This window comes from uncultured Caldilinea sp. (assembly GCF_937128415.1).
Taxonomy (GTDB): Bacteria; Chloroflexota; Anaerolineae; order Caldilineales; family Caldilineaceae; genus Caldilinea.
On the sequence record NZ_CAKZMJ010000032.1, the window covers coordinates 1 to 57,671 of the forward strand.

General features: G+C 61.2%; 50 protein-coding genes and 1 tRNA gene (1 of these 51 running past the window's edge). 34 read left to right on the forward strand and 17 right to left on the reverse strand.

Features of this window, described 5'->3' with window-relative positions:
• From Q0367_RS04840 to Q0367_RS04900, 13 genes are all read left to right on the forward strand, one after another.
• Window positions 1-196, forward strand: a 196-nt coding sequence (locus Q0367_RS04840; protein ID WP_298981123.1) for a hypothetical protein, incomplete at its 5' end; no start/stop codon positions are given.
• Window positions 197-218: 22 nt separating this feature from the next.
• Complete coding sequence (locus Q0367_RS04845; RefSeq protein WP_297641167.1) at window positions 219-1,247, forward strand: polysaccharide deacetylase family protein; 1,029 nt, start codon at window positions 219-221, stop codon at window positions 1,245-1,247.
• Window positions 1,248-1,462: 215 nt separating this feature from the next.
• The gene (locus Q0367_RS04850) at window positions 1,463-2,176 is read left to right on the forward strand and encodes a gamma-glutamyl-gamma-aminobutyrate hydrolase family protein (protein ID WP_297641168.1); all 714 of its coding nucleotides are present in this window, start codon (window positions 1,463-1,465) and stop codon (window positions 2,174-2,176) included.
• A 113-nt stretch (window positions 2,177-2,289) separates the two neighbouring features.
• A tRNA-Val gene (locus tag Q0367_RS04855) sits at window positions 2,290-2,363 on the forward strand.
• Window positions 2,364-2,572: 209 nt separating this feature from the next.
• Window positions 2,573-3,973 (forward strand): L-seryl-tRNA(Sec) selenium transferase, encoded by a 1,401-nt coding sequence (gene selA, locus Q0367_RS04860; RefSeq protein ID WP_298981124.1) that lies wholly within the window; start codon window positions 2,573-2,575, stop codon window positions 3,971-3,973.
• Window positions 3,974-4,083: 110 nt separating this feature from the next.
• Window positions 4,084-4,911 (forward strand): isopentenyl phosphate kinase, encoded by an 828-nt coding sequence (locus Q0367_RS04865; protein ID WP_297641171.1) that lies wholly within the window; start codon window positions 4,084-4,086, stop codon window positions 4,909-4,911.
• A 70-nt stretch (window positions 4,912-4,981) separates the two neighbouring features.
• Complete coding sequence (gene rseP / locus Q0367_RS04870) at window positions 4,982-6,334, forward strand: RIP metalloprotease RseP (protein WP_297641173.1); 1,353 nt, start codon at window positions 4,982-4,984, stop codon at window positions 6,332-6,334.
• A gap of 65 nt (window positions 6,335-6,399) precedes the next feature.
• Window positions 6,400-8,163 (forward strand): LysM peptidoglycan-binding domain-containing protein, encoded by a 1,764-nt coding sequence (locus Q0367_RS04875; RefSeq protein ID WP_297641175.1) that lies wholly within the window; start codon window positions 6,400-6,402, stop codon window positions 8,161-8,163.
• A 17-nt stretch (window positions 8,164-8,180) separates the two neighbouring features.
• Window positions 8,181-9,428 (forward strand): HEAT repeat domain-containing protein, encoded by a 1,248-nt coding sequence (locus tag Q0367_RS04880; RefSeq protein ID WP_297641179.1) that lies wholly within the window; start codon window positions 8,181-8,183, stop codon window positions 9,426-9,428.
• A gap of 58 nt (window positions 9,429-9,486) precedes the next feature.
• Window positions 9,487-9,843, forward strand: a complete 357-nt coding sequence (locus Q0367_RS04885; RefSeq protein WP_297641180.1) for a hypothetical protein — start codon at window positions 9,487-9,489, stop codon at window positions 9,841-9,843.
• Between the two features lie 9 nt (window positions 9,844-9,852).
• Complete coding sequence (locus Q0367_RS04890) at window positions 9,853-10,764, forward strand: AEC family transporter (RefSeq protein WP_298981125.1); 912 nt, start codon at window positions 9,853-9,855, stop codon at window positions 10,762-10,764.
• Window positions 10,765-10,783: 19 nt separating this feature from the next.
• Window positions 10,784-11,719 carry a diacylglycerol kinase family protein gene (locus Q0367_RS04895; RefSeq protein ID WP_297641182.1) on the forward strand — a complete coding sequence of 312 codons (936 nt, stop codon included), beginning with the start codon at window positions 10,784-10,786 and terminating at the stop codon, window positions 11,717-11,719.
• 87 nt (window positions 11,720-11,806) lie between these two features.
• Window positions 11,807-12,037 carry a hypothetical protein gene (locus Q0367_RS04900; RefSeq protein WP_297641183.1) on the forward strand — a complete coding sequence of 77 codons (231 nt, stop codon included), beginning with the start codon at window positions 11,807-11,809 and terminating at the stop codon, window positions 12,035-12,037.
• A 14-nt stretch (window positions 12,038-12,051) separates the two neighbouring features.
• Here Q0367_RS04900 and Q0367_RS04905 read toward each other — a convergent pair whose 3' ends face one another.
• The 6 genes from Q0367_RS04905 to bcp form a co-directional block, all read right to left on the reverse strand.
• Window positions 12,052-13,698 carry an ABC transporter permease gene (locus tag Q0367_RS04905; protein ID WP_298981126.1) on the reverse strand — a complete coding sequence of 549 codons (1,647 nt, stop codon included), beginning with the start codon at window positions 13,696-13,698 and terminating at the stop codon, window positions 12,052-12,054.
• A 90-nt stretch (window positions 13,699-13,788) separates the two neighbouring features.
• A complete protein-coding gene (locus tag Q0367_RS04910; protein WP_297640074.1) occupies window positions 13,789-14,595 on the reverse strand; it encodes a phosphonate ABC transporter ATP-binding protein in 807 nt (268 codons plus the stop codon).
• Window positions 14,595-15,521 (reverse strand): putative selenate ABC transporter substrate-binding protein, encoded by a 927-nt coding sequence (locus tag Q0367_RS04915; RefSeq protein ID WP_297640075.1) that lies wholly within the window; start codon window positions 15,519-15,521, stop codon window positions 14,595-14,597. The genes Q0367_RS04910 and Q0367_RS04915 overlap by 1 nt, the downstream gene beginning before the upstream one ends.
• A gap of 470 nt (window positions 15,522-15,991) precedes the next feature.
• The gene (locus Q0367_RS04920; protein ID WP_298981127.1) at window positions 15,992-19,054 is read right to left on the reverse strand and encodes a molybdopterin cofactor-binding domain-containing protein; all 3,063 of its coding nucleotides are present in this window, start codon (window positions 19,052-19,054) and stop codon (window positions 15,992-15,994) included.
• Between the two features lie 86 nt (window positions 19,055-19,140).
• The gene (locus Q0367_RS04925; RefSeq protein ID WP_297640077.1) at window positions 19,141-20,046 is read right to left on the reverse strand and encodes a xanthine dehydrogenase family protein subunit M; all 906 of its coding nucleotides are present in this window, start codon (window positions 20,044-20,046) and stop codon (window positions 19,141-19,143) included.
• Window positions 20,047-20,365: 319 nt separating this feature from the next.
• Entirely contained in the window at window positions 20,366-20,830 is a 465-nt protein-coding gene (bcp, locus tag Q0367_RS04930; RefSeq protein ID WP_297640078.1) for a thioredoxin-dependent thiol peroxidase, read from the reverse strand.
• Window positions 20,831-20,929: 99 nt separating this feature from the next.
• Between bcp and Q0367_RS04935 the strand changes: the two genes are divergently transcribed.
• Window positions 20,930-22,807, forward strand: a complete 1,878-nt coding sequence (locus Q0367_RS04935) for a S8 family serine peptidase (protein WP_298981128.1) — start codon at window positions 20,930-20,932, stop codon at window positions 22,805-22,807.
• Window positions 22,808-22,820: 13 nt separating this feature from the next.
• On the forward strand, window positions 22,821-23,417 hold the full coding sequence (locus tag Q0367_RS04940; protein ID WP_298981129.1) for a triacylglycerol lipase: 597 nt from the start codon (window positions 22,821-22,823) through the stop codon (window positions 23,415-23,417).
• A 21-nt stretch (window positions 23,418-23,438) separates the two neighbouring features.
• Here the strand turns inward: Q0367_RS04940 and Q0367_RS04945 are convergent, their stop codons facing one another.
• On the reverse strand, window positions 23,439-24,584 hold the full coding sequence (locus tag Q0367_RS04945; protein ID WP_298981130.1) for an adenylate/guanylate cyclase domain-containing protein: 1,146 nt from the start codon (window positions 24,582-24,584) through the stop codon (window positions 23,439-23,441).
• A 254-nt stretch (window positions 24,585-24,838) separates the two neighbouring features.
• Here Q0367_RS04945 and Q0367_RS04950 point away from each other — a divergent pair, with 254 nt between their 5' ends.
• Window positions 24,839-25,942 (forward strand): GAF domain-containing protein, encoded by a 1,104-nt coding sequence (locus Q0367_RS04950; RefSeq protein WP_298981131.1) that lies wholly within the window; start codon window positions 24,839-24,841, stop codon window positions 25,940-25,942.
• A gap of 70 nt (window positions 25,943-26,012) precedes the next feature.
• On the opposite strand, the gene Q0367_RS04955 is transcribed toward Q0367_RS04950, so the two are convergent.
• The 9 genes from Q0367_RS04955 to Q0367_RS04995 all read right to left on the reverse strand — a co-directional run bounded on the left by Q0367_RS04955 (window position 26,013) and on the right by Q0367_RS04995 (window position 34,201).
• Window positions 26,013-26,795 carry a L,D-transpeptidase gene (locus Q0367_RS04955; protein ID WP_298981132.1) on the reverse strand — a complete coding sequence of 261 codons (783 nt, stop codon included), beginning with the start codon at window positions 26,793-26,795 and terminating at the stop codon, window positions 26,013-26,015.
• Between the two features lie 175 nt (window positions 26,796-26,970).
• Window positions 26,971-27,612, reverse strand: a complete 642-nt coding sequence (locus tag Q0367_RS04960; RefSeq protein ID WP_298981133.1) for a nitroreductase family protein — start codon at window positions 27,610-27,612, stop codon at window positions 26,971-26,973.
• An 803-nt stretch (window positions 27,613-28,415) separates the two neighbouring features.
• The gene (locus Q0367_RS04965) at window positions 28,416-29,654 is read right to left on the reverse strand and encodes a glutamate mutase L (RefSeq protein WP_298981135.1); all 1,239 of its coding nucleotides are present in this window, start codon (window positions 29,652-29,654) and stop codon (window positions 28,416-28,418) included.
• A 4-nt stretch (window positions 29,655-29,658) separates the two neighbouring features.
• Window positions 29,659-30,438, reverse strand: coding sequence for a hypothetical protein (locus Q0367_RS04970; protein ID WP_298981137.1), 780 nt, complete (start codon window positions 30,436-30,438; stop codon window positions 29,659-29,661).
• Complete coding sequence (locus Q0367_RS04975) at window positions 30,431-31,654, reverse strand: zinc ribbon domain-containing protein (protein WP_298981138.1); 1,224 nt, start codon at window positions 31,652-31,654, stop codon at window positions 30,431-30,433. Before Q0367_RS04975 ends, Q0367_RS04970 begins: the two co-directional genes overlap by 8 nt.
• 4 nt (window positions 31,655-31,658) lie before the next feature.
• The gene (locus tag Q0367_RS04980) at window positions 31,659-32,300 is read right to left on the reverse strand and encodes a hypothetical protein (protein WP_298981139.1); all 642 of its coding nucleotides are present in this window, start codon (window positions 32,298-32,300) and stop codon (window positions 31,659-31,661) included.
• Between the two features lie 18 nt (window positions 32,301-32,318).
• Window positions 32,319-32,861 (reverse strand): hypothetical protein, encoded by a 543-nt coding sequence (locus Q0367_RS04985; protein ID WP_298981140.1) that lies wholly within the window; start codon window positions 32,859-32,861, stop codon window positions 32,319-32,321.
• Window positions 32,858-33,199 (reverse strand): hypothetical protein, encoded by a 342-nt coding sequence (locus Q0367_RS04990; RefSeq protein ID WP_298981141.1) that lies wholly within the window; start codon window positions 33,197-33,199, stop codon window positions 32,858-32,860. Before Q0367_RS04990 ends, Q0367_RS04985 begins: the two co-directional genes overlap by 4 nt.
• Before the next feature lie 111 nt (window positions 33,200-33,310).
• Window positions 33,311-34,201, reverse strand: coding sequence for a YitT family protein (locus Q0367_RS04995; protein ID WP_297640091.1), 891 nt, complete (start codon window positions 34,199-34,201; stop codon window positions 33,311-33,313).
• Window positions 34,202-34,435: 234 nt separating this feature from the next.
• Here Q0367_RS04995 and Q0367_RS05000 point away from each other — a divergent pair, with 234 nt between their 5' ends.
• The 16 genes from Q0367_RS05000 to purQ all read left to right on the forward strand — a co-directional run bounded on the left by Q0367_RS05000 (window position 34,436) and on the right by purQ (window position 53,711).
• A complete protein-coding gene (locus tag Q0367_RS05000) occupies window positions 34,436-36,229 on the forward strand; it encodes a glycosyltransferase family 39 protein (protein ID WP_298981142.1) in 1,794 nt (597 codons plus the stop codon).
• Between the two features lie 29 nt (window positions 36,230-36,258).
• Window positions 36,259-38,838 carry a glycosyl hydrolase 2 galactose-binding domain-containing protein gene (locus tag Q0367_RS05005; RefSeq protein ID WP_298981143.1) on the forward strand — a complete coding sequence of 860 codons (2,580 nt, stop codon included), beginning with the start codon at window positions 36,259-36,261 and terminating at the stop codon, window positions 38,836-38,838.
• A gap of 279 nt (window positions 38,839-39,117) precedes the next feature.
• Window positions 39,118-39,432 (forward strand): hypothetical protein, encoded by a 315-nt coding sequence (locus Q0367_RS05010; RefSeq protein WP_298981144.1) that lies wholly within the window; start codon window positions 39,118-39,120, stop codon window positions 39,430-39,432.
• Between the two features lie 117 nt (window positions 39,433-39,549).
• A complete protein-coding gene (gene atpB / locus Q0367_RS05015) occupies window positions 39,550-40,575 on the forward strand; it encodes a F0F1 ATP synthase subunit A (RefSeq protein WP_298981145.1) in 1,026 nt (341 codons plus the stop codon).
• 50 nt (window positions 40,576-40,625) lie between these two features.
• Entirely contained in the window at window positions 40,626-40,853 is a 228-nt protein-coding gene (gene atpE, locus Q0367_RS05020) for an ATP synthase F0 subunit C (RefSeq protein WP_014431791.1), read from the forward strand.
• 65 nt (window positions 40,854-40,918) lie between these two features.
• Entirely contained in the window at window positions 40,919-41,419 is a 501-nt protein-coding gene (gene atpF, locus Q0367_RS05025) for a F0F1 ATP synthase subunit B (protein ID WP_297640098.1), read from the forward strand.
• A complete protein-coding gene (atpH, locus tag Q0367_RS05030) occupies window positions 41,416-41,946 on the forward strand; it encodes an ATP synthase F1 subunit delta (protein WP_297640099.1) in 531 nt (176 codons plus the stop codon). The genes atpF and atpH overlap by 4 nt, the downstream gene beginning before the upstream one ends.
• Window positions 41,947-41,964: 18 nt before the next feature.
• Window positions 41,965-43,485 (forward strand): F0F1 ATP synthase subunit alpha, encoded by a 1,521-nt coding sequence (gene atpA / locus Q0367_RS05035; RefSeq protein WP_297640100.1) that lies wholly within the window; start codon window positions 41,965-41,967, stop codon window positions 43,483-43,485.
• 27 nt (window positions 43,486-43,512) lie between these two features.
• On the forward strand, window positions 43,513-44,445 hold the full coding sequence (gene atpG, locus Q0367_RS05040) for an ATP synthase F1 subunit gamma (RefSeq protein ID WP_298981146.1): 933 nt from the start codon (window positions 43,513-43,515) through the stop codon (window positions 44,443-44,445).
• An 89-nt stretch (window positions 44,446-44,534) separates the two neighbouring features.
• On the forward strand, window positions 44,535-45,926 hold the full coding sequence (gene atpD / locus Q0367_RS05045; RefSeq protein ID WP_363325834.1) for a F0F1 ATP synthase subunit beta: 1,392 nt from the start codon (window positions 44,535-44,537) through the stop codon (window positions 45,924-45,926).
• Between the two features lie 112 nt (window positions 45,927-46,038).
• Entirely contained in the window at window positions 46,039-46,497 is a 459-nt protein-coding gene (locus Q0367_RS05050; protein WP_297640103.1) for a F0F1 ATP synthase subunit epsilon, read from the forward strand.
• 265 nt (window positions 46,498-46,762) lie between these two features.
• Window positions 46,763-47,788: a rod shape-determining protein gene (locus Q0367_RS05055; protein ID WP_297640104.1), complete on the forward strand. Its 1,026-nt coding sequence runs from the start codon at window positions 46,763-46,765 to the stop codon at window positions 47,786-47,788.
• A gap of 246 nt (window positions 47,789-48,034) precedes the next feature.
• Entirely contained in the window at window positions 48,035-48,418 is a 384-nt protein-coding gene (locus Q0367_RS05060) for a RidA family protein (protein WP_297640105.1), read from the forward strand.
• A gap of 65 nt (window positions 48,419-48,483) precedes the next feature.
• Entirely contained in the window at window positions 48,484-49,755 is a 1,272-nt protein-coding gene (locus Q0367_RS05065; protein WP_297640106.1) for a 30S ribosomal protein S1, read from the forward strand.
• Between the two features lie 250 nt (window positions 49,756-50,005).
• On the forward strand, window positions 50,006-52,906 hold the full coding sequence (gene purL / locus Q0367_RS05070) for a phosphoribosylformylglycinamidine synthase subunit PurL (RefSeq protein WP_298981147.1): 2,901 nt from the start codon (window positions 50,006-50,008) through the stop codon (window positions 52,904-52,906).
• Window positions 52,907-52,910: 4 nt separating this feature from the next.
• Window positions 52,911-53,711, forward strand: a complete 801-nt coding sequence (gene purQ, locus Q0367_RS05075; RefSeq protein WP_297640108.1) for a phosphoribosylformylglycinamidine synthase I — start codon at window positions 52,911-52,913, stop codon at window positions 53,709-53,711.
• A gap of 32 nt (window positions 53,712-53,743) precedes the next feature.
• Here the strand turns inward: purQ and Q0367_RS05080 are convergent, their stop codons facing one another.
• Window positions 53,744-55,075: a cyclic 2,3-diphosphoglycerate synthase gene (locus Q0367_RS05080; protein WP_298981149.1), complete on the reverse strand. Its 1,332-nt coding sequence runs from the start codon at window positions 55,073-55,075 to the stop codon at window positions 53,744-53,746.
• A 498-nt stretch (window positions 55,076-55,573) separates the two neighbouring features.
• Between Q0367_RS05080 and Q0367_RS05085 the strand changes: the two genes are divergently transcribed.
• The gene (locus Q0367_RS05085; protein ID WP_297640110.1) at window positions 55,574-56,623 is read left to right on the forward strand and encodes a LacI family DNA-binding transcriptional regulator; all 1,050 of its coding nucleotides are present in this window, start codon (window positions 55,574-55,576) and stop codon (window positions 56,621-56,623) included.
• A gap of 119 nt (window positions 56,624-56,742) precedes the next feature.
• Window positions 56,743-57,671, forward strand: partial view of an ABC transporter substrate-binding protein gene (locus tag Q0367_RS05090; RefSeq protein ID WP_297640111.1) — the start only. The gene runs 997 nt beyond the window's last position; the window shows 929 of its 1,926 coding nt (coding positions 1-929); its start codon is at window positions 56,743-56,745; its stop codon lies off the right edge, out of view.

A 57,671-nucleotide genomic window follows, 5' to 3' on the forward strand; every position in this document is an offset into this window, starting at 1 on the left:
TCCATCAAAATTTTTTCCAAAAGAAACACGGATTGGCGATAAACGTTGCGTTTTGAAGGCAAAGTTCGCGGCGAATAACAACTCATCTCTCAAGGAATCCTGTCAAAAAAGGCGAATAAAACAAACGCGCGCCGATATTCCCGACAGAACGCGAAGCACTTTTGAGAAAGCCTGTTGGAAGTTGATCGTAGCTTGAAAGCCATGCTATGATGCGCGCTATGGTGCGTTCGACCCTGTGGTTTGTGTGTTATTGGGGCGCAATTGTCTGGCTGGCGCTTAGCCTTACAGGATGCAGCGGCAACGAGGCGCTGGCCAGCCCACAGCAGGGAATGACCGTCCCTGCGGCCAGGACGTCGCCTGTTGCAACGCCTTTTGCGACGTCCACGCCCCTCGTCTCAGCCGGGGCCGCCGAGCCGGCTTCTGTCGGTGAAACGCCGATGGCGTCGGCCACCGCTTCGCCGACGCCGCTCTCCCTGCTTGCATTGCTGCCGACGCCGACCCCGACGCCTGAACCCACGCAGCTTCCTGTCTACGCGCCGACGCCCGACGGCGTGGCGCGCACGATGCGCGTGCCGATCCTGATGTATCACTACCTCAGCGAGCCGCCCCCTGACGCCGACGTCTACCGCCGCGATCTTTCGGTGTCGCCGGCGCAATTCGCCGAACATCTCGACCGCATGTTGGCCGAAGGCTACACCACCGTCAGCCTCTATGCAGTGGTCGACGCCCTGCAGCGAGGGGCGCCCTTACCCGACAAGCCGGTGGTGATCACCTTTGACGATGGCTATCGGGACAATTACGAAAACGCCTTTCCCCTCCTGCGGGAGCGCGGCATGGTGGCCACGATCTTCGTCATCACCGACTTCATGGATGAACAACGCCCGGCCTATCTGACCTGGGACATGGCGCGGGAGATGCTGGCGGCGGGGATTTCGATCGAGTCCCATGGTCGCAACCACGTCAGCCTGGCGGGAAAAGATGATGACTATCTGGTCTGGCAGGCGCTGGGGAGCCTGGAGACAATCGAATACGAACTGGGGGTGCGTCCGCGCTTCATTTCCTATCCGGCCGGCGAATATGACCAACGCACGATCGATATTTTCCAAAGCGCCCACTATTGGGCCGGCGTGACGACCCGACAGGGGGCTACGCTGGACAATCAGCGGCTCTTTGAGCTTCCACGCGTGCGCGTGCGCAACACGACAACGGCGGATGAGCTGATGCGCCTGCTTTCCCTGGATTGGTGATGCAAGCGGTGTGCTGGAGGCTGCGACTATGAGCTGCAGCTACGAGGATTTGCTTTGGATGTGCTCGGCGTCCTGCAGCCGTTTGGGGAGCCTGCGGCTACGAGGATCGCAGATGATTTTGTGAAAAGCCATGAAGCTTCCTGAAAGCGGGCATGAAACGATCGCCTGGCTCCAAGGTGCATAAAAAAGATGAGTTACCGTGAAGAAGGCATCCGATGGTCAAAATTGGCGTGACTCTTCATCCTTCTGATTCGCCCGATCGCGAGGAGCTAGACCGGCTGGCGGCGCAGATCGTGGAAGGCGTGCAGCTGGCCGGCGGCGAGGCGATTTTGATCCCTCCCAATTTAGACGAGGCGACGTTGCGCCTTCGTTTTTCAGAGCTCGACGGGTTGCTTTTGTCCGGCGGCGGCGACGTCGATCCAAGGCTGTATGGGGAGGCGCCGACGGCGGTGGTCAGCGGCGTGGACGCGAATCGCGACCGCACCGAGATGACGTTGGCGCGTTGGGCGCTGGCCGAGGGGAAGCCGCTCTTCGGCATCTGCCGCGGCTTGCAACTCCTCAACGTGGCGTGCGGTGGTTCGCTCTATCAAGACGTGAGTCAGCACGAACGGGCGTTGAAGCACGCCTACTATCCCGACTTTCCCCATGACCACCTCGCCCATCCGGTGACGGTTGCGGACGACAGCCGCCTTGCCTCCATCCTCGGCGCGGCGCGCGTTCAGGTCAACAGCTTGCATCATCAGGCGTGCCGCGTCGTAGCTCCTGGCGTCAGGGCGGTCGCCTGGGCGCCGGATGGCATCGTGGAGGCGCTTGAAGTTGAAGGACATCCCTTCGCCGTGGCGGTGCAATGGCATCCAGAGGCGCTCTTGCAGCGAGCGGAATCGCGCGCGCTCTTTGCGGCACTGGTTGAAGCCGGCGCCCGTCGCTAAGAATGGGTGCGTTAGAGTCGCTTCGCCCTTTTTGCACCGAGGCGCGCATCGAAATGTTGCGTGCGTTCTGGACAAGCGGCGCCAGGATGCAGTATCATTGAAGACAAAAAGGAGGGCGAATAGCTCAGTTGGTCAGAGCGCCTCGCTTACACCGAGGAGGTCAGGGGTTCGAGTCCCTTTTCGCCCACTGGATTGAGATGCAACGCCGTTGCTGATAAAAAGCGTCGCAGGAGAATAAACTTGCGACGCTTTTTATTGGGACCCAATTCCCGCAGTTAGCCTTCTATGAATGGGCTTTGTCGATGCAAACCGCAGCCCCGACAGCCGCCGAATGTGACTTTTTCACCGATCCTGCGCCCATTTTCCGTTGCAGAAAGGGAGTATAATCGGTATGCTATGACGACGATGCATGTTTCAAACTTGAACCGTCAGGCGGAATATCGCAAACTGCCCGCTGTGGACGCGCTCCTACGGTCGCCCGAGCTGACCTTGCTCGCCGCGGAGGTGGGCGTCGAGGCGGTGACTGAGGCTGCACGCGCAGCCCTGGCGGAAGCGCGGCGCAGGATCGCCGCAGGAGGAAGCGCCCCCTCTCCTGAAGCCTGGGTGCATTTGGTGCAAATGCACATGGAGCGGCTCGACGCCCCCTCGCTCCGTCCGGTCATCAATGCGACGGGCGTCATCATCCACACGAACCTGGGACGCGCGCCGTTGTCTGCGGCGGCGCTGGAAGCCGTGCGCAACGTCAGCCTCGGTTACAGCACGCTGGAATATGATCTGGAGGCCGGCGCGCGCGGCAGTCGCCATGATCACGCCCGCCGGCTTTTGTGCGAACTGACCGGCGCCGAAGACGCCATGGTGGTCAACAACAACGCGGCGGCGGTCTATCTGCTGTTGAGCGCGCTGTGCGCCGGCCGCGAGGTGTTGATCAGCCGCAGCCAACTGGTGGAGATCGGCGGTGGGTTTCGCATCCCGGATGTGCTGCGCCAGAGCGGCGCGCGCCTGGTCGAGGTCGGCGCCACCAACCGCACGCATCTGCGCGACTTCGTCCTCGCCGTCACGGCGGAGAGCGCCGCCGTTTTGCGCGTGCACAGCAGCAACTTCAAACAGATCGGTTTCGTCGCCATGCCGACGCTGGCGGAGCTGGCCGACTTCGCCCACAGCCGCGGGCTGTTGCTGATCGATGATCTGGGCAGCGGCGCGCTGCTCGACACGACGCAGTATGGGTTGGCGCCGGAGCCGATGGTGCAGCGCAGCGTGGCGGAGGGTGCAGACCTGGTTGCATTCAGCGGCGACAAATTGCTCGGCGGGCCGCAGGCGGGCCTCATTGTAGGGCGGGCGAAATGGATCGACCAACTGCGGCGCCATCCGCTGGCGCGTGCACTGCGCGTGGACAAGATGACGCTGGCCGCGCTCGAAGCGACGTTGAGCGCCTATCGTCGCGGGCGGGCGGTGGAGGAGCTTCCCGTCTGGCGGATGATCGCCGCCTCGCCGGAGGAGCTTCGAGCGCGCGCCGAGGGCTGGCGGGCGCATCTGCTGAAACAAGGCGTAGCCGCCCAGCTCCAGCCCGGCGCCAGCGCCGTCGGCGGCGGCAGCTTGCCCGGCGAAACGTTGCCGACCGTGCTGTTGGCCGTCGAGCATCCTGATCCGGATGCGGCGGCGGCCCGCCTGCGCGGACAACCTACGCCGGTGATCGGCCGCATCCAGCGCGATCGTCTGCTCTTTGACCCGCGCACCGTGCTGCCTGAACAGGAAGAGACCCTGCTGACAGCGTTGACGGAAGTGCTCAAAGTAACATAGTAAGGAGCGCTGTTCAGTGGTGTTGCGTGTTGCGTTGTGCGCTGCGCAACACGCACCACGCAACACGCACCACGCAACCACGTGTATAGATCATCGAGGATCGACCGCAAATGTTGACTTTCTTGAAGCTCGGCGGCTCACTCATCACCGACAAACGCATCGCAGAGACGCCGCGGCTCGACGTCATCGAGCGGCTGGCGGCGGAAATTGCGGAGGCGCGTCGCGCCGATCCCTTGCTGCGATTGGTGATCGGGCATGGCTCGGGCAGCTTCGGCCATGTGTACGGCCGCAAATATGGCACGCGCGAGGGCGTGCATGACGCCGCCGGCTGGTATGGCTTTGCTGCCACAGGCGACGCAGCGGCGCGCCTCAATCGCATCGTCACGGCGGCGCTGCTTGCTGCGAAGATCCCCGCCTGGAGCATCCAGCCGGGCGCAGCGCTGCGGTGCGCCGATGGCCGCATCGTGCGAGGAATGGAGGAGACGGTGGCGCTGGCTCTGGCGCGCGGGTTGACGCCGGTCGTGTACGGTGATGTGGCGTTGGATGATGTGCGCGGCGGCACGATCGTCAGCACGGAGGAGATCTTCGACCATCTGATCGACGCCCTGCAGCCGCAGCGCGTGGTGCTGGCCGGCGAGGTGGACGGCATCTTCACCTGCGACCCGTTGCTCGATCCACAGGCGCAGCGCATTGCGGAGATCACGCCGGAAACGTTCGACGCCGTGGCCGATGGGTTGGGACGCAGCCATGGCGTGGACGTCACCGGCGGCATGCGCGCCAAGGTGCTGCACGCGCTGGCGATGGTCCAGCGTCACCCGACGTTAGAGATCATTGTCTGCAGCGGGATGGCGCCGGGCCGCGTAGGCGGCGCGCTGAGCGGACAGGAAGCCGGCACGCGCATCGCGATGCAGGTCAGAGGGCGCAGGGTTTCAACATAGGAGCCCGGTGGCGCTATAATGAAGTGCATTTTGCAGAGCGGGCGATTCTCGCCCCTCAAAGGATGAGCATATGTTCGATCTAATACTGACAATTTTCTCTTTCATCGTAGTGCTGGGTGTGCTCGTCTTCTTTCATGAACTCGGGCATTACCTGGTGGCGCGTCGCAACGGCATCGTCGTCGAAGAGTTTGGCCTTGGCTTTCCCCCGCGTGCAGTCAAACTGTTTCGCTATGACGGCACCGACTTCACGCTGAACTGGTTGCCCTTCGGCGGCTTTGCGCGCATGAAGGGCGAGGACGCCGGCGACATGACGCCCGGCTCGTTCAATGCAGCCAGCCGCGGCGCGCGGGCGGCGACGCTCCTGGCCGGGCCTGCCATGAATTTTCTGCTCGCCGTGGTGCTCTTCGCCGCCAGCGTGATGAGCGGGGCGCCCGTCCCAACTGGCGCGCCCAGGCTGGATGCCGTCAGCCCGGCTGCGGCGGCGCTCGGCCTGCAGCCAGGCGACATTGTGCTGGACTACGACGGCGTCGCCATCCGCGTTCCCCTGTTTGACGAGGGCGCGCTCCATGTCATGAGCCAGGGACCTACGGAGAACACCAAACAGTTGCAAGTGTGGCGCAACGGCGCACCGGTGCGTTTGAGTGCAAATTCGTTGAATGAAGTCTGGAACGCGGTGCGCAGCAGTCAATATACGCCGGTCTTGATGACGCAGATCACCGGCGTGGCCGCAGACAGCCCGGCGCAGCGCGTTGGCCTGCAACCCGGCGATCTGGTGTACGCCGTCGATGGCGTCGAGGTGACCTTCGAGAAGCCGCTCAACCAGCTGGTCAGCGAGCGGCTTGGACAGGAAATTGTGCTCACGATCGTGCGCAACGGCGAATGGATGAACATTGCAGTCACCCCGCGCGTGGAGCCGCCCCCGGGGCAGGGAGCACTGGGTGTGCAGATCAGCACGGTGAATCGCATGGCTAATATGGAGCTCCTTCCTGCGCTGTGGGATGGCGTGGTCAATACGGCCTCCTATGCCATGCTGGTGTTGCAGTTGCCGGTGTTGCTGATCGAAGGGCGCATCTCTCCGGAAGATGCTCAGGTGAGCGGGCCGGTCGGCATCGCCCAGATGGTGGGCGGCGCCATGTCCGCCACGATCGACACCGGCTTCTGGTTCCCGATCTTGCGACTTTCCGCCGTGCTGAGCGCAGCTTTAGCGATCACCAATTTGTTGCCGTTGCCTGCGCTGGATGGCGGACGACTGCTGTTTATCCTGGTCGAGGCGATTCGAGGAAAAAGAATCAGCCCGGAGCGGGAAGGCTTGATCCATATGATCGGCTTCGCCTTGCTGCTCGGATTGATGTTGCTCATTACGGTGCGTGACCTCAGTTCGACGCCGCAGACGATCGACTGGGCCAGATTGATGGGGCAATAGATTTTCAGAAGCGAGACGCTCCCTTTCCAAATATCATAAAATCAAGATAAATTGAATGAGCGCCTATGCAAGCACAAACACCGAACCCGGACAAACCCCGTGTTCCGGTGAGTAGCCACCCTGCAGGCGATTTGCGGTCGGCGGCCACGAGGCTCTGCCCCACCTGCAACTCGTCCGTAAGCATTCATGCGTCGGTTTGTCCGGTCTGCGGCGATGCATTGCCCTCTCGCACCAAACAGGTGCGCTGTCGACGTTGCGGCAAAAAAGCGTCGTCGGCGCTGGTGATCTGCCCTCACTGCGGTCGCGAGCTGCACCCGGCGCCGCCGCGTCTACTCACCTGGGGAGCGCCGCTGGCCTTGGTCGCCCTCTTCGGTGCAGCGTTTTTGGTTCAACTTGGAAGCGCCAGCCCGGCGCATTGGGCGCTGCGTCAAGTGGATCGCGCCGTCGCCTTCGTCGCCGCCATCGGCGATCAGCTGCAGCCTGATCTGACGATTACGCTGGGAGCGTCGGCGGAGGGCGAGGAAGACGGGCTGCTCAGTCAACCCCAGGTTGCCACACTTTCCGATGCCTCCGCGCAGCCTGAGGAAGACGTCGCAGCGCAAGGGGACGCCGAAAACACCCAATCCATGACAACGAGCGCCGAGGACGCTGCGCCCGAAGGCGAGGCGGCGGCCGCAGCGGAGGCAGAGTCGCCCCCTGTCGAGGAGCAAGCGCCGCCGGAGACGCCCACCGAGGCGCCCACGGCCACGCCTACGAATGAACCGACAGCGACGCCCACGTCTACATCGGAGCCCACGTCCACACCTACGCCGCAGTCAACGCCTGGGGCGGCGTCCGCCAATCCGACATCGATTGGGCAGACGACGCCGAGCGCCACCCTGACGGTGACGCCCACCCTAGGCGCCGGAGGCGAGCCTACATCGCAACCGCTCGTCGCCAGCAGCGCCGCGGCAACGACACCCACGGCCACCGGCGCACCGGCTTTGACGCTGTTGTTGCCGACGCCGACACCGCCTGCGCCGACGCCGACGCCCAGAATTCACATCATCCGCGCCGGCGACACGCTCTTTGAAATTGCGATGGCCAACGGCGTTTCGCTGTCGGCGCTCCTGGCGGCGAATGGATTGACCGAGAACGACGTGTACACGATCCAACCCGGCGACGAGATTATCATTCCCGACCCCAATGCGCCGGTCGAAATCGCGGCCACCCCGACGCCGATCCAGGGGAACTTCACGTACACGGTTCAGCCAGGCGACACCCTGATGGCGATCGGCATGCGCTTTGGCGTCAACCTGCAGCGCATCTTAGACGCCAACAATCTGACGCTGGCGCAGGCCAGAACGCTGCGACCTGGTCAGCAGCTGATCATTCCCGGGGACGCTCCCTCTGCCTCGCCGACGCCAACATCAACGCCGACCCTCGTCGTCGCGCCTTCGCCCACGCCTGCTCCGGCGGTGAGCGCTTTCCGTCTGGATGCCCCCACGCTGCGCGCGCCGGAAAATCAAGTCTCCGTCAAGTGCGGCGCAAGCGAGCAGCTGGTGTGGAATCCTGTCCCCTCCATCCAGTCCGCCGATCTATATGTGGTTCATCTTGGTTATGTGAACGGACGCGACGCCGGCGGAGCGGAGCAGATCATTTGGGTGATTCAACAACAGCGCCCTTCCAACGTGACATTATGGCGACTTGATGATACGCTATGTGGTCTGGCGCCTCTTGAATTTGGCCGCCAGTGGCGCTGGTACGTGCAGGTGGTGGCGAGAGGGGCCGACGGCGCCCTGACGCCGGTGAGTCCGCCGAGCGAGATGTGGGGCTTCACCTGGCAGTAGTTCAACATGAAGGATCTATGAAAAACAACAACCAACGTCCGCTGAATTTTGACGACGACTTTAACAACGGTTTTGACGGCGCTTCGTTCGATTCCGATGCAGAAGACCGCTTTGAGATGGAAGGGGACGACGAATCGGCGTTGAACGAGCTCTTCCAGGCGGACAGCGAAGGATACCATGTGCGCTCGCTCAACGAGCTCATGGATGATTACCTGATGATGGAGGTGCCGGAGCGCGCCCCCGTTCCATCGTGGTCGCTGGAAAAATTGTTGCAACAGCTCATTGTCGCCCCTGAAGAAGTCTCCTTCAACGAGTACTTCGCCCTGTCCGACTTGACGCGCGCGCAGGCGGAGACAGTTCGACAGCTCTGGCCTTCCATCGACGCAGCCAGTCGGCGTCGCATCGTCGACCTGCTCACGCGCAGCGCAGAGGAGTTCCTGGACGTCGACTTGAGCGTTTTTCTTCTCAGCATCCTCGACGATCCCGACGCCAGCATTCGACAGATGGCGCTCGAAACGCTGGACGCCAATGAGCCAACGCCGGAAATGCTAGGGCCGATCATCTATCGACTTCAGCATGACAGCGTCGATGAGGTGCGCGCAGCGGCGGCCGCCGCGCTGGGCCACTATGTGCTGGCCGGCGAACTGGATGAACTGGACGCCGCCCTGGCGATGCGCGCCGAGGACGCCCTCGTCGCCGTGCTGACGGACCCAACCGAGCCGCTTATCGTGCAGTGTAGAGCGCTGGAAAGCATCGCTTATTCCGGCGAGGTGGCGGTGCGTCAGTTCATTGAAGACGCCTATTATTCGCCTTTTGAAGAGCTGCGCGTGAGCGCGCTCACGGCGATGGGGCGCAGCGCCGACATTCGTTGGCGGCGCATGGTGCGGGCCGAATTGCGCAACCCCTCGCCGGCGATGCGCGCGGAAGCCGCCCTCGCCTGCGGAGAGCTTGAGGCGAAAGCCGCCCTCTCTGACCTGCTTGAATTGCTTTCGGATAGCGAGCGCTCGGTGCGTCTCGCTGCGATTTTTGCTTTGGGACGACTGGGCGGGAAACAGGCGCGGCGCGCGTTGGAGGAGTTCGCAGCCGGCGAGGGCGAGGAAGCGCAGGCCGCCGAAATGGCGCTGGAGGAAATGCTCTTTTACGCCGGCGCAGAGGCGATGGCGATCCCTCTTTTCGATGAAGAAGAAGAGGAAGACTTTGACGAGATCGACCCATGGGAGGCCTGGGAGGACGACGAGGATGAAGACCTCGGCGAATATGAATAAGCGAATCCGAATCCTTGAACCAGGTTGACCTCAACGATTGTACTGGCGGCGAGTCCCGGTGAATCTCAAACTCAAACGTCTGGTGCGCACCCAGTCTTCCGAAGAATACGCGCTCTTTGACCTTGACCAAGCCACCGCCGACGGCGCGCCGATGACGATCGGCAAACTCGACCTGCACTACACCGGTGAGGGCGTCTACGGCACGATTTTGCTTTGGGACGACGCCTCGCGTCAACTGAAACCTTCACAACGTTCGGCTTTCATTCACGCATTGCTGGAAGAGATCACGCAACCGATGGGCATTCCCAACGAATATGTCGTCGAATTTTTCACCCCCACGCTGGAAAACTATCAGGTCTTCCACAATGTCGGCGCCGAAGAAGAAGCCGAAGCCTCCGCTCAACGCCGCCTTTAACTTCGACCGATGACGCTGCTCGCAAATCTGGCGTCCGTCTTCGCCAGCACGGTTTTGCCCGTCTTTTTGGTCGCCGGCGCCGGCTATGCGCTGGCGCGCTTCATGTCGTTGGAAGGGCGCACGCTGGGGCGCGTCGTGTTCTATCTGGCGTCGCCGGCGCTCGTCTTTCGCAGTTTGTACAATATGGATATCAGCACGACGGCACTGATGCAGGTGCTGATGCTGGTGTTAGGCGTCTACCTGGTTACAGGCTTCGCCGGCTGGGTTGCCGGCCTGGACCAGGAGCGCCAACGGCGGTCGGCGTTGACCATTGCCAGCGCCATCAGCAACAACGGCAACATGGGGCTGCCGATCACTCTCTTCGCCCTTGGCCAGGCCGGGCTGACGATTGCGACCATTTATTACGCCATCAGCGCGCTATTGACCAACACGCTCGGGGTCTTCATCGCTTCTTCCGGCTCGGCGCCGCTGGGCAAGGCGCTTCGCCAGAGCCTGCACGCCCCTGTGGTGTACGCCTCTCTTCTGGGCGTCATTTTGAATCGTCTGGCCGCCCCGATCCCGGAGCCGCTTTATCGAGCGCTTGATTTGACGGCGGGCGCCGCTATTCCCATAATGTTGGTGTTGCTCGGCGTGCAACTGCGCGCGACGCCGATCAACCGCGAGCAACGCGTGATCTGGCGGAGCATGGCGATTCGGCTGGGCCTTTCGCCGCTGGCAGCCTTGGCGCTTTGCGCCCTCCTTGGCATCGACGGTCTGGAGCGTCAGGTGATGATTTTACAGGCGTCGATGCCGACGGCTGTGGTCGCCACGGTGCTGGCTACAGAGTTTGTCGCCGCCCCGCATCTGGTCGCCGCCGCCGTGCTTTTCAGCACGCTGGCAAGCATGGCGACCATTTCACTGGTATTGGTGTGGATCGCCTGAACACAAAACGGAGACGCCTATGCAGAAACGCTTAATTCAAATCATCGCCAATCCTGGCGCAGGGCAAGAGGGGCTGAACCTGAAAACCGTGCACGCCGTCTTCTCGGAGTATTCGGCGGAATGGGACATCCGCATCACCAAACAGGCGGGCGATGCAGAGCGTCTGACCAGAGAGGCAATCAAGGCAGGCGTCGATGTGGTGGCGATCTACGGCGGCGATGGCAGCGTCGCTGAAGCGGCTGCGGCGCTCGCAGGCGCTTCGACCCAAACCTGTCTCGCCATTCTGCCCGGCGGCACCGCCAACGTGATGTCGATTGAGCTGGGCATCCCCTCTGCGCTGGAGGACGCTTTACGCGTGGCGGCGGATCCTTCCAGTGCGATACGCGTCATCGACGTGGGTGCAGCGAACGAGCGCATCTTCGTTTTGCGCGTGAGCATGGGGCTGGAAGCAGAAATGGTGGCGGGCGCCGACCGCGAGGCCAAGGATCGCTACGGCGTCTTCGCCTATCTGTGGTCTGCGGCGCGCAACGCAATGGCGCCTCAAACAGCTCGTTATCGGCTCCTTCTGGACGGCAAGGAAGAGGCGCTTGAAGGCGTCACCTGCATCGTGGCTAACTCCGGCAATTTGGGCCGCAACGGGCTTTTCCTGGCTTCGGACATTGCGGTGGATGACGGGTTTCTCGATGTAATCGTGATTGAGCAGGCCGGCTTCAAAACGCTGCTGGATGTGGCCGGCTCCGTGTTGAACGCAGGGCAGCCCTCATCGGATCGAGAAGAGGCAAGGGCTATGGAAGAGGGGCCGCCATCGGCGATGCATCGCTGGCGCGTCAAATCTGTAGAAATTATCAGCGATCCTCCCCAACGCATCCAAAGCGACGGCGAGCTGTTGGAGGCTGGGCCACTGCGCTGCAATATTCTTCCCGGTGCGCTGCGTGTGCTGACGCCGGCGCTGTAAAGTGGTGCGTGTTGCGTGTTTCGTGGCATAACACCCCACACGCATCACGCAACACGCATCACGCAACCCCTTTGCTATAATCTACCCATGGCAGACAAACGACGCGCGTTCGATCCGGTGCGGTTTCTCCGCACGACGGAGGGCCAGCTGGTCATCGGCTTTTTTGTGATTTTGTACGTCGTCGGCGGCGCGTTGATCTGGCGTTTCTATGGCCCAGGCGGCGCCATCGCCGGCTGGTTGTGCATGACCGGCGGCGCGCTCTTTTTCTTGCTGCTGTATGGCATTGTTGCTCTCATAGGCTGGTGGGCCAATCGATGATGCATTTTTTATCTTTAACGGAGCAAGCGGCGGACTGTTGCACTAAGAAGGTCGACCAGAATTGTCAGCGCCAGATAGCAGATCAACGTCGCCGTCACCCCGCGATAGTCGAAGTTGCTGAGCTGTTCGGTCAGGAGCCTTCCTAACCCGCCGGCACCGACTAACCCGACGACCACCGTCTCGCGGATGGTCACCTCCCAACGATAGAGAATGTAAGCGACATAGTCCGGCAGCGTGCTGGGCAAAGCTGCGTATAGAAACACATGTGGACCTGGGGCGCCTTGGGCCTTGAGCGCGCGCAGAGGACGTTCATCAAGATTCTCAACCGCTTCCGCCATCAAGCGTCCTAAGATGCCCATGGTGTAGACTCCGAGTGCAAGCGCCCCTGGCAGGAGTCCCGGAAAGAGCACAAAGAGAAGCACTAATGCCCAAATGGGAGGCGGGATCGAGCGGGCGATCAACAACATTGCGCGGGTCAGAAGCAGCATTCCTCCACTGAAAAGTCGCCAACCCCATAGCGCATCCGCAGGAAGTAGAATGCCACCCGGCGCTAAGAAATTACGCGCAGCTAGAAACGAAAGCACAACGCCGGTGACCCCGGCAAATGTCATTGCCAGAATCGACATCGCCAGCGTCTGGAGAGAAAGGCGGAGCAGAACAGAACCCTGCTCCATAAAGTCGGGCGGGAAGGAATTGCCGGCCACCACCACTAGCCGCTCGATTGTATGAGGAGCCAGCAACTGACCGGGATTGGGCCGCACATACCAGAGGGAAAAAACCAGGAGCGCAATAGCCGCCGTCAGAGAGGCTCGCACAACGATGTCCTGTCGCGGCGCGTGCTGTGGTTGTCGGGCGACGTGCGTCATGTGTAGCTCGATTCGTCCGACCGCCCCAAGCCGCCGGCGCAGTAGACCGCTCCAGTAATCTGTGGCGCCGTTGAGTGCAAAAAGCGCGTACAGCAGCGTCCACATCTGCTCATAGCGCAGAGACTGCAGGCTTAGCAACAGCTCGTAACCCAGGCCGCCGGCGCCGATCAATCCCAGAATCGTCGATGAGCGAATCGAACATTCTAGGCGATAGAAGGTGTAGGACAAGACATTGGGAAAGGCGAGTGGAAAGAGACCGTAAAGCATTGCTTTTGCCGGCGAAGCGCCGCCATGTAAAAGCGCTTCCATCGGCCGTCGCGGCGTCTCATCAAGAATTTCTGAAAATACTTTAGCCGTGATGGCGCCAAAAGGAATGGCAATGGCCAGGATGGCTGTCAGCGGCGTCAACCCTAGGATATTCACAAAAAATAGCCCCCAAATGACTTCATGGATGGCGCGCGGGATGGCAAAGACGCTCCGCGCCATTAGCCAAGGGGCGTGATGATCTTCTTTCTCCCTCCTCGACGTACGCAGCGCCTTCCACCAGACCTCGGACATCAGCACGCCGCCGAGAAGTCCCAGCAACGTGCTCAGCGCCACCCCGCAAACAGCATACCCTAAGGTAATCAAAGCCGCATTAAACGTCAGCATTAAAAATTCCTGACTCAAGTCAGGGCGCACGCTGGAGTGCAAAAAACGCAACAATAGCGGCCAGCCGCCTGGGTTGACAATCTCTCGGCCGAAGACACTGGCCTGCCCCAACGACCATGCAATCGCCAGCAAAAGCAGCAGCAACCACAGAGACCGTCCATTGAGTAGTGCTGGACGGGCAGGTAGGGCCGTTGAATTCGGACGCCGAATCTCGCTCACCTGCGCCATAGCGAGTTACTCCTTTGCGATCCGATACAGCGTCCGCACCATGTCCGGAGTAACTTCCGCAGGCGGCGCGTCGAACAAGACGCCCCCCTCGCGCAGACCGATGATGCGATGACAATGGGTGTAGGCGTATTCGATGGTGTGGAGGCTGACCACCAGCGTTTTTCTCATTTTCTCACTGAGCCGGAAGAGCAGGTCCATGATTTCGCGTCCACGCTCTGGGTCGAGGTTGGAGATCGGTTCATCGGCAAGGATGGCCACCGGGTCCTGGACAAGCACGCGCGCCAGCGCCACGCGCTGCTGTTGCCCTCCGGACAACTGATCGGTGCGCGCATACAGCTTCTCCAAGATACCCACCTGCGCCAGCGCCTGAGCGGCGCGTTCAACTTCCTGGGGCCATATCAACGACCAGGCTGCCTTGAGGAAAGACCAGCGTCCCAACGCACCGGCATTGACATTGTGAATAACACGCAGATTGTCCACCAGGTGAAATTGTTGATAGACCACGCCGATCTGACGTTGAACCTGACGCAACGCCCTGGGCGACAGTTGTGCAAGGTCAAAGCCAAGCGCCCGCACCACTCCTGCGCTGGGGCGAAGGCTGCCGTTGAGCAGGTTGAGCAAGGTGCTTTTACCGGCGCCGCTAGGGCCGACCAGCGCCACCCGCTCTCCAGGCCCGATGCGAAGGTTGATATTGCGCAGGGCAATCAAGTCGCCAAAACAATGGCTGACGTTGATCAACTCAAAGACAGGCGGTGCATCGGCGAAAGGGGTTGCGTCCGCCGATGCACCGTGCAGCGATTGAACGTCTTCCATTATTTGATCTTGCCAATCTCGCGAGCCACTGCTTCGATCTGCGCATAATTGGCGCTCTCGGTGGGAATGAAACGCTCGGCGCCGAAAAGGTCGAGAATCTCCTTGTGTTCCGGCACGTTTGCATCGAGCTTCAAGAAAGCGTCTCGCACTCGCCCGATGAAGCCTTCGCCAAAGCGCTCCTCCACGTCCTTGCGAATCACCCAGTGATAGTCGTAGTAAGCCGGCGTGCGCCAGAGTACGATCACCTTTTCTGTGTCCACTTCGCCGGAAGCGACGCGGCTGTTCCACACCTGTTCATTTAATGCGCCAGCCTCGTAGGCGCCCGCTTCCACCAACTTGATGGTGGCGTCGTGGGAGCCGGAAAAGCCCAGTTCACCTTTGAAATCTTCTAACTTGACGCCTGCCAGACTCAAAAAATATTGAGGCATCAAGCGCCCAGAAGTGGAGGATTCGCTGCCGAAGGTGAACGTATGGCCCTTGAGTTGCGTCAAACCGCTGATGTCCTCAAAGGGGGTTAAGCCGCTGGCGACATTGGCGATAAAGACGCTGTGAAAGTTGGCGTCGATGTCGCGCTGGACAATCGCTTCTGCGCCCGGCGTCTGAAGACGCGCCTGCACGCCGGTCAGCCCGCCGAACCAGACCATGTCGAGATCACCGATGCTAAACGCCGTCACCGAGGCAGTGTAATCGGTCACCGGTTTGTACACGACCGGAACGCCTAACTCTGCGGAGAGATAGTCTGCGAGTTTGCCATACAACCTTTGGAGTTTTTCCGGGTCCTGATCCGGAATGGCGCCGATCGTAAAGGGACGAACGGCGCTCTCTGCGCCTGTTGGCCTCGGTATAGGCGCACAACCAGAGGAGAGCAAAGCGAAAACGATTATTAAAATCTGCAAGGCAACGCAGTGTCGGTTGAAGATAGACATTGACGACTCCTATTCTGGGTTGAGCTGTTTTGATGCAGCAAAATATGCTTCACCTCAGAGGCGGAGTCACAGGCGAGCCGGCAATTTGTTGCAGGCGGATAAAAGCAGCGAGGAGCAATGAGGGGGCTTCTCAGGGATGGCAGGTGAATAGGTCCATTTGGCCTGCGCAGACGATAAAGTGATAAACGTCAGACGTGTTTCACCCTCCTCTCCTTGTCCCCGTATTGTAGGGCTGCACTGTGTTCTGAGGTGAGCGTCCGCTGCACATGCTCGATTTGTTCGCAAGTGGATACAACACGTGCATCTTCGATGGTTTTCAGACAAATCGGCTGTGTCGCATTTGCTCACCTCCTTTCTGAAAAGGATAGGAAACAGGGTGAATCTATATGACGAGACCTTATCGCTTCCGTAACGAACTTAGCGGAATTACCCAAATCTCTGTGTAATCCGCCCCCCAAACGATAAGTGTATCAGCGTATAGGCGGATCGCCCCATCTCCGGTCGAGTTCTCGCTCGCCGCGTTTCATGGCCAACAACAGGGCGTCTTGATCCACCGGCAAGGCCAGACAGCGCACGCCGACCGCATTGTAGATGGCGTTGGTGATGGCCGGGCTGATCGGGATCGAGCTGATCTCGCCGACGCCCTTGGCGCCGTAAGGCCCCTCCGCCGTAGGGTCTTCGACAATGAAGTTGCACATCTGTGGCGTGTGTTTGATGCCCGGCATCTTGTACTGGCCAAGATGCTGCGTCCAGGGCACGCCATTTTCCACAATGTAGTGCTCCGTGAGCGCGTTGCCGATGCCCATGACGATGCCGCCCTCGATCTGACCGAGCAGGCTGAGCGGATTGATAGCGCGTCCGACGTCGTGCGCCGAGACGACGCGCTCCACCGCCACTTCGCCGGTCGTTGTGTCTACGCTCACCAACGCCGCATGCACGGCGTAGGAGAAGGCGAAATGCATGTCGCCGCCGGCGCCCAGCGGTTGGGTCTTCGGCGCCCAATATTCGTAGCGCAGCTTAGGCGACCGCCCCTCCTCGATGAGCAGTTTGACGGCCTCGGCGAAAGAAATCGAGCGAGATCGAGAGATGGCGGGCGTGCGACTTCGCAGCGGGTGCTGAGAGCCGTTCTGCGCCCCTTGCGTTTCGCCGCGCACGGCGGCCAACCGCGCCTCGTCTACGTAGGCCAGCCCTTCATGGAAAGCGATGACCTCCGGTGGAACGTCGAACTTCTCGGCGACGACGCCCTGCAGACGCTCGCGCATGGCGCGCGCCGCAAGCCGCGCGGCGTTGCCGCTGAGATAGGTCTGTCGACTGGCGGTGGTGGGGCCGCCGTCGGGCGTCAGGTCGGTGTCCATCACCAGCACACTGACGTTGCGGATGGGCAGGCCCAGCTCCTCGGCGGTGCATGCGGCCAGCACGCCGATCAAGTTCTGTCCCATCTCGGCGCTGCTCGTGCGGATTTCGGCGCGGCCGTTCGGGAAGACCTCGATCTCCGCCTCGGATTTGTCCGGCGCGCCGCCGCCCAGCCCGGTGTTCTTGTACCCGGCGGCGACGCCCCACGCGTAAACTTTGTCGCCGATGCGCAGCGGAGCAAAAAGGTTGGAGGAGGGACGCCCGGAGAGCGATGCACCGTCCTGCTCTCCCGTTCTCCCACTCTCCTGCTCTCTCTCTCGCCACCACTCTCGAATCGCCGTCTCCACCTTCTCCAAGCAGGTCAACAGCCCGACGCTTTCGCGCAACACCTGACCGGTGGCGGTCACCGCGCCAACGCGCATGGCGTTTTTGCGGCGAAACTCGATCGGGTCCATGCCCAGCGCCTCGGCGACGATGTCCATGTTGCTCTCAACGGCGAAGGCCGACTGCGTGACGCCAAAGCCGCGGAAGGCGCCGCACGGTGCGTTATTGGTGTACATGGCGTAACAGTCGATTTTGGCGCTGCCTACGACGTAGGGGCCGGTGGCGTGCGTGGTGGCGCGCGTCATCACCTTCTCGCCCAGGCTAGCGTAGGCGCCGCTGTCGCCATACAGCTCCGCCTCGACTGCCGTGATCGTTCCGTCCCGTTTGGCGCCGGTCTTGATGCGAATGATGGTCGGATGGCGCTTGGGGTGGAAGCGCAGACTCTCCTCGCGCGTGTATAGGATTTTGACCGGCCGCCCCGTCACCTGGGCGGCGAGGGCGGCGTGAATCTGTCCGGCGATGTCCTCTTTGCCGCCAAAACCGCCGCCCATCACCGTGCCTTTGATGCGCACGGCTTCTTTGGGCAGCCCCAGGCAACGCGCCACCTGGTCGCGGTCGGCGTAAGGAATCTGGCTGCCCACGTAGACGGTCAACTTGTCGTGATAGCCGAAGCGTGGATCGCTCCAGCCGGCGGGCACGCCGATCGAGCATTCCGGCTCCAGGAAGGCGTGCTCTGTCATCGGCGTGCGATAGGTGCGCTCCACGATCACGTCGGCGGCTGCAAAGCCGGCTTCGACGTCGCCGTGGCGCACTTTGATGTGTTTGAGCAGATTGCCGTCCGGTCGGTCGGGGTGGAGCACCGGCGCGTCCGGACGTCTCGCCGTCACCGGGTCGGTGACCGCCGGCAACACTTCGTATTCGACCCGAATCCGTTTGAGCGCATCGTGCGCCAGCTCGTCTGTCTCGGCGACGACCAGCGCAATCGGGTCGCCCACGTAGCGCGCCGGATAGTCGCCGCCGGCGAAGACCGGCCAGTCCGCCTCGACGAGGCCGTGGCGCAATGCGCCGGGCACATCTTTCTGCGTCAACACACACCAGACGCCGGGCAACGCCTCGGCGGCCGAGGCGTCAATGCTAAGGATGCGCGCATGGGGGTGTTCGCTGCGCAACGTGGCGCCATAGAGCATCCCTTCAAACCAGTAATCGTCGGCGTAGAGCGCCCGCCCCGTCACCTTGTCGATGGCGTCGGGTCGGGGCAACGGCTGCCCTACGTAGTGCAGCGGTTCGACGTGCTCGGGCAGCGACGGCTCCGGCATCTGGCCCGTGCGCATCTTCTCGGCGGCGGCCTTGACCGCGTTGATGATGGAGACGTAGCCTGTGCAGCGGCAGTAGGTGTCTTTGAGGCAGTGTTTGATTTCTGCGTCGCTGGGGTTGGGGTTGGCGTCGAGCAGCGTCTTCGCCTGCATGATGAAGCCGGGCGTGCAGAAGCCGCACTGGGTGGCGCCGTAACGGACGAAGGCTTCCTGCAGCGGATGAAGCGCTTCGAGTTCCGTTTCCTGGTCGCCGTTTTCATGCAGGTGGAGGTTGGCGCCGGAGGGCTGCTGCGTTCTCCATGCAGCCGCCAGCCCCTCGATGGTCAACACCTCTGCGCCTTGCGCCTTGAGGGCGGGGAAAATGCACGAATCGACGCTGCGGCCGTTGACAAGCACGGTGCAGGCGCCGCACTCCGCCTCGTTGCAGCCGATCTTGACGCCGGTCAACTTCAAGTCGTAGCGGAGCACTTCGGCAAGAAAACGGCCGGCGGGGACATCTAACGTGTGTTGCACGCCGTTCACGGTCATGGTGAGCATCGGCATGATGGCTCCTCCCTTCTGAACAACATATTGCGTGGTTCGTGTTCCCTGGTGTGTGACGCCAACACGAACCACGCAACACGAACCACTCAACCAAACGTCGAACGACTCTGCGCTCGTTCGATAGCCTTGGGGAGCACGCGGCGCAACAGCACCGCCACCATTTCATGACGGTATTCCTTCGAGGCGCGGTGCTTGCTCGTGCGCAGTTCGGCCTGTCGCTGGGCGGCGACAATGGCGGCTTCAATGGCCTCCTCGTCCAGGCGAGGGGCGGCCAACAGAATCGCCTCGCTCTCGGTGGCGCGGAAGGGAATCGGGCCGGCCGGACCGAGAGCGATGGTCACAGCGGTCGCCCGCTCGCCGTTTTCGTCTAACGTCACCTGCGCAGCGACGCCAAGGATGGGCAGCGCCACGCCCTGGGGGCGCATGATGCGGTCAAACGCGCTGCCGGTGCGCTCCGTCCGCATCGGAAAACGAAAGGCGCCGATCATCTGATTGATGGCGAGGCGATTTTTGCCCGGTCCGGCGAAGATCGAGAGCAGCGGCTGCCATGTGCACTCGACGGCGGAGCCGTTCCAGGTGCAGACCTGCACCTCGGCGTTGAGCGCCAGCAGGCCGATGGTGCCGTCGGCGGCGGGCAGCGCATGCGCCACATTGCCGCCGATGGTGGCGACGTTGCGCACCTGAGGGCCGCCGACCACGCTGCAGCTTTCCGCCAGCGCCGTCCCATAGCGGCGTATCAGCGGGCTGGCCTCGATGGCGGCGTGAGTGGTCGCTGCGCCGATGACGACCCAACCGTCCTGCTCGCAGATGGCGTCGAGGCCGCGAATGGTCGTCACGTCGATCAACGCCTGCGGCGTCGCATGATTGCCCTGCTGAACGTCTAGAATCAGATCGGTGCCGCCTGCAACGAGCTGCGCCGCCCCTCCGTACCGGCTGAGCAGCGCGAGCGCCTCGTCGATGGTCGCAGGGGTGTGATAGGCTTGCCAGCGCATGGTCTCAGCGCCTCCGAGAACCTTGCTGAAACGACAACGAAATCGGATTCCTTACAATGTGTGGAGCAGTATAACAAAAGAGGCCGTCACCTGTCCATCCCGGCGGAAAGGTTACGTTTGGGCCCCCTCACCCCCTGCCCCTCTCCCAAGGCTGGGAGAGGGGGAAGGAAGCCCTCACCCCCGGCCCCTCTCCCAAGGCTGGGAGAGGGGTGAAGGAAGCCCTCACCCCCGGCCCCTCTCCCAAGGCTGGGAGAGGGGGGAAGGAGGCGTCGTCGCTGCGGCTTGCAGCCGCAGGCCCCGGCAGATCGCCAAGCGCGTTCTAAGCGCCGAGTGCAGCGAGCGCTTTCTCTACGCTGTCTTCCGGCTTGACTTTGACTTGGGCGTCGACGATGCGGCCGTTTTCGTCGATGACGAAGTGGCTGCGCTCGACGCCCATGTATTTCTTTCCGTACATGCTTTTTTCCACCCACACTCCGTAGGCTTCCGCGATGGCGTGATCCTCATCGACGATCAAGGTGAAGGGCAGGTTGTATTTGGTTTTGAACTTGCGATGAGATTGGGCGCTGTCGGGGCTGACGCCGAGGACGACAGCGTTCTTCTCCTCGATGACCGGGTAGTGGTCGCGAAAGCCGCAGGCCTGGGTGGTGCAGCCCGGCGTGTCGTCTTTCGGATAAAAATAAAGGATGACCCGCTTGCCGCGGAAGTCGTGAAGCGAGACCGTCTCGCCGCTGTCGGTGACGGCGGTGAAGTCAGGCGCCATGTCGCCAATTTGTAAGCTGCTCATCGTTTTTTCTCCCTGAAAGATGTGATATGCTGGCGATCGCTGCAGCGAAATTGCAAATTCGCTTGTAAGTTTGAAGCTTTCTCGGTCAGCGTCAGCAACATGGCTCTCAATTCACAATCCTCGATGATCGTTGGACGCTCCAGAGCGTGGACGCTGTGGCTCTGGGGCGCGTTTGCGTTTGCACTTCTCCTGAGCGGATTCTCCGCAGTGCAGGCGCAAACTATCGATCCGGCGGCTTCTGACCGGGGCAAGATTGCTTCTGCGTTGGTGGAAGAGCTGCGCGCCTCTCCGGACGGCGCTTCTTTTTTGGTGATTTTGAACGAACAGATAGACCCTCAATCGGTGGTCGCCGCCGCAGGCGCCGAGGACATCGCGGCGAAACGCGCCGCTCTCTACGCGGCGCTGACGGAGCACGCCCGGCGCACACAGGCGCCACTGCGCGCCTGGCTCGACGCGCGAGGCGTTTCCTACACAGCCCACTACCTGGTCAATATGCTCGAAGTGCATGGCGATCTGAAACTCGCACAACAACTGGCGCAACGGCCTGAAGTGGGACGGCTGGTGCGCAATCCGCTGGTGCGCGGGTTCGAGGTCTTCGACGTGCAGCGACCGTCCTGGCTGAAGCGAGAGGCGTTGCCGGCTTTTTCCCCGTCGGCGACGAGCGCAAGCTTGCCCTGGGGGTTGGTGGACGCCAATGCAGATGACGTATGGGCGCTAGGGTTTCGCGGCCAGGGAATTGTGGTGGCCGGCCAGGACACAGGCGTCATGTGGGATCATCCAGCCTTACAGGGAGCTTATCGCGGCTGGAACCCGGCGACGATGACGGCTACGCATGCTTACAACTGGTTCGACGCCTGGGGGCGCGACCCCAATCTTGACCGCAACTGTCCTTCCGATCCTCAAATTCCTTGCGACGATGACCTGCGCACCAGCCACGGCACCCACACGCTAGGCACGGTGGTCGGCGACGCCACAGGCATGGGCGACGCAGTGATCGGCATGGCGCCGGACGCCCTTTGGATTGCGTGTCGCAACATGCGCAACGGTTTCGGCACGCCGGCCAGCTACACCGCCTGCTTCGAGTTCTTTCTGGCGCCCTTCCCGCAAGGCGGCGACCCCATGACCGACGGGCGGCCAGAGCTGGCGCCGCATGTGATCAACAACTCCTGGGGATGCCCGCCGCAGGAAGGTTGCGACGCCGACAGCTTGCGTCAGGTTGTGGAGACGATGCGGGCCGCCGGCATTTTCGTGGCGGCTTCTGCAGGCAATGAAGGGCCAGGCTGCTCCACAGTGAGAAACCCGATCGGCCTGCACGACGCCGTGACCAGCGTCGGCGCGCACGCGAGCAACGGCGCCGTTGCCTGGTTCAGCAGTCGCGGCCCTGTCACCGTTGACGGCAGCGGCCGGCTGAAGCCGGATCTCACGGCGCCGGGCGTCGGCGTGCGTTCGGCGGGGCGCCTTTCCAACGGTCAGCCGACGGTGAACCTCACCCTGAGTGGGACCAGCATGGCTGCGCCCCACGTCGCCGGCGCCGTAGCCTTGCTATGGTCGCTCGATCCGACCCTGATCGGCAAAGTCGAGGAGACCGAGCAGATTTTGCTTGACAGCGCCGTCCCTGTCCCATCAACCGAATGCACCGGCGCCGACATCCCTCAATCTCCTAATCCTGTCTACGGGCACGGTCGTCTAGACGTGCTGAAGGCGGCGCAGCTCGTGTTGGCGGATCGCGTGGCGATTGCGCTCGAAGCCTTCCCTTCGCGTGGAGGCGCGCTCAGCGGGGGAGGCGTCGTTGCGCCTGGCAGTTTGGTGACGGCGACCGCTACGGCGGCTCCCGGCTACACATTTGTCAACTGGACAGAGGGGGGCGTTGAAGTTTCCACCGAGCCTGTATATGCGTTCACCGCCACAGAGAATCGGAGACTGACGGCGAATTTCCGTCCTCCAACCCGTCTGTGGTTTCCCGTGATCTCCCGTTAGCGAGGTGCATTTGATGGCCCCCGCATCCATCCCCGTCGTCCTCATTCCCGGCTGGATGGACACCGCCAGCAAGATGGAGGCGATGGCCAAGCACCTGAAAAAGCAAGGGTTTTCGCCGGTCATCGTCTCGCCGCAGCCGAGCGATGGCTCGGCGCCCATTGAGACGCTCGCCGCCCAGGCGCTGGCGGAGATCGACGCACAACTTGAGCCGGAGGGTGCGTTTGATTACGTAGGCTTTAGCATGGGCGGCGTCATCGGTCGCGTCATCTTGCACTGGTTGGGCGGCAAGAAGCGCATCCGCCGCTTTGTCACGATTTCCACGCCTCATCGGGGGGTGTACATTGCGCAGTGGACCTGGCAGCCTGCTCTGCGTCAGATGCAGATGGGCGGTCCTTTCATCGAGGCGCTGAACCAGCATCTCGACGATTTCACAGACGTTCCCCTCCTCTCCATCTGGACGCCGCTCGACCTGACGATAGTGCCGCCCGACAGTTCTGTGCTCCCCATCGGTGAGTCGCTTAGAGTGCTCAATCCGGCGCATGCATGGATGGTCTACGACCCACGCGTCCAGCAGGCGGTGGCCGATTTTTTAAGGCGGGGTTCGACCTGAAGGAGATGGCCTCGGAATTTGCTACATCGACGTCGAACGTACGGATTCCGCCGCCAGCTCGTTGAGAGAGTGATCTTCCACAGCAAAGACTTCGATGGCGGCTCTTCGTCCTTTAAATTGACGCGCCCCCAGGGGGACAAACTCAATAGACTCCCAGGGGGGCGATGGCTCGCTGAAATGTCTGAGCGTGTCCACCGTGACCAAAATTTGATTCGATTCACAGGACTCTTCCAGGCGCTTGGCCAGATTAATGGCGTCGCCGATGGCTGTATAATTCATCAGGACGGAGGCGCCAATGTTGCCGACGACGGCTTCACCGGTGTGGATGCCGATGCGCGCAGAAAGGCGATGCATGCGGTCTTGATTGCGTCTGCACATTTCCCGTCGCATGGCGATTGCGCTGCGCACCGCGCGTTCTGCATGATCGACGTAGGTCGTCGGCGCATTGAAGAGCGCCATGAACCCGTCGCCCATGATTTTATCCATAAAACCGCCATGTTCGATGACGATGTTTGTGAGAAAGGCGTAGTAGTCGTTCAAAATCTGCACGACATCGTCGGGCGGCAACGTCTCAGAGAGAGAGGTGAAGTCAGAAAAATCCAAAAAAAGTGCGGTCACCGTTTCGCGGACGCCCCCCAGACGAGGCGGCTGTGGGCTGCTGAGCAACGTCTCCACCAGCGGCTTCGCCATATATTGCCGCAGCCGCTGGTTGGCTGCAATCAACTCCGCCTGGAGATTGGCGTTGCGTCGACGCAGACGAACTTTGTCCATCACCTGACGAATGCTCAGGCGGATCGTCTTGAGACGAAAAGGCTTGTTGACGTAGTCATCGGCGCCCCCGAGCATAGACTTGACGGCGAGCTGTTCTGAGGTCAGCGCGCTGACCATGATGATGCCGGCCATTTTGTCGCGTTTGCGAAGCTCGGCGAGCACCTCTAAGCCATCCATCTTGGGGATCACCACATCCAGCAACACCAAATCGGGGCGAACTTCGTCAAATATTTTGACGGCCTGTTCGCCGTCGGTGGCTTCGTACAGGTCGTGACCGTCGGCCTGAAGCATGCGACGCACGAGTTGCAGGGTGGCGGGTTCATCGTCCACCAACAGAATTTTCAAGGGCTGCGATCCCGTCAGCTTGGGCGAGTCCAGCAAAGTGTCGATCACCATAAACACGCTCTGAGAACTGGAGTATAGTCTGTTTACATATTAGCTTATATGTAATACGATGTAGATTGCAAACCCAAAAAAGAATTCGGAGGTTGCATTTGACTTCTTCCGGCGTTGTCTCCCTGGCAGGATTAATTGGAGATCATCTGGCCCAAATCGAATCCGCCTTGAACGCCGCCGCTCCATCGAACTCCGGCAGAGCAGGGGACGAAACGGCTGTCGCCCGTTTTGCGAAGGAACAGTCTCAAGGCTACATGGACGCAACGGATCGCGCCGCCATTCTGTCGAGCGTGCGCGAGCTGCAACGGCTGTTTGACCGACTCCTGTTTTTGGAGAAATGCACGTCGCTTTTTGCGGCTCCGCTGTCGCTTTCCGAAGAGCTTAGCCAGCTGATGGATGCGCTCTGGCAACGGCACTCCCTGGCATTCGCCGCCTTGGTGTTGGGTGAAGCCGAACTCGGCCCTTATTTTTATCACGATCTGCGCGGCGTCCTCGATGCGCGCCGCTATTTGAAAAAACAATGCCCTTTGCCGCTCTGGGGTGAATTGGCGCATGCGTTGGTGCGGCCTCTGGACCCTGAAGAGCCGGATTATCTGTTGATCGACGACATCGCCAAAGAGGAGCGCCCCAAACCCGAGGAGTTTCCCTGGATGCCGCGCAGAGGCTCCGTCTTGTTTTTGCCTTTGCGCAAGGAGAACGTAGCGATCGGCGCCCTGATCTTAGGCGGCGGCGCCCCTCATTATTTTGCCGATCCCGAATTGCGTCTGGAATTGGTGGAATTCGCCCAGATTGCCGCCCGGGTTGTCATAAGCGCTCAAATTCAGGAAGAATTGCAGGAGCGCTCCGGCCAGTTGGTTGGTCTTCAATTGTTCACGCGGTTGCTCGCTGCTTCGCAGTCTTCGCCCAGAATTCTCTCCATCGTCCTCAACGGCATTGCAGAGCTGATGCGCGCCACGACGGTTCTGATCGTTTTTCATCGTGCGTTGATCGGCGATGCGTTGCATCGGCTTGCCATAGAGACGCCCGGCGCGCGTAGCCTTCACGATCTGATCTGCGTCAGTCGCTCCGAGAGCGACCCGTTGCTGTTGTTGAGCCAGCTGCAGAAGCTGCTGATCTGGACGACCGACGCGGGTCAATCGCTCTTCCTCGACCCTTCCCAACCGTTGGAGTCGCCGGAGAATCTTTATTACAATGAAAGTGGTCAGGCGTTGATCACGCCTATCACTGTTGGCGACGCTCCCCTTGGCGCCATCTACATCGAAGCCGCCGCTGACGCTCCAGCCTACAGCGAAGAGGACATGGTCGTCATGCGCACCGCCGTCAATATGGTGGCTATTGTCCTTCAACAGGTTGGTTGAGCAGCCGGTTCGTCATCATCTGTACAGAGGCTGAAGCCGCCCCCGCATCGTTGACGTCCGTCCGAAGTCTCTATTCATGCACAATCACCAGCGTGCCAGGATTGTCCGGTGTGCTCCGGAACCAGGTGGTCTTGCCGTCCCAGACCGGTCCTGCCCAGTCAAAGAGCCATTTGGCGTCCGCATTGGTCATGTTGATGCATCCGCGGCTCTTGGGCCTGCCAAAATCGCTGTGCCAGTAGGTGCCGTGAAATGCATATTCGCCATAGAAGTATTGCACCCACTGGACGTTCGGCAAATAGTAGTAAGAAGCGCCGCTGCCTCCCGACATGGTCTGCGCGCGCACTTTCATTCGGATGCGAAATTCCCCTGTGACCGTAGGCGTTCTCGGCAGACCGGAGGAGATCACGAAGCCGCGGATCGCTTTGCCGTTTTCATAGGCAATTGTCACCTGTTCGCTGAGGTCGACGCGAATCCAGCGATCTTCATCGGGCATCTCGATTGGGGTCAGACGGGAGAGGAATTCTTCCGTGGGAAGAAAGGCGGTGGTGCGTCTTTCGATGTCGTTCATCGGCGCTCGTTTGATCAATGGGCCCACCAACGGCTCTGTGAATGGCAACGGCGGTTTTTCCACCGGGCGCGGAAGATTGGCCGTGATGGGGAAAAGAGGCAGGGTGGAACCGGGCGCAAAGGCGCCGTTGCTGTAAGGGGAAGGCGCCGCTGCGCGTTCGTCGGCGCGCGCAATTTCCCCTGTTCCACCGATGCCAATCGTCAGCAACACCAGAGCGAGGGTGCAGCGAAACAAACAGTGCAGATGAATAGACCGCCAACGTTCTGCAAATTTTTTGAAATTCATTCACGCATCCTTCTCTGTTGTTGAGAATAGATTTGCATCATCTCTTGTTATATTGTAACGCTTCTTTCCGTTGGGCGCCAGCACGGAGGGAAAAGTCTCCAGGGACGAGCATTCTGTTCCGGCGAGCCGCAACAAAACATGATCGAATGTAAGCAGCAGTGAATGCACGCCACCTCTATGATTGAGGTTGCGCCTTGCTTACAATCTGCGCCGGCTCTCCCCAGCGCCCCTCGAAGACAAATTCGCTTAACGGGCGGCGGCTGCGCGGGTTACGTTCGCGCTCCCGGTTCTTTTCATCGAGCATCTCAGGGTCGCCCAGGTAACCGATCGCAATCGCTGTGACCGGCTCGAAATCTTCTGGGATGGCGAAGCGCTGGCGCGCTCTCTCCGGATAAAAACCGCCCATCTGATGCACGTACAGGTCAAGCGCCGTAGCCTGCAAGGTCAGGTTCATCACCGCCAGCCCGACGTCGTAGAAAGCATGTGCATTGGGATGGCCGCTGCTGGTCGTCATCTTTGCAACCGCAAGCATCAGCACCGGCGCCTGCGCCGCCCAAGATGCGTTGCCTTCCTTCAGCACTTCGACCAGCGCAGTGTGCGCCTGGGTTCCCCGCACGCCAAGGAGAAAGCGCCACGGCTGCCCGTTGCCGCTCGAAGGCGCCCAACGCGCCGCCTCCAACAGCGAGAGCAGTTTTTCCGGCTCGACCGGACGATCGGCGAAAGCGCGCGGACTCCAGCGCCTTTGAATCAACGGATGCACCGGGAAATCGGTGGAGGCCAGTTTCACGTGGCTCGAAGTTGCAGTTATTGTTGTCATGCATTCTCTCCGCGTCTGCACCTGTTTTTTTACCACTAGAAGTCACACAGTTAGGTGAAACCTTTTCATAAAACATGACCTTCCAGGAAGCTGGATGGAATTCAGCAATTCTTCCCCCCTCTCCCAGCCTTGGGAGAGGGGCCGGGGGTGAGGGCATCCCCACGGCTTCGGGCCTGTCAAGAGCCTGCGGCTGCGAGCCGCAGCTACGGTGAATCTGGAGCATCTGCTGCGAGCCGCAGCGACGGCGCTTCCTTCCCCCTCTCCCAGCCTTGGGAGAGGGGCCGGGGGGGTGAGGGCCTTCCCCCTCTCCCAGCCTTGGGAGAGGGGGCCGGAGGGTGAGGGCATCCCCACGGCTTTGGGCCTGTCAAGAGCCTGCGGCTGCGAGCCGCAGCTACGGTGAATCTGGAGCATCTGCTGCGAGCCGCAGCGACGGCGCTTCCTTCCCCCTCTCCCAGCCTTGGGAGAGGGGCCGGGGGTGAGGGTCTTCCCGCAGCTCCAGGGTCTGCCGAGGGTCTGCGGCTGCGAGCCGCAGCTACGGTGAATCTGGAGCATCTGCTGCGAACCGCAGCGACGGCGCCTCCTTCCCCCTCTCCCAGCCTTGGGAGAGGGGCCGGGGGTGAGGGCTCTCCCCTCTCCCAGCCTTGGGAGAGGGGCCGAAGGGTGAGGGCTGCACCTTACCACCACCGCCGCCTGTTTGCTCAATCCACTCTATCGATCGCCGGGTTAACTGCGCACCTCCTATCACTACATCAAAAGCTATTTTAGTGAAGAGGGTTTGTCGCAGCGGGTCTGTAGCGATGCGTTCATTTGGTCGATGTAAGATGAGAACCATACATACGCAACAGGTCGTTGCGCAGCACCTGCAACATCGCCTGCGGCGCGCTTTGGCCGACGGCGGCGACCATCGGCGCCATGCCGCTGCGATCCCACCAGAAGAGCTCGGGCTGCGCCCATAAGGAGGTCGGCCATTCGCCGCTGACGAGCTGCAACGCCGGCCATTGCGCCAGCGCCGGCGGGCGAGTCTGAGGCTCAACAAAACGCATTTTTATCTCCGAGCGGCCATGCGTCGTCCACACATGCAACCACCAGAGCGGTGCACAGTAAAGCCCATGGAGTTCCGGCAATCCATGCAGCTCCATCCACACCCGCACCAGGCGCGCAAAGGCGTTTTCCTGACCGATCAGTTGACCAGGCGGAGTGATCCATTGACTCAGCGCACGCAAACCGAGCGTCCGGCGGCTGAGTCGCCAATAATAGAAGTTGCACGCCTGCGCCAGCGCGGTTTTCTGAATGACTCCGGGCGCGGGCTGCACGTTGGCGACCGCCTCCATAGCGCCACCGCCCGCCGTCTGCAGCGCCTCCGCTGCATGAGGCGCCGCCCAACGATTGCCAGCGTATATGACGACCGGGCGTTGCGTCGGCGCCAACCGACTCAACGTCTGTCCGAAGATGCGGCTGAGCTCCACGAGGGAACGGTGCGTTGCGGGGGCGGGGTCATCAAAACCGCCGACGATCACCAGCATGTCGGGAGCCGCCGTCACCAACGCATTGGTCAGTTCGGTGACGCTGAGGTCGGCGTCGAGCGCTGTGCTGCCGATCACATGGGCGGGCGCACTGCACAGGGCTTCATACGCAGCGGCCATGCTCTGCGTCGGCGAGAGACCCGCCACCCAGACGCGCACATGAGGACGCGGGCTGGCGGCGACCGCAACGTGGGACAGCGGCGGAAAGCGCACAGGGTCTGGGCTGTCGAGCAACGGAGAGGCGGCTGCAACGTCCACCAGCAGCCGTCCCAGCCGGTCGCCCATCTGACGACAAAGGCTGACGGCGACCGTCGCCAGATTCTCGCCTTTGCGGTGGGGCGAAGCTTTCCAGGCCGCTAGACGATAGACGCCGTTGACGTTTTCCAGCAGGCAGGCGCGCACCTGATTCACCTCGACGCCCAGGGCCAGGATTGAACCGTCGTTCGCCGTTGCGCCGCCGCTTGCGGGCGCTTCCCGCTCATGGCCGGTGGGCTGCACAGAAATCGATGAATGCGCCATTGTTTCAGGCTCCGGTTGCAATGCGCCACCAACGCTCCAGCATTTCGCCCATCGGGGTCGACTGAAGCGTAGACGACCAGTGCGTCAACTGTGCGGCGAGCAGGCTCAGGCGAGACGCCAGGAGCCGGGCAAAGAGCGCGCCGGCCGCCACCCACAGCGCGCGCTGGCCAATCCAGAGCCATGCGCGCAGGAAGTGTTGCAACCACACCGGCTGCTGCGCCAGATGCCGCTCCGCGTCGACGACAAAGAAGAGCAAAGAGGCGATGGTGACAACCAGCGTCAAGACGCCGGCGGCGAAAATGGTCCACTCTGCGTTCCAGTTCAGGCCGTTGCGCGCAGTGGAGAGGAACTGAGGCGCCAACGTGCCCTGCACTGCGCCGATAAGAGCGACCGCGACGCCGATGGAGACCAACCCCAACGCCGGCGCAGCGCCGAGCGCGCGTAGCCCGCGACGCCACCCGCCGCTTCGCCCGGAAGACGCTCGCCCTTGGGCAAAGATGCGCTCCAGACCGGCGACGGCCATGATGAGCGCCAGCAACACCGGAATCCAGTTCCACGGTTGCCCCTGAGGATCGGCGCGCAAAGCCATCGCCAGGCGAGATGAAAGGATGCTTTGCCAGGTCACGACGACGGCGTAGCCCAACACCGCGCCCACCAGCACATGTTGCGCCAGCCTAGCCAACAGATGGTCGCCCAGCAAGGCGCTGAAGATGAGGAGTGTAAAAACAAAACCGATCCAGAGTCCGGCGGCGCTTCCCCACTCCGGCCCCATCAGGCTATCCATGCTCTCTCCCTCCTCGCAGCAGCAGAGCCAGGTTGCCCAACGCAACGATCAATAGGATCGTCAGGGCGCCGTACTGTTGAACGGCGAATTGGAAGCGCATTCGGTTCGGCTCCACTGGAGCAGGCGTCTCGTCAAGAAGGTGCACGTAGTGATAAGCGCCGTCAAATCCACTGACGAGGCCGACGAGCTGTCCACTCTGCCAATAGGGGCGCAGCGGCGGGTCTGCACCGGCGGCGGTGACCGCCACCACCGGCGCCCGATTGAGCGGCGCCACCTGCTCGAGCCAATGCTGCACATCCTCCGGCTGAGCCGCCAGCACTATCGCTAGCTGGCTGCGCACAGAGCCGAGCGAGGGCAATGCGACGGCGCCTCCGGGCAAAAAACGCACATCGACCGCCGGCGGCACGGGAATCCCTAACAAATCGACGCCGCGCATTTTGGCGAGAGAGGCGAAAAGGCGTCGTGCGGTCGCCGGTCCATTGGGCAAGAGCGAGACGATGTCGAGGACGGCCTGTCGCCTCTGCAAATGGCGCAACACCGGCGCAGCGAGCAGCTCCATCTCGCCAGCCGTCGCCGGATCATACGCCCAAAGCACCTGGACAAGCGCACCGGGAGGCAGCGCTTCGATGGCTTGAAAACCGGACTCGACGCCTTCCCAGCGAACAGGCTCGCCAGGCGAAGGGGATTGGCCCAATAGCAGCGGGAGGATTACGCCCATGCCCATCAGCAGGAAAATCCAGGGGAGCCAGAGTTTAGGGAGTTGCGTCGCAGCTTGCTGCACTTCGGCGCCGACAAACGTCTCCTCCGCCATCCACTGTCGCACCTGGCGCATCTGGGTTGCGTTCAGAAGCGACTCCGCCGGAATGGGCGAGGGAAGCGACGCGCCTTGCTCCTCTGGAAGGGCGGCGATGCGCAGCGGCTCGAGCAGCCCCTGGACGCCGCTCACCAGCCGGGCTGCAGGCGTCGGCGGCGTCATCTCACTGCTGACGTCCAACTCCTCCTCTTCAAATGGGACGTCGTCATCGCCCAGGAAGTGGGGGTCCAGCCAGGGCTGCTCACCTTCGGCGCTTGAGGGCTGTGCACCCGCTGCAGCCGGTGCGTCCGAGGTCTTGCCGACGTCCGCGTCCGGTGTGCGCAGATCGGCCCCGCAGCGATTGCAAAAGTTCGCTCCGACGCGATTGGAAGCGCCGCAGTGTGGGCAGAGGAGAGTCGCCATGCGTTCAAGTTCTTCGCAGCAAGAGTCGGATTCCCGTCACAAGGAGAGCCAGGCCGCCGCCCAAGAGGACCCCGCGCAGCGCCGCCATCACCGGCGCGTCCAGGAGCCACTGAGTTGCGTTCGCCAGCCTGCCCCTGATTTCGCCCAGTCCCAGCGCTGCGCCGTCGAAGGGCGTCTGCACCAGCAGAACCAGGAGAAAGCCCAACAGCATCCAGGCGCCTCCGCGACGACCAACGCGCAGATGCTGGAAAGCCGCTGCAGCCATGAAAAAGACCAGCAGAGCGTACAGCGCAGCCTGTCCCGGCGCAATCAGGGCGTCGAAGATCCAGTCGAGCAGGGGGTTGACGACGCCAGCGGGGCTGAGCAGGCCGGCGCCGATGACGGCCGTCAGCACCGCCAACAACGCCAGGCTCAGCATCCAGTCGCGTTGCCCGAGGAGGATGCGGCGAACGTGCAGCCAGACCACATTGGCGACGCCCAGAAGCAACGCCACGCCCGCCAGCAAGATCACCCATTCAAAGCCAACTTCGCGCAGGGAAGTCGCCCCCGGCGCGATGTCCATACGCGTGACGCCGACAAAAATCAATGCGGTCAACAGCAGCACAACGAACAGCCAGGGGGTGCGCACAGAAGCGGGACGTCGCATCCGTTTTATCCAGATCAACTATGTCAACGCTGCAACCAACAGCAATAGGAGCGCCAGGATAACGCCTGCCCAGGCCAACCAGTCATCGCGTCCTTGCGCTGCTGCAAAGCGACTGAGCGGCGCAACCTCCCATCGCTCCGGCGTCCCTGGGTTGCCGGCAGGCCCCGCTTCCATCTGCGCCCACGCAGGCAATGCGCCAGGGCGCCGGAAAAAGGGCGAACGTCGTGCGTCCCAGACAGCGCAGGCGGCGCGATGGGTGGCGACATCAGGCGCAGTGTAGATCACGGCTGTAGGCGCTGTGCGTTGAGGCATGTTGAGCGGTGGCTCGCGCCAGAGCGCAGCCAGCCACAGCGGACTCACGCCTCCGATGAGCAAGGCGGGCGTAGTCAGGTCTCGGCGCTCGGCGTCGAGCAGCGTCAGCGCAAGGATGGCGTTTGCGCCGCTCAGTCCGTCGCCGAGCGCATCGACGATGAAGATGGGCGACTCGCCGACCTCCTGCCCTAGATCGAGCCACTGGCGCCAGGCCTCTGCGATGCTCTGCGAGCTTCGTCCTTGGTTCATGTGGGCCTGTCATCCTGCTGGATTGCCGTCTCCAGCGTCTGGCGCAGCTGCAGCAGCGCCTCCTCATCGTCCAAAACAGCGGCCCAGGCGTTCAGCTCATCAAACCCTAGCAGGCTCGCCATCGGCGCAGCGGCGACGAGCGTCTGCCCGGCCAGAAAGCGCAGCGGCCGATGCGCATCCAAAAAGAGCAGAAGAGGCAGGCTCAACCGCCAGCGTTGCGTCTGTGCAATCAGGCGCTCCAGCGCCTGCGAAGAGGACATGAGAATGCTCCGGCGCTCCTGTGTAGAGCGGTTGGGTCGAATCAGGTTCTCCATTGCTTTGCTGCCTTGCGTCGCCATAGGTTGCGTCTTGAAACGTTGCTGACAAAATTCGAGCGCCAACGTTGTCCGTAAACGTTGTTCATTATAGATTCGCAACGATAAAACCGAAAACGAAGGTGCTTCGGCAACTCAGTCGCTGGAGCGCAACTCCGTGAAACCCTCTCCCAACGCCTCCTGCGTAATGCCGATGACAACGAAGGCGCGCGGATCGTGTTTCGCCACCAGCCGCTTCAGGTCGCTCACCTGAGGGCGATAGATCGTGCACATGACGACGGTGCGCGGCTCGCCCGTGTAGCCGCCCACCGCCTGCCAGTAGCTGACGCCGCGTCCAAGTTCGGCGATGAACGCTTGTGTGATCTCTTGCGGGCGGGTCGTGATCACCATCGCCGTGCGCGCTCGACTTGGGCCTTCGAGCACAAAGTCGGCGGCCTGCCCGTTCAAAAGCAGGGTGAGAATAGCGTACAGCGCAATCTCCCACCCGAAAATGACGCCCGCCGCCAGGACGATCGAGCCATCCACAAACAGGTAAATCTGACTCAGCGAGAGGCCGGTCTTCACCTGCAAAATGCGCCCGATAATAGCGGTGCCGCCGATGGTGGCGCCGGCCAGATAGATCAGCCCGCCGCCGATGCCGCCCACCAACCCGGCGTACACGGTGCTGAGCAAAACGTTCTCGGTGATCGGCCAGCGGACGAGCAGAAGCGGCAGGTATTCGTCCGCCAGGCCAATGGCGGTGGAAAAGACCACCACCGCCACCGCGGTCAGAATCAAAAATCGCCAGCGACCGAGATAGAAAAAGCCGAGCACGAAGAGAGGAACGTTCATCAGAAAATACAGGGTCGAGATCGGCCAGCCGGTGAAATGGTTGATCAGGATGGCCACGCCGCTGACGCCGCCTGCAGCGATGTTGTAAGGCGCTTGAAAGAGGCTGAACCCCAATCCCGCCACCGCTGCGCCGACCAGGATCAGGGTCAGACGCCATAGTTCTTCTGCGATCCGAGCCCAACGAATTCGTTTCATCCGCTTGATTCCTTTCGCTGTTTATGACGTTTTGCCAACATCTTCCGACAAGTTTTAAGCTTGTGCCTACATGGCGGCGTTTTCTCTTTCCAGGAAGCTCCAGGCTTTTTGGGAATGGCTTGATGGAGACGTTATGGCGTTTTCGTCGCCATTGGCGCCGCCATGCGCAGCGCTTTGTTGGAAGATGTTGGCACGGTTTGGCAAAGAAGACAACTTCCCAAGAAAGCTTCGTGCATGCAATCCGTTCATTCTTCTTTTACACAGAATTCCGCTTTTACACAGAACTCCGCGCAGACAAATCTGGGCGCGCGAACGACTCCGGCGCTTGCCGGGGCGACGCGATGGCTGCTTCTCTTCATCATCGCGCTTGGCTTTGCCTTGCGCGTGCATCGGATTGACGAGAAGGGCCTGTGGCTCGACGAGGCCTTCAGCGTATGGATGGCGCAGCACACGCTGCCGGAGCTAATCGACTGGCTGGTGCGCATCGATCAACACCCGCCGCTGTACTACATGTCGCTGCATTGGTGGCTCTGGTTCGGCGAAAGCGCAGCGCATGTGCGCATGCTTTCCGCCCTGTTCGGAGCGCTCGCGCTTCCGGTGATTTTTCTGATCGGTCGCCGCCTCTCTGGGAGCGCCGTCGGGCTGGCCGCTGCGTTCATTTTGGCGATTGCGCCGTTTCACGTGCGCTTCGCTCAGGAGGCGCGCATGTACGCGTTGCTCATGCTCAACGCCAGCCTGGCGACGTTGGCGCTCGTCTATCTTCTCACCGATCCGCGTGCGTCGTCTGCGACGATAGGACGGCAATTTGCGGAGCATTTCCGAACCTGGCGGGCAACGCCTCCGACAAGACAGGGGAATGTCTCGCATGAACGCAAAGTGAAGCTTACTTCCATCCGCACCGATCTGGCCTGGCTCGCCTATATGTTGTTCACTGCACTCACCGTTCTGACGCATAACACCGCCGTCTTCTTTCCGATTGCGGTCAACCTCTTTGTGGTTGGATGGATGCTGCAAAAGAAAGTTTCTCGTGAGTCTAGCGCCGACGCCCCTCAAAACACAAGAACGCAAGCCGACTCTCCTCGACCCGACGCATCCATTGTCTCCCCACCTTCTGACAACTCTCCAGCGCTATTCGCCTCACTTCCTCCGTTTTCCCCGCCGTCGCTCTCCAACTGGCTCATCGCCCAAGTCGGCGCCTTCCTGCTCTGGAGTCCCTGGTTGGCGCCCTTCGTGATCCAGAGCATCGGCGTTTATGCCGAGTTTTGGATTCCTGCGCCAACTTTGTGGACGGTGATAGGAGCGATGCAAAATTTGCTCTCGGCGTTCTGGCCGCACCATGGCATGGCAGGCGCGTTGGTGTGGAGCATGTATGCCCTGTTGATTGCGCTGGGTTTCAATCATCTGCGCAGACGACCCGCCATTGCGTTTTTTCTTCTCGCCCTTCTCCTTACGCCCTTCATCGGCGAATGGTTGGTCAGCCTGCGCCGGCCGATCTTCTATGACCGCACGCTGATCTGGACGACGATTCCGCTCTATCTCCTGCTGGCCTTCGGATTGGCGCCGCTGCGCTTCCGCCCTTCCCTCTTTTTCATGGGGGTGGTGGCGCTGGCGGCGATCCAGGGCGCATCGCTGCGCGAGTACTACGACAACTTCCAAAAAGAGCAGTGGCGAGAAGCCGCCGCCTACGTGGCCCAGCATGTGCAGGAGGACGACCTGATCCTGTTCAACGCCACATGGGTGCAGATTCCATTTGATTTTTATTACAAAGCGTACCATCTCCCGACCGAGCGCCGCGGCGTCCCGGTTGACCTTTTTGACCGTGGCGTATTAGAGCCTAAAATGATGGAAGACGACCTGCCGCGGCTGCAATCGTTGGTGCAGAACCGCAAGCGCGTCTGGCTGGTCTACAGCCACGACTGGTACACCGATCCGCAGAAACTGATTCCGACCGCTCTAGAGGAGAAGTTCAGACTGCTCGATCGGCGTCTGTTTTATGGTGTAGATTTGCGCCTCTATGGGGCGCCTTAAATTCGCGCAATCCATGAAAGGACCCCCAAATGAACGTTCAATCTCTCTCTGGCCGATGGCAATTTCGCCAGGCTGGCTCCGCCGAATGGCTGCCGGCGACCGTGCCCGGCGGCGTGCACACCGATCTGCTGGCGCTAGGGCGAATTCCCGATCCCTTTGTCGGCGACAATGAGAAAAAAGTCGCCTGGGTGGCCGAGCAGGACTGGGAATATCGTTGTCGGTTTGCGCCCACCGACGCCGTGCTGGCCGAGGAGAAGGTTTTCCTGGTCTGCGAAGGGTTGGACACCCTCGCCGAGGTCTCACTCAATGGGCAGGTGGTGGGCGCCGCCAACAACATGTATCGCCGCTATGCGTGGGAGATCAAACACTTGCTGCGCCTCGGCGAGAACGAGCTGCTCATCCGCTTCCGCTCTCCGGTGAAATTTATCCAGGCCGAACAGGCGAAGCGACCGCTGAAAGGCGTGCCGCAGGCCATCGAGGGCAGCCCGCATCTGCGCAAAGCGCCCTGTCAATTCGGCTGGGATTGGGGGCCGCAGTTGCCGCCGATCGGCGTCTGGAAGGAAATTCGCCTGGAAGGTCGCAGCGCCGCCCGCCTTGAAGACGTGCATCTGCGCCAAAAGCATGGCGAGCGCGCCGTGACGGTCTCCGTCGCCGTGGCCGTCGAACGATGGAACGAAGCGCCGCTCAACCTGATCCTGCGCGTCGTGTCGCCGGATGGACATGACGTCTGGGAGGCGACCGCGCCGGTGCATGAGCGAAGCGCAACCGCCGCCGTGGCGATCGAAAATCCACAGCTCTGGTGGCCCAACGGCTACGGCGACCAGCCTCTGTACGACGTTGAGGTTGCTCTGCAGCAGAGAGGCGCCGCCGTCGATGCGCGTCGCTTCCAGATCGGTTTGCGCACGATCGAGCTGCGCCAGGAGCCGGATCAATGGGGCAAATCTTTCACCTTCGTTGTCAACGGCGTCCCGATCTTCGCAAAAGGCTCGAACTGGATTCCGGCGGATTCCTTTCCGACCCGTCTCCAGGAGGGCAAAGGGCCCGGCGCCTCCCTTGAACAGTTGATCCGCGACGCCGCCGCCACGCATCAAAACATGCTGCGCGTCTGGGGCGGCGGCTTCTATGAGGAAGACGCCTTCTACGATCTCTGCGACCGCTACGGCATTTTGGTCTGGCAGGACTGCATCTTCTCGTGCAGCATCTACCCTCTCGACCGCGCCGATTTCGTCAACGACGTGCATCGGGAGATCGTCGACAACGTGCGGCGTCTGCGCCATCGCGCCAGCCTGGCCCTATGGTGTGGCAACAACGAGATGGAGTGGGGCTGGGAGATGTGGGGCTGGGCCGAGCCTGACCTGACGCCAGAGCAGCGCGCTGCGCTCGCCAGGATGGCCGAGCGCGAGTGGCGCGTCCAGATGCTGCTGGACGCCATCAACAATTTGCAGCTGCTGCCAGATTGGCGCACACTGCGCGACGCCTACGACCGCTTTTTTCACGTCACCCTGCCCGATTGGCTGGCGACGCTGGACCCCGATCGCCCTTACTGGCCCAGCTCCCCCTCCTCCAACACGCCCTTCCACGACGTCAACGGTCAGCGCCAGGGGGATGCTCACTACTGGGAAGTCTGGCACAGCCGCAAGCCCTTCACCGCCTATCGCGAGCAATTCCCGCGCTTCATGAGCGAGTTTGGCTTCCAGGCGTTGCCGCCCTTGGCGACGATCCGCACGTACGCCGATGAGCCGGACTGGAACATGACTTCTTATATTATGGAGCATCACCAGAAGAACGCTGCCGGCAACGGGCTGATCATCGCCCAGATGACCGAGAACTATCGCATGCCCAAAGATTTCCCATCGCTGGTCTATATGAGCCTGGTGCTCCAGGCGGAAGGCATCCGCTACGGCGTCGAGCACTGGCGCCGCCACATGGATCGCGTCAGCGGGACGCTCTACTGGCAGCTCAACGACTGCTGGCCGGTGGCCTCCTGGTCGAGCCTGGATTACTTCGGGCGTTGGAAGGCGTTGCATTACGCAGCGCGACGCTTCTACGCTCCGGTGCTGCTTTCAATTGAAGATGACGGGACGCGCATGGCGGTGCATGTCACCAGCGATCTGCGGCGGCCCTGGACAGGCGTCGTGCGTTGGACGCTGGAGACGCTCGACGGCGCGGCGCTGCGCAGCGGAGAGCAGGCGGTGCAGGCCGCGCCGCTCGCCAACACTCCTGTCGTCGAGCTGAACTTCGACGCCGAAGTCAACGAGGAAAATCGACGACGCGTTCTCTTCGTGGCCGAACTCTGGAGCGGCGAGGAATTGGTTGCGTGCAACATCGCCACCTTTGCGCCGACGAAACATCTCGAATTGCGCAAACCGACGCTGAACGCAACGATCTCCGAGCAAAATGGCCAGCTTGTCATTGCGCTGACGAGCGACACATTGGCCCGTTTCGTCGAACTCGGCCTGGAAGGCGTCGACGCCATTTTCAGCGACAACTACTTTGACCTGCCGGCGGGGCGCCAACGCATCGTCACGACGCCGCTGCCGACAGGGTGGACGCCCACCCAGGCGGAGCGCGCCTTGCATATCCGCTCGCTCTACGATGCCTTTGCCTGAGGCTCCGCCGGGATGCGAAAAACAGGGAAGCGATGGTCTTTTTCGGACAAATGGTCAAAAACCATGTGAAAATTTGCGCTAAGGAATCGTCGCTTGCTATAATCGCCACTGTTTGACGACAGAAAACAGCGTGCTTCTTCGGTCTTGTCATCTTGCGGGCGGAATGCCCGCGGTATGAATTGCGTCGTACCGCCGCCGTCGGTTACACTGCTGCTGTCATGTGCGTGCAGTCACCGTTGCTGTGAGTGAAATTTGAAGATCGAAGACGGACGAAACGAGATGCATCTCGAGGGGCGTCAAGCGCAAACGTCGTCCATGCGCATCGACTGGCGGCGTCTGATCAGATATGTCCTGCTGCTGTTGATTGCGCCGACGCTGGCAGCGATCGTGTTGGATCAAATCCTGGCGGTCTCGCCCTGGCTGACGCTCATCGTCAGCTTGATCTGCATCCCGGCCACTACTGTCGTTGTTATGCGCACGGCGCTACTAGAATTTGAAAGAATTATCGAGGTTGTTGCGCCTGTGGAGCCAGAAGCGGACGTCGAGCCAGAACTTGCAGAAGCATCCGCAGTCACTGGAGCGGAGCAAAACTGAAAAGGTGCGTTGTACGCCGCCAAATGCGATTTTACATTATTATCTATTAACGCCGATATTCATTAACGCCAGCCGAATCGTCGGCTTACGCCTGTTATCAAAGGAGCATTTTGCACCATGCGCGAAAAAATCGTCGATTTTTTGTGGGGCACCCAACAGCGTAAGATTTGGACGAGCGTGATCGTTGGGTTGTTTGCAGCCAGCATCTTGATCCGATTCATTGCTCCCGTGCCCCCTCCCCATGTCGCTCTATCCGGCGAGCCGATTTTTTCCACCGGTCCTAAATGGTTCACCAATTCCGTCTTGACGACGATCATTGTCGACATCGTCCTTATCCTTCTGGCGCTGGCCGTGCGCTTCAATCTGAAAGAGATTCCCGGCGCCTTCCAGAACTTCATGGAGGCCATCATTGAGGCGCTGTATGGCTTGGCCGAAAGCGTTGCAGGCAAAAACGCCTCGAAATTCTTCCCCTGGGTGGCGACAATTTTCCTTTTTGTGATCATCAGCAACTGGTCTGGCATGCTTCCGGGCGTCGGCAGCATCGGCTTCTATCATCCGACCGACAAAGACAAACACGGCGAGCATGCGGCGGCGTCCGAGAGCGATGCCGGCAGCCTCCTCGACCGGCAACTGGCGATGGCGGGAGGCAGCATTGTGCTGGCGGCGCCGGAGCGCGTGCAGGAGGCGCCAGCCGCCGCTGAAAGCGAGCACGGCAAGTTTATCCCGCTCTTCCGCGCGCCCAGCGCCGACCTGAACGTCACCTTCGCCCTGGCGATCTCAACGATGGTGATGGTGCAGATTTGGGGCGTGCGCTTCCTGGGCGGCAGCTACTTCCATAAATTTTTCAACTTCAGCGGCCCGAACCCGTTTATGAAAGGCATCAACGGCTTTGTGGGCATTCTCGAGCTGGTGTCGGAGTTCGCCCGTGTGATCGCCTTCGGCTTTCGTCTTTTTGGCAATGTCTTTGCAGGCGAAATCGTGTTGGCGACGATGGCTTTCCTGGTCGCCTTCCTGTTGCCGGTGCCCTTTTATGTGTTGGAATTGTTCGTCGGTTTTGTGCAGGCGTTGGTTTTCATGATGTTAGCCCTGGTCTTCTTCCATATGGCGACCATCAGCCACGGCAGCCACGACGAACATCATTAATACAGTTTTTCGTAGCTTACGTCATCTCATAATAAAAAGGAGCTTGCAAAATGGATATCGATGCGATGAAACAGCTTGGCGCAGCGTTGGCGATGGGTTTGGGCGCGATCGGGCCTGGCATTGGCATTGGTCTGATCGGTTCGAAAGCCATGGAAGCGATGGGGCGCAACCCGGAAGCCGCCGGCACCGTGCAGACGAACATGATTCTGGCGATCGCCTTCGCCGAGTCCATCGGTATTTTCGCTCTGGTGATTGCGCTGTTGCTCAAATTCGTCTAAGTCCAGGCGCAGCGATTACAGAGCTCCGGCCGATGTGATCGCAAGGTGAAGAAGGAGGCAAATTCGTGGACGCACTTGGAATTGAATGGTCGCTGCTACTGGCGCAGATCGTCAACTTCCTGTTACTGATCGTGCTGTTGCGCATGTTCCTCTATCAGCCGGTGCTCAACATGCTCAACGCGCGCAAAGAGCGCATCGCCCAGAGCATGAAGGACGCAGAACGCGTCAGCGCCGCCGCACGCGAGGCGGAGCAGGAGAAAGCCAAAATCCTGGAGCAGGCGCGCCGTGAGGCGCAGGAGATTCGCGCCCAGGCCACGCGCGATGCTGAGCGGATTGCGCAAGAAATTCGCAGCCGCGCCGAGCAAGAGGCGACCGAGATCCGCATGAAGGCCCAGGCCGAGGCCGCCAGGCAGGTCGAGACGGCGCTGGCGGAGGCCAACAAACAGATCGCCGATCTGGCCATCATGGCTACGGAGAAATTGCTCGGGCGCGAGCTTGCCAATAGGGCCGAACAACAGCGCTTCGTGGCGGAGTTTCTGGCGAACGCCGGGGGTAAGGGCAAATGAGCAGCAAGCAGGAGCGGGTGAACCGCTATGCACAGGCGCTTTGGCTGGCGCAGCTGGAACGCTGGCGGCAGGCCTTCGAGCAGGCGCAACGGGCCCTGTCCGATGAAAAGTTGATCGCCTCCCTTGCAGACAGCAGCAAGAGCAGCGCCGAAAAGGCGGCCGCTCTCGAAAAAGCGCTGCCCGCCGACACGCCGGTGGAAATCGTCAATTTGCTGAAAGTGATGGTCGACGCCGGCGATCTCAACCTGGTGGAGGACGTGGCGACGCGCGTCGCCCAGGTCGCCTCTGGCAAGGCGGAGGCCATCAAGGTGGAGGTCACCAGCGCCGTCGAGCTGACCGAGGACGAAAAGGAGCAGCTGCGCAAGCGGCTCGCCGAGGAATATGGCCCCGGCCTGATTTTCAGCTTCAGCGTAGACCCGTCGTTGATGGGTGGGCTGCGCGTGCGCGTGGGCGACCGGCTGATCGATAACTCGATCGCTTCCCGTTTGGCGGCTTTGCGCGAGTCGATTGTGTCGGTGGTTCGTTAACAGGAGGAAGTGATTCAAATGGCTGTGCGCATCGATGACATCACAGCGTTATTAAAGCAACAGATCCTCAACTATACGCCAGCGCCTAGCCAGATCGACGTCGGCGAAGTCTACGAAGTCGGCGACGGCATTGCGCTGGCCACCGGCCTGACCAACGTCATGGCCAGCGAGCTGGTGGAGTTTCCGAAGACTGGCACCCTCGGCATCGCCCTCAACCTGACCGCCGAAAATGTCGGCATCATCATTATGGGGGAGTACCAACATATTGAGGAAGGCGACCTCGTGCGGCGCACCGGTCGCATCGCCTCGGTGCCCGTGGGCGACGCCATGATCGGCCGCGTGATCAACGCCGTCGGTCAGCCGATCGACGGCAAAGGCCCCATCAAGTCGGACAAATATCGCCCGGTGGAGCGCATCGCGCCCGGCGTCATCAAACGGCAACCGGTGAACACGCCGGTGGCGACCGGCATCACCGCCATTGACGCTCTCATCCCCATCGGCCGCGGCCAGCGCGAGCTGATCATCGGCGACCGGCAGACCGGCAAAACCGCCATTGCGCTGGACACCATCATCAATCAGAAGGGCAAAGACCTGATCTGCATCTACGTGGCGATCGGTCAGAAGCAATCTTCGGTGGCTCAGGTGGTGGGCACGCTCGAAAAGTACGGCGCAATGGAATACACGATTGTCGTCAGCGCTTCGGCCTCCGACCCCGCCGCGCTGCAATATCTGGCGCCGTTTGCGGGCTGCGCCATCGGCGAGGAGTTCATGGAGCAAGGGCGCGACGCGCTGATCGTCTACGACGATCTTTCCAAACACGCCCAGGCCTACCGCCAGGTCTCGCTGCTGCTGCGCCGCCCCCCGGGTCGCGAGGCGTACCCCGGCGACGTCTTCTACCTGCACAGCCGTCTGCTCGAACGCGCGGCGCGTCTGGCCGATGAATTCGGCGGCGGCAGCCTGACTGCGTTGCCAGTGATCGAGACGCAGGCGGGCGATGTCTCGGCGTATATCCCGACCAACGTGATTTCGATCACCGACGGCCAGATCTTCCTGGAATCCGATCTCTTCTATGCAGGCATTCGCCCGGCGTTGAACGTCGGCATCTCGGTCAGCCGCGTCGGCGGCGCTGCCCAGACCAAAGCGATGAAGAAGGTCGCCGGCCGTCTGAAACTGGAGCTGAGCCAATATCGCGAGCTGGCCGCCTTCGCCCAATTTGGCTCTGACCTCGACCCGGCCACGCAGCGCCAGCTCGATCGAGGTCGTCGGTTGACGGAGCTGCTCAAACAAGGACAGTACGTGCCGATGGCGCTCGACAAACAGGTGATGAGCCTGTGGGCGGCCGGGGCCGGCAAGCTCGATAAAATACCCGTTCAGTATGTCAAGCAGTGGGAAGCGGCAATGCACGCTTACATGGACGCCAATCATCCGGAGATCGGGCAGTCGATCCTGCGCACCCAGGACCTGTCGCCGGAGATCATCGATGCGTTGAGCGTGGCGATCGACGATTTCAACGCTTCGTGGCAGCCGCCGCAGTCGTAACAGACGTGGTAACGAGGAAGAATCACCTTGGCGAACTTAACGCGTGAAATCCGACGTCGCATTCGGTCGGTCAGAAACATTGCACAGGTTACAAAGGCGATGGAGGCTGTCTCCGCCGCCAAGATGCGCAAAGCGCAGCAACAGGTGCTGGCGACGCGTCCCTACGCCCGACAGGCGCGCGAGGTGCTGAGCTACATTGCGCGCCTCACCAGCACGGAGAATGAACTCAACCCACTGATTCATCCCCGGCCGGTGAAGCGCTGCGGCATCCTGCTCATCACCGCCGACCGCGGCTTGGCGGGCGGCTTCAACGCCAACGTCATCCGTCGCAACGCCCAGCTGATGCGCGAAAAGCGCGCAGCCGGCGCAGATGTCTCGGTCGTCACCGTCGGCAAGAAGGGAAGAGAATGGCTGCTTCGCTACGACCCGGTCGTGCGCGCCGAGTTCACCGGACTGCCGGATAATCCAACGACCTTTCACATCGCCCCGATCGTGCGCGTGTTGATGGATGACTTTCTGTCCGGCTACGTCGACGAAGTGATGATGGTCTACACCGACTTCATCAACACCATCAAGCAGGTTCCTGTAGCGCGCAAATTGCTGCCGGTCGAACCGGCCGAGCCGTCCGTCACCATGGCGCCCGAATATATTTTTGAGCCTTCTCCGGAGGCGGTGCTCAACCGCGTGCTCTATGGCTTCACCGAGGTGCAGGTCTTGCAGGCGATCTACGAGTCCCTGGCAAGCGAGCACTCTGCGCGCATGGTGGCGATGCGCAACGCGACGGATGCAGCCGATGAGTTGATCGAGGACTTAACGCTGACGTACAATAAAGCGCGACAAAGCGCAATTACCAGCGAACTGATGGACATCGTCGGCGGCGCCAGCGCGCTGGAAAGCGCCGAAGCGCTCACCCACTCCAGCCGCAGCGATTGGTTGACGGCTGAGCTGGAACAAATCTGAGAAAAGGCGTCGTCGCACTCGCCGACGAAACAGAGATTAAAGAGAGTTCGAGAGAATCGAGTGTAAGGAGGTCATCCGTGCCCGAACAAATGATTGGCACGATTCAAAGTGTTGTAGGGCCGGTCGTCGATGTGGTCTTTCCCGCCGGCGAATTGCCCGAAATTTATGACGCCATTCACGTCAAGATGGATGATGGCTCGACATTGGTTCTGGAAGTCGAGCAACATCTCGGCGATGGCGTGGTGCGCTCCGTCGCCATGGGCAGCACAGACGGCCTTCGCCGCGGCATGACGGCCGTTTCTGACGGCGAGCCGATCATGGTGCCGGTTGGCCCCGCCACCTTGGGCCGTCTTTTCAACGTCACCGGCGATCCGATCGACGGCAAGGGCGAAGTGAAAGCGGAAGTGCGCTATCCCATTCATCGCCCGGCGCCCCCCTTCGCCGAACAGAGCACCAAGGCCGAGATGTTTGAGACCGGCATCAAGGTCATCGACCTGATCGCACCCTTCACGCGCGGCGGCAAGACCGGCATCTTCGGCGGCGCCGGCGTGGGCAAGACGGTCGTGATCCAGGAGCTGATCCACAACGTCGCCGAGTTTCACAGCGGTTATTCAGTCTTCGCCGGCGTAGGCGAGCGCAGCCGCGAGGGTAACGACCTCATGCGCGAGATGATCGAGTCGGGCGTGATCAACTCGACGGTGATGGTCTTCGGTCAGATGAACGAGCCGCCCGGCGCCCGCTTGCGCGTCGGCCTGACTGGCGTCACGATGGCGGAGTATTTCCGCGATGAAGGCCGCGACGTCCTGCTCTTCATCGACAACATCTTCCGCTTCGTGCAGGCCGGTTCGGAGGTCTCCTCGCTGCTCGGGCGCCTGCCCAGCGCCGTCGGCTACGCGCCGACCCTGGGCACCGACATGGGCGATCTGCAGGAGCGCATCACCTCCACCAAGAAAGGCTCGATCACGTCGATGCAGGCGGTCTACGTGCCTGCGGACGACTACACCGACCCGGCGCCGGCCACGACCTTCGCCCACCTGGACGCCACAATCACGCTGCAGCGCTCGCTGGCCGACCAGGGTCTCTTCCCGGCGGTCGACCCGTTGGGTTCGACCAGTCGCATCCTGGACCCGCTGATCGTGGGCGAAGAGCATTACAACGTCGCCCGCCAGGTGCAGCAGACGCTTCAACGCTATAAGGACCTGCAGGACATCATCGCCATCCTCGGCGTCGAAGAGCTGAGCGAAGATGACAAGCTGATCGTGGCGCGCGCGCGTAAGATTCAGCGCTTCCTGACGCAGCCCATGTTTGTTGCAGCCCAGTTTACAGGCCGCGAAGGTCGCTACGTCAAGATCGAGGACACCGTGCGCGGCTTCCGCGAAATTCTCGACGGCAAGCACGACGATCTGCCGGAGCAGGCTTTCTACATGGTCGGCACGATCGAAGAAGCGCTCGAGAACGCCGAACGAATGCGCAGTCAGTAAAAAACAGGCCTGCGCAGGAAAGAGAGGGGCGCAGCGCAAAAACGCAGAGAAGCCTACGTCGCCTCTCTGTGCAAGGCGCAGCGAGAAGCTTGGTTTGAAGGAGTCTTCATTCATGGGCATCAAGGTGGACATTGTCACACCGGAAAAAATGCTCTTCAGCGGCGAGGTCGATATGGTCACGCTGCCGGGGGCGAATGGGCAGATGGGCGTCCTGCGCGGGCATGCGCCGCTGCTTTCGACGCTGGACATCGGCGAGATCGTGTTGCATCGGCGCGAAGGCAATGAATACATTGCCGTCAGCGGCGGCGTCGTCGAGGTGCGGCCAGACAAGGTGACGATCCTGGCCGATGTGGCCGAATCCAGCGAAGAAATCGACGAGCAGCGCGCACAGGCTGCGCTCGAACGGGCGCGCAAACTGTTGGCCGAGAGCCCGCCGCCTCAGAGGGTGCCTGAGATCATGGCCTCGCTGCGCCGCAGCTCGTTGCGGCTGAAGGTGGCGCGGCGACGCGCAGGACGTCGAACCAGCGCCGTCCCTCAGTTTGAGGGGGAGGGCGGAGGCGAGAACCACTGACCGTGGCGATCTCCTCAACCTCTTTCTTAGGTGCATCGCTAAAGCAGAGTTTGCACTTTGCATCGCAAGCTCTGCTTTTTCTTTTGGAGCCATCCACAATTTTCCGTCCGATCAGAACGTTGCAGCGCCCGGTTGCGCCTGCGCAAAATTGTTGTAATAGATTGCGGTTTCCGCTTCGTCGATTTGGGATGAATCTGGACTGGAACGTATAATGGTAAAGTTGACGATTTATGTCGTCAGGAGCGATTCGTATAGATAAGCAATTATGTTCGGTAAACAAATCGGCATCGACCTGGGAACCGTCAACGTCCTTGTTCACGTCAAGGGGCGCGGCATCGTATTGAATGAGCCGTCGGTGGTCGCCATCCGTGTGCGCGACAACACGATGGTGGCGGTCGGCCATGAAGCCTATGACATGTTGGGGCGCACGCCTGAAAGCATCGAAGTGGCGCGGCCGATTCGCGACGGCGTCATCGCCGACTTTGTGGTGACGGAGGCGATGTTGCGCTACCTGATTCAAACAGTGGCTGGCGATCACAATCCCCTTTTCCGCCCCTTGTTTCGTCCTAGAGTCATGATCAGCACCCCGCGCGGGGTGACCAGCGTCGAAGAGCGCGCCGTGCACGACGCCGCCATGCAGGCCGGCGCCGGCGCAGCGTACCTGATTCCCGAACCGCTGGCCGCCGCCTATGGGGCCGGCCTCCCGATCGGCACGCCGACGGGCAACATGGTGGTGGACATGGGCGGGGGCACCACGGAGGCCGCCGTCGTTTCCATGTACGACATCGTGGTCTGGAGCAGCGTGCGCATCGGCGGCAATCGCTTTGACGAGGCCATCATCAACTACGTGCGCAAGAAGTACAATCTTTTGATCGGAGAGCAGACCGCAGAGGAGATCAAGATCGGCATCGGCAGTGCGCTGCCGATGGAGGATGAACGCTTCATGGAGGTGCGCGGCCGCGATCAAGTCACCGGACTGCCCAAGATCATCCAGATCAGCAGCAGCGAGGTCACCGAGGCGTTGCAGGAGCCGCTGCAGGCAGTGGTGAGCACCGTCCGCGCGACGCTGGAAAAGACGCCGCCGGAGCTGGCCGCCGACATCATCGACCGCGGCATGGTGCTGACAGGCGGCAGCGCGCAGCTGCGCAACATTGCGCAGCTGTTGACGCAGGAAACCGGCGTCCCTGCCTATGTTGCAGAAAATCCGATCGCCTGCGTCGCACTCGGAGCCGGGCGCGCGCTGGAGAACTATGAAATCATGCGCCGCAGCCTGCCGATGGTGCCGGATTGACTCCTGTCGTCGATCGGGCAGCCCCACATCGCTGCGGCGCCAAAAATGTATTTTTCGTTTTGACCTGAGGCGTTTTTTGACGAGAATATCGAGAGTCAGTAAAATCGTAAGCATGATTCCCAGGGAAAGTTGGTGACTGAAGATTGATTGTAAACGGCCAAGCGTTACAACCTCGACACGGGAAGCGTCGATCTTTTCCTCGGAATCGCACAACAGCGCACACCCTGATCAATGAGTTAAATCGACATGGGTAAACAGATCGTCAACACTTCAGGCGCGCCCGCCGCCATTGGCCCCTATTCGCAGGCAGTTCGCGTGGGTCAATTTTTGTTTGCATCCGGCCAGCTAGGTCTCGATCCTGTCACCGGCGAATTGCGCGACGGGATCGAGGCGCAGACGCGTCAGGCCCTGGCCAATATGCAGGCCGTTTTAGCGGCGGCGGGAGCCACCACGAAAGACGTCGTCAAAACGACGATCTTCCTGGCGGACATGGCGGATTTTACAGTCGTCAACCGCATCTATGCGGAAGTCTTTGGCGAAGAACCGCCTGCGCGCAGCACCGTCCAGGTGGCGGCTCTGCCCAAAAACGGTCTGATCGAGATTGAAATGATTGCGTGGGTGGGCGACTGAAAGCGTATTCATCACCGATCGGGTGATAGGATAAAAATTCTGTTTTCGGAGGATTTTAAAGCTGTATGAGTGATTTGCAAGCAGCGTCGAACGGTGGACAAAGCTGGCTAAACGGCGGCGCATATGACCATCCGATGGCGGCATGGTTGGATGAAATCGACCGCTCCATTCAAGAGCCAGTGGCAGGCGAGATTCGCACCGGCGTCATCGTCGACAAACGCCCCCATGAAATTCTGGTGGACATCGGCTTCAAGTCAGAAGGCGTTGTGTCCGGGCGAGAGCTTGAGCGGCTCGGCGAGGCGCTTGCGTCTCTGAAGGTGGGGGACGAAGTGCCGGTCTACGTCATGCGCGAAGATCGCGATGGCAATCTCCAGCTCAGCATCAGCCGGGCGCTCGCCGAAAAAGACTGGGAACGCGCCGAAGCGCTGATGCAAAGCCAGGAGATTTTCGAATGCCCGGTGGATGCATACAACCGCGGCGGCGTCATCGTGCGACTGGGGCAGGTGCGCGGCTTTGTGCCGGCCAGTCAGTTGGTCAGCGCGCCGGCGAGCACCGGCGAAGAGGACGCCGACAGCCGCTATGCATCGCTGTTGGGTGAAAAGCTGAAGCTGAAAGTGATCGACATCGATCGCAAACGCAATCGCCTGATCCTTTCGGAACGGCTCGCCATGCGCGAGTGGCGCCGACAACAGAAGGAGCAGCTCCTCGACACCTTGCATGAAGGCGCAGTGATGGAAGGTGTGATCAGCAGCATCGCCGACTTCGGCGCCTTCGTCGACCTCGGCGGCGCCGACGGTCTGATCCATCTCAGCGAGCTGAGCTGGAACCGCGTCACGCATCCAAGCGAGGTCGTTAAGATCGGCGATCGCGTCAATGTGCAAATCCTCAGCATCGACAACGAGCGCCGACGCATCGGTCTGAGCTTGCGCCGACTGACGCCTCAACCGTGGGAAGTGATCGACAACACCTATCAGGTCGGCCAAATTGTCAAGGGACGCATCACCAAGCTGGTGAATTTCGGCGCCTTCGCCCGCCTGGTCGACACCGGCATCGAAGGCTTGATTCACATCAGCGAGCTCGCCGACCGACGCGTCACGCATCCGAAAGAGGTCGTCAACGAAGGCGATGTGTATGACCTGCGCATCATCCGCATCGAAGGCGACAAGCGCCGGTTGGGGCTGAGCCTCAAACAGGCGCAGCCCGAGCCAGAAGTCGACTGGCAGATTGCTCCTAGCGCTGAGCAGGGTGAAGCGGAAGGCAGCGCCTCGAATACAGCACCCGCCGACCATGAGGCGTCGATGGGTGAGTCCTCTGTGCTGGCCGAGGTCGCCGAATAGAGGCTCGGATTTGCTTTCACCGGAGGTCGGTCGTCTGTAAGCATTGAGCGCTGAACGCTCCATGAGACCTTGATTGGGATTGAAAAACGGGGACGCGGCTGCGTCCCCGTTTTTTCGTGCAGGCCGAGAAGCGTCCGTCGAGGCGCTGTGATAGAATTGAATTTTGGCGCTTGCCGGAATAAATATGGGCAGACACACACAGAACCTTTTGTCTTAAATCTCTGAGAGTCTCCGAGAGGAAGTCATGGCGATGACCGTTCGTGTCGAAGTGCGCAACATCCATCCGACGGCGGGTCAGCACATTGTGCGTGGGGCGGCGAAGCTGGGCGTTTATGGCGTGAAACGCTGTGAGGTGGTGCGCCTCTATTTCCTTGAGCGCGATCCCGGCGATGAAGCGGTCGAGCGCCTTTGCAGGCTGTTGCTTGCGGACCCGGTCACGGATGTGTGGCGCGTAGTGAGAGAGGCCGGAGTCGTTGCACCGAAGTCTCCAACGTCAGGAACCCAAGCGCTGCATGTGGTCGAAGTCGCTTTCCGCCCCGGCGTGACCGACGTGCCGGCGCGAGAACTGCGCCGCAGCATGGCGGAGATCGGCCTGCCGGATTGTGAGACGGCGACCGGCGTCCGCTATGAGTTAGAAGGCGATCTCACCGAAGCGGAATTGCGTCGATTGGCGCAACTGTTGTTGTGCAACGAGACCGTGCAGCATTTTGCACTGGGCGAAATCGCCGTGCACTTCGGGCATGAGACGGTGGCCGGCGAGCGCGTTGAGATCATCCCCGTGCGCGACCTGGATGACGCGGCGCTGCTGGCGCTCAGCAAGGCGCGTCTGCTCTCGCTCGATCTGGACGAGATGCGCGCCATCCAACGCCATTACGTGGAACTGGGGCGAGATCCGACGGACGTCGAGCTGGAGACGCTGGCGCAGACGTGGTCCGAGCATTGCGTTCATAAAACCTTCAAAGCGCGCATCGAGTTTGTTCATCGCAACGCCGACGGCTCCGTGCGCAGCCAGGAGACGATCGACGGCCTGATTCACCGCTATCTGCGCGCTGCAACCGACGCCGTGTGGCCGGAGTGGCTGCGCTCCGCCTTTGTCGACAATGCCGGCATCATCGCCTTTGACGACGAATACGACCTGGCTTTCAAGGTGGAGACGCACAACCATCCTTCTGCGTTGGAACCGTTCGGCGGCGCCAATACGGGGGTGGGCGGCGTCGTGCGCGATGTGATCGGCGTCTCGGCGCGGCCCATCGCCACGACCGACGTCCTCTGCTTTGGCCCGCAGGACTTTCCATATGACCAGTTGCCGGAAGGCGTACTCCATCCGGCGCGCATCGCCGAAGGGGTGGTGGCCGGCATCGGCGACTATGGCAACAAGCTGGGGCTGCCGACCGTCAACGGCGCCATCCTCTACGATGAAGGCTATCTGGGCAACCCACTGGTGTTCTGCGGCTGTGCAGGGTTGTTGCCGCACGGCAAACATCCGACCTGTGCGCAGAAGGGAGATCTGGTCGTCGTCATCGGCGGTCGCACCGGCCGCGATGGCATTCACGGCGCCACCTTCTCCTCCGCCGAATTGACGCACGAGACCGGCGAAATTGCGGGCAGCGCCGTGCAGATCGGAGACCCGATCACCGAAAAGGGATTGATCGAGCTGGTGGAGGCCGCCCGCGAGCGGGGACTGTATAACGCCATTACGGATTGCGGAGCCGGCGGTTTTTCCTCCGCCATCGGCGAAATGGGCGAGGCGCTCGGCGTCGACGTCGATCTCTGCAACGCGCCGCTGAAATATCCCGGGCTGGCGCCGTGGGAAATCTGGATCTCCGAGGCGCAGGAGCGTATGGTGCTGGCCGTTCCGCCGGAGAAGCTGCCGGAGCTGCAGCAGCTCGCCGAGCTGTGGGAGGTCGAGCTAAGCGTGTTGGGGCGGTTCACGGGCGACGGGGAGCTGGTGGTGCGTTTCAACGACCGTGTGGTCGCCCAGCTGTCGATGCATTTTCTGCATCACGGACTGCCCAGACGCACCTTACGCGCAGAGTATCAGGAGCCGCCGCCTGCTCAACCGCTCCCCGAAGCCGGGGTCGAGTTGAAGTTTCCAGGCATGGACCTCAACGACGTCCTGTTGGCGATGCTGGGCCACCCTTCCATCGCCAGCAAGGAGCATGTGGTGCGCACTTATGACCACGAGGTGCGCGGCGGAACCATCGTGCGGCCGTTTGTCGGCCCTGCGCTGGATGGCCCGGCGGACGCCGCGGTGCTCAAGCCGCTTGGGACATGGAAGCATGATCGGGCGTTTGTGCTGAGCAACGGCATCAACCCCCTGATCGGTCGCATCGACCCTTACGCGATGGCCATCAGCGCCGTCGATGAAGCGGTGCGCAACGCCGTTGCCGTGGGCGCCGATCCCGACCGCATCGCCATTCTAGACAATTTTTGCTGGGGCAACCCGACATATCCCGACCGATTGGGCGCGCTGGTGCGCTCCTGTCAGGGCTGCTATGACGCTGCGCTCGCCTATCGCACGCCCTTCATTTCGGGCAAGGACAGCCTCTACAACGAGTTCAACGGCAAGCCGATCCCGGGCACGCTGTTGATCTCGGCCATCGGCATCGCCCCCGACATGCATGCATGCGTGACTTCTGCGCTGAAGACGCCGGGCAATCGGCTGTATCTGCTTGGAGAAACGAAGGTGGAGTTGGGAGGTTCGCTGCTGAATGCGCTGCTCGGCGAACGGAGCGGGGCGCCGCCTTCGATGCCGCAGAAGCCCCTGGAGCGCTATCGAGCGTTGCATCGAGCCATGCGCGATGGACTGGTGCGCGCCTGCCATGATCTCAGCGAAGGGGGGCTGGCGGTGGCTGTGGCCGAAATGTGCATCGCCGGGCGGTTGGGCGCCGTCGTTCATCTGGACGCGCTGATCGAGTCTGCAGATGCAGGGGCTCTGATTATTCCGCTGCTGTTTAGCGAAAGCAACGGGCGGCTGTTGATTGAGGTGGCGGAGACAGACGCCCCTGCCTTTGAAGCTCTTTTTGCAGGACAAACGTTGACCTGGATCGGCACGGTTGTGGAGGAGCCTCGGCTCAGCGTGGTGGTGAACGGCGCCGCCATCATCGATCTTCAGGTAGAGCAGCTTGTGAAGGCATGGAAGGGACAGTGAATGCATGAAGCCTGCGATTTTGATTTTGCACGCATCGGGCGTGAACCGCGACGCCGAAGCTGCTCGCGCCTGTGAGTTGGCGGGCGGCGCGCCGGAGATTGTCCACATCAATCAGCTGCGCTGCGGCGAACGCAAACTAACCGACTATCCGATGTTGCTTCTGCCGGGCGGGTTCTCCTACGGCGACGCGCTGGGCGCCGGTGTGCGGCTAGCGCTCGACCTGCAGGTGTACTTTCATGACCAGCTTCATGACTTCATCGACCGCGGCAGGCTGGTGCTCGGCATCTGCAACGGTTTTCAGGCGCTGGTGAAAGCAGGAGTGTTGCCCGGCGTTCGCGCGGATCGTTCGGCGACCGGGCTGCGAGCCATCGAAGAAATGGCGCTGCGTCGCGTCACATTGACGGAAAACGCCGGCGGCCACTTTGAATGTCGCTGGGTGCATCTGGCTGTGAATCGGCGGGCGAAGGCTGCCTTTCTGCGCGACATCGAAGATTTGATCTTTTGTCCGGTGGCGCACGGCGAAGGCAACTTCCAGGTCAAGGACGCGGAGATGCTGGCCGAAATCGAGCAGGAGGGGCTGGTTGCGTTTCGCTACGTCGATGCAGAAGGCCGGCCGGCCAACGGCGTTTATCCGCTCAACCCCAATGGCTCGGTCGCCGACATCGCCGGCATCTGCAACCGCCGCGGCAATGTCGTCGGGCTGATGCCGCACCCGGAGGATCATGTCCTGCCGATCCAGAATCCCCTGGGCGGCGCGGGGCGGCTGGGGCTGGCCCTCTTCCAGGCGATGGTGGCCGCGCTGTAATCCCCGCCAAGGCCAGGCCGGCGCAGCTGTCTCTACATTGCGGCGTTGCGTATCTGCAAAAATCGTTCAAGCACCTGGCGCAGCGTCGGTTCGCCCACCTCTTGTAGCTCGTAGCGGACGCGCAGCGCCGGTTTGTCGATGTGAATGAGCCGACGCAGGTCGATCGGCGTGGCGACCAGCACGACGTCGGCGGGCGTGCGGCGGATCGTCTCCTCCAGCTCCGCCACCTGTTGGTCGCTGTAGCCCATCGCCGGCAGGATCGGGCCGGTCTGCGGGTATCTGGCGAAGGTTTCGGCGATGGTGCCGACGGCGTAAGGCCTGGGATCGATCACTTCCGCCGCGCCGAAGCGCCGCGCCGCCACCCAACCGGCGCCGTATTTCATCTCGCCATGCGTCAGGGTGGGGCCGTCTTCAATCACCAGCACGCGGCGCCTCCGGATCAGGCTGTGCTCCTCGACGAAGATCGGGCTGGCGGCGTCGATCACAGTGGCGGTGGGGTTCAGCTGCAGCGCAATCTCGCGCGCCTGCTCCACCTGCTCGAAGGAGGCGGTCTCCACCTTGTTGATGATAAAAACATCCGCCTTGCGCAGGTTGACCTCGCTGGGGAAGTAGCGCACGCCGTGGTCGGCGCGGTGCGGGTCGATCACCACCATCCACAGATCAGGTTTGAAAAAGGGAAGATCGTTGTTGCCGCCGTCCCAAATCAGCACGTCCGCCTCGGCCTCGGCCTGACGGAGGATGCGCTCGTAGTCGACGCCGGCGTAGATGACGCCGCCGTTGGCGATATGGGGTTCATACTCCTCGCGCTCCTCGATCGTGACGTGATAGCGGTCGAGGTCTTCCATGGCGGCGAAACGCTGGACCGCCTGGGCTGCCAGGTCGCCGTAGGGCATGGGATGGCGCACGGAGACGACGCGCCGCCCCAACTCGCGCAGCGTACGCGCGACGGCGCGGCTGGTCTGGCTCTTGCCTGCGCCCGTGCGCAAGGCGCAGATCGCCACCACCGGTTTGCTGGAGGTCAACATCGTCTGCGTCGGCCCCAGGAGTAAAAAGCTGGCGCCGGCCGCCATCACGCGCGCGCTGACGTGCATCACATGCTCATAGGAGACATCGCTGTAACTGAAGACGGCCACATCGATGCGCTGCTCGAGGATCAGCCGCTCCAGTTCATCTTCTGAGAGAATGGGAATGCCGTGGGGATAGCGTTCGCCCGCCAGCTCCGGCGGATAACGGCGATTCTCGATGAACGGAATTTGCGTGGCGGTGAAGGCCACCACTTCGTAGTCGGGATGATGGCGGAAGAAGACATTGAAATTGTGGAAATCGCGCCCTGCGGCGCCCAGGATCAGCACGCGCTGCGCCATTGCAGGCTCCTTTCTGACGGTTGTGATTCTTTGACCTTATGTGTTGCCAAACAACAGGGTGACAGACAATGCATGCCATCACCAGTTTCCTCAGTGTAACGGCTGTGGAGATTGAGGACACTGTCTGATGGTTGGGTCTATGGGCTGGTCAGATGGCGGGTTCTGACGCTGGCTGCGCCGGAGTCGTTATGCTGCGGCGACTCAAGAATTTCACCGCCAGCCGGTTTGTCAGGCGCGCTCGACAAATTTTTGCGGTCCAGGCACCTGGAAGGTGAATTTTATATCTTGACAATAGAATAAAGGTATGTTACATTACGTCCGCCTGGGAGCGCTCCCAAGCTTTTCACAATAATTTTCTCACAAAATACGATAACAAAATAATAATCTTTTATCGCCTACGGCGCACCGCCATATTTTGTTGCTTAACAACGAAGAGGGTGAAAGTCTTTAAGCCTTGGGCTGCAATCAAACATTATAACAACTTAGGCAGCGATGAAGATGACGCTAGAAGAGATCGCTCGCCTCGCCGGGTGCTCTCGCTCCACCGTTTCGCGGGTTATCAACCACGGCCCAAACGTGCGAGCAGAGACGCGTGAACGGGTGTGGAAGGTCATTAGAGAGCACGATTTTCAGCCTAATCTTGCTGCGCGTGCACTGGCCGGCCGTCGGAGTCGAGTGATTGGGTTGGTGATACCGCAGCCATTGAGTACAATCTTCACCGATCCATATTTCTCAATGTTGATTCAGGGCTGTGCGACGGCGTGCGACGAGCGTGGGTATTATCTCATGCTGTCGCTGGTGTTGCGGCAGGCGGACGACACCTATCGCTGGCTGATTCGCGCTCGTCATATGGACGGCCTGCTTCTTGCGCCGCCTTTGCTCGACGATCCATTCGTTCCGCATTTGTTGGATAAGCATCTTCCACTTGTGATGATCGGTCGTATCCCCGGTCGCACTGACATTGCATCTGTGAATGTCGACAACGTAAAGGGGGCGAGTTTAGCCACTCAGCACCTGTTGAATTTGGGGTATCGGCGGATTGCCACCATCACTGGCGTTTTAAATTTGGTCGGCGCTATCGATCGTCTGGAAGGTTATCTTTGTGCGTTGCGAAAGGCGGGAATTGAGCCGCCCCCGGAATACATCCAAGAGGGGGATTGGTCAGAGATGAGCGGAAAGCGCGCCATGGAGCGCCTGCTGCAGTTCAGGCCACGACCAGATGCTGTTTTCGCTGCCAGCGACAGCATGGCTATCGGTGCGATCAAGGCAATTCAGGCGGCGGGGTTAAAAGTTCCTGATGACATTGCCGTGGTGGGGTTTGACGATATGCCCTCGGCAGCCATAGCGGATCCACCTTTGACGACGATTCATCATCCAATCGAAAAAATCGGGTTCCTGGCGGCTGCAACACTGATTGAAAAGTTAGAAATTCCGGCAACATCTATGTCGGAGACTAACGTTCAACATATTGTGTTGCCAGCCAGGCTGGTGATTCGTATGTCCTGTGGGCAGGCGTTGCGTTGCAGCGCCGAGTCTGCGGTCACATAAAAAATCAAACTACAAATTGACAAGAGGAGGTGAAAGATTTCGAGAAAGCTGGAGGCGACCGATTTATCTGAGGTTGTTTTTGATGATTTGAACCTTTAGACGTTTTTCAGGAGGCAAGCATGAAACATCGCTTCAATCTATTGATGATTTTGCTGATGATTGCCGGTATGGTGCTAGCCGCCTGTGGTGGCGGAGCGACCCCTGCGCCGGCGCAGCAACCGGCTCAGGAGCAGCCGGCGCCCCAGCAGCAGCCGGCGCAACCTACAGAGGCGCCGACGGAGGCCGCGCCGACGGAGGCCGCTGCTCCGGTGAGCGCAGATGCGTTGCCCCGCAAGGAGACGCTTTACTACAACGGCTTCCAATGGGGTCCGGTGGTCGGTTGGAATCCCTATTCCAACAGCAACAATAACGGCATGGCCATTGCGCAACAAGACAGCGCCCGCGTGACCATGTTCGAGACGCCGTATCTCTACAACATGCTGGACGGCAAACAATATCCGCTGCTCGCCGACGGCGATTGGTCTTGGAACGAAGATCGCACTGAGATTACGTTCAAGATTAAGCCGGCTGCGCGCTGGAGCGACGGCACGCCGGTGACCGCCGAAGACGTCGCCTATACCTGGGCTACGCACGTTAAGTATGAGACGGCGATCGGCGCCGCCAACCGAGACTACATCGAAACCATCGAAGCAGTCGATCCGCAGACGGTTGTGATCAAGGCGAAGTTGGACGAGAATGGGCGCGCCGTCAACCCCCTGATTGTTCAGGCGTACTTGAGCACCAACTACGTCGTCCAGAAAGCCTGGACGCAGAAGCTGGAGGAGCGCAGCGGCGGCGATCCCACCAAACTGCTGGCCGATCCGGCTGAAGACGTCGTCTATTCCGGCCCCTATGGTAAGTTCTTCGCCGACGACACCAAAGTCGTGCTGGTGCGCAACGACAACTACTGGGGCCAGGATCCCAGCATGTGGGGCAAGCTGCCGGCGCCTAAGTATCTGGCGCACGTAATCTTCAAGGACAACGCAGCCGGCACGACGGCGCTGGCCGC

Bases quoted from the DNA above. Each gene is read 5' to 3' on its own strand.
- Q0367_RS04845 (WP_297641167.1), top strand. From the start codon at position 219: ATGGTGCGTTCGACCCTGTGGTTTGTGTGTTATTGGGGCGCAATTGTC.
- Q0367_RS04850 (WP_297641168.1), top strand. From the start codon at position 1,463: ATGGTCAAAATTGGCGTGACTCTTCATCCTTCTGATTCGCCCGATCGC.
- selA (WP_298981124.1), top strand. From the start codon at position 2,573: ATGACGACGATGCATGTTTCAAACTTGAACCGTCAGGCGGAATATCGC.
- Q0367_RS04865 (WP_297641171.1), top strand. From the start codon at position 4,084: ATGTTGACTTTCTTGAAGCTCGGCGGCTCACTCATCACCGACAAACGC.
- rseP (WP_297641173.1), top strand. From the start codon at position 4,982: ATGTTCGATCTAATACTGACAATTTTCTCTTTCATCGTAGTGCTGGGT.
- Q0367_RS04875 (WP_297641175.1), top strand. From the start codon at position 6,400: ATGCAAGCACAAACACCGAACCCGGACAAACCCCGTGTTCCGGTGAGT.
- Q0367_RS04880 (WP_297641179.1), top strand. From the start codon at position 8,181: ATGAAAAACAACAACCAACGTCCGCTGAATTTTGACGACGACTTTAAC.
- Q0367_RS04890 (WP_298981125.1), top strand. From the start codon at position 9,853: ATGACGCTGCTCGCAAATCTGGCGTCCGTCTTCGCCAGCACGGTTTTG.
- Q0367_RS04895 (WP_297641182.1), top strand. From the start codon at position 10,784: ATGCAGAAACGCTTAATTCAAATCATCGCCAATCCTGGCGCAGGGCAA.
- Q0367_RS04900 (WP_297641183.1), top strand. From the start codon at position 11,807: ATGGCAGACAAACGACGCGCGTTCGATCCGGTGCGGTTTCTCCGCACG.
- Q0367_RS04910 (WP_297640074.1), bottom strand. From the start codon at position 14,595: ATGGAAGACGTTCAATCGCTGCACGGTGCATCGGCGGACGCAACCCCT.
- Q0367_RS04915 (WP_297640075.1), bottom strand. From the start codon at position 15,521: ATGTCTATCTTCAACCGACACTGCGTTGCCTTGCAGATTTTAATAATC.
- Q0367_RS04920 (WP_298981127.1), bottom strand. From the start codon at position 19,054: ATGCCGATGCTCACCATGACCGTGAACGGCGTGCAACACACGTTAGAT.
- Q0367_RS04925 (WP_297640077.1), bottom strand. From the start codon at position 20,046: ATGCGCTGGCAAGCCTATCACACCCCTGCGACCATCGACGAGGCGCTC.
- bcp (WP_297640078.1), bottom strand. From the start codon at position 20,830: ATGAGCAGCTTACAAATTGGCGACATGGCGCCTGACTTCACCGCCGTC.
- Q0367_RS04935 (WP_298981128.1), top strand. From the start codon at position 20,930: ATGGCTCTCAATTCACAATCCTCGATGATCGTTGGACGCTCCAGAGCG.
- Q0367_RS04940 (WP_298981129.1), top strand. From the start codon at position 22,821: ATGGCCCCCGCATCCATCCCCGTCGTCCTCATTCCCGGCTGGATGGAC.
- Q0367_RS04945 (WP_298981130.1), bottom strand. From the start codon at position 24,584: ATGGTGATCGACACTTTGCTGGACTCGCCCAAGCTGACGGGATCGCAG.
- Q0367_RS04950 (WP_298981131.1), top strand. From the start codon at position 24,839: ATGGACGCAACGGATCGCGCCGCCATTCTGTCGAGCGTGCGCGAGCTG.
- Q0367_RS04955 (WP_298981132.1), bottom strand. From the start codon at position 26,795: ATGAATTTCAAAAAATTTGCAGAACGTTGGCGGTCTATTCATCTGCAC.
- Q0367_RS04960 (WP_298981133.1), bottom strand. From the start codon at position 27,612: ATGACAACAATAACTGCAACTTCGAGCCACGTGAAACTGGCCTCCACC.
- Q0367_RS04965 (WP_298981135.1), bottom strand. From the start codon at position 29,654: ATGGCGCATTCATCGATTTCTGTGCAGCCCACCGGCCATGAGCGGGAA.
- Q0367_RS04970 (WP_298981137.1), bottom strand. From the start codon at position 30,438: ATGGATAGCCTGATGGGGCCGGAGTGGGGAAGCGCCGCCGGACTCTGG.
- Q0367_RS04975 (WP_298981138.1), bottom strand. From the start codon at position 31,654: ATGGCGACTCTCCTCTGCCCACACTGCGGCGCTTCCAATCGCGTCGGA.
- Q0367_RS04980 (WP_298981139.1), bottom strand. From the start codon at position 32,300: ATGCGACGTCCCGCTTCTGTGCGCACCCCCTGGCTGTTCGTTGTGCTG.
- Q0367_RS04985 (WP_298981140.1), bottom strand. From the start codon at position 32,861: ATGAACCAAGGACGAAGCTCGCAGAGCATCGCAGAGGCCTGGCGCCAG.
- Q0367_RS04990 (WP_298981141.1), bottom strand. From the start codon at position 33,199: ATGGCGACGCAAGGCAGCAAAGCAATGGAGAACCTGATTCGACCCAAC.
- Q0367_RS04995 (WP_297640091.1), bottom strand. From the start codon at position 34,201: ATGAAACGAATTCGTTGGGCTCGGATCGCAGAAGAACTATGGCGTCTG.
- Q0367_RS05000 (WP_298981142.1), top strand. From the start codon at position 34,436: ATGCAATCCGTTCATTCTTCTTTTACACAGAATTCCGCTTTTACACAG.
- Q0367_RS05005 (WP_298981143.1), top strand. From the start codon at position 36,259: ATGAACGTTCAATCTCTCTCTGGCCGATGGCAATTTCGCCAGGCTGGC.
- Q0367_RS05010 (WP_298981144.1), top strand. From the start codon at position 39,118: ATGCATCTCGAGGGGCGTCAAGCGCAAACGTCGTCCATGCGCATCGAC.
- atpB (WP_298981145.1), top strand. From the start codon at position 39,550: ATGCGCGAAAAAATCGTCGATTTTTTGTGGGGCACCCAACAGCGTAAG.
- atpE (WP_014431791.1), top strand. From the start codon at position 40,626: ATGGATATCGATGCGATGAAACAGCTTGGCGCAGCGTTGGCGATGGGT.
- atpH (WP_297640099.1), top strand. From the start codon at position 41,416: ATGAGCAGCAAGCAGGAGCGGGTGAACCGCTATGCACAGGCGCTTTGG.
- atpA (WP_297640100.1), top strand. From the start codon at position 41,965: ATGGCTGTGCGCATCGATGACATCACAGCGTTATTAAAGCAACAGATC.
- atpD (WP_363325834.1), top strand. From the start codon at position 44,535: ATGATTGGCACGATTCAAAGTGTTGTAGGGCCGGTCGTCGATGTGGTC.
- Q0367_RS05050 (WP_297640103.1), top strand. From the start codon at position 46,039: ATGGGCATCAAGGTGGACATTGTCACACCGGAAAAAATGCTCTTCAGC.
- Q0367_RS05055 (WP_297640104.1), top strand. From the start codon at position 46,763: ATGTTCGGTAAACAAATCGGCATCGACCTGGGAACCGTCAACGTCCTT.
- Q0367_RS05060 (WP_297640105.1), top strand. From the start codon at position 48,035: ATGGGTAAACAGATCGTCAACACTTCAGGCGCGCCCGCCGCCATTGGC.
- Q0367_RS05065 (WP_297640106.1), top strand. From the start codon at position 48,484: ATGAGTGATTTGCAAGCAGCGTCGAACGGTGGACAAAGCTGGCTAAAC.
- purL (WP_298981147.1), top strand. From the start codon at position 50,006: ATGACCGTTCGTGTCGAAGTGCGCAACATCCATCCGACGGCGGGTCAG.
- purQ (WP_297640108.1), top strand. From the start codon at position 52,911: ATGAAGCCTGCGATTTTGATTTTGCACGCATCGGGCGTGAACCGCGAC.
- Q0367_RS05080 (WP_298981149.1), bottom strand. From the start codon at position 55,075: ATGGCGCAGCGCGTGCTGATCCTGGGCGCCGCAGGGCGCGATTTCCAC.
- Q0367_RS05085 (WP_297640110.1), top strand. From the start codon at position 55,574: ATGACGCTAGAAGAGATCGCTCGCCTCGCCGGGTGCTCTCGCTCCACC.